The sequence below is a fragment of the Tatumella sp. JGM91 genome (assembly GCF_018257575.1).
Classification (GTDB): Bacteria; Pseudomonadota; Gammaproteobacteria; order Enterobacterales; family Enterobacteriaceae; genus Tatumella; species Tatumella punctata.
The window spans coordinates 57,672-115,342 of sequence record NZ_JAERJP010000002.1 but is presented as its reverse complement, the minus strand read 5'-3'; the positions used below and the strand labels follow the sequence as shown (position 1 = coordinate 115,342).

Genomic DNA, 57,671 nt, shown 5'->3' with positions numbered 1-57,671 from the left:
CTGCTGAACAGACTACCCAGGATACGCTCGTGCAGATCAATCACTTCGTCAGTCAGGGTGGCCCTGGCCTCTGTTATTATACAAACCAGCGTAGCGTAACGTCTGACATCGGTGAATTTTGCCAGGTCCCTGCTGCTCATTTTCCGGCCCTCACGCGCCAGTTTAAGCAACCTGTTCTGGTGAACGGAAAGTGCAATACCATCAGGCAACCCCAGCGCAGCGATGGAATTAAGCCGGTCGATATGTTGCAGCACATTTTTACCGTTTATTTTACCCGGAGGCTGTAGCAGCCATGCCAGACGGGAAGGTTGTTCACCCTCTGATATGAGCAGGCTGTCGAGTGCTGATTTATGCTGCTTTTCCAGTTGCGCGGTAAGTGTCGAAAATACCGATCTGTTAGCGAGCGTGACGACTTCGGCAAGCGTCCGTTCGATCACTTCAACAGAAGGGAAAATAACATTATTGTTATGTAGCCAGCTGAGCATTTCTTCCGCCAGCATAAATCCTTTGTCAGTTCGCATGGCATAGGGGTGCAGATGACGGATACAGTCTTTTTGCATTGACCGGCTGAACGGGGATAGTTCCAGGTAGCGATAAAGTTCGGTCAGATGTTCCCAGCGGGTTTGCTCTCTGGATGCATATTCCGGCCATAAATCAGGCTGAAGTTTCAGTCGGGAAGCAACCCTGGATACAACGCCATTGTGAGGAGCACTGCTTTTGTCCGGAATAAATCCAGGTCCACGCAGATAACAGAGTAATACAGCAAAGCCCAGGCGATTCGCTGGCCTTCGGTGCTTATTAATGAGCGCAATATCCGGTTCGTTCAGAAAACACATTCGGGTCAGAATAATTTCATCATCTGGTATAACCAGTAAGCGTTCCTGCTCTTCGCTGCTCAGTATCTGTCGCCGTGGCATAAATGCCTCCCTCGCGTATAGTTTTCATCTGTTATTTGTTCGCTGTGACCGAAACCGGTCGGTTTCGTACACCACTTACAGCACATGTCCGAAACTTAGTGAAATTAATTTCGGACACACGTTATAATTCGGACATCCATTTCGTACGGAAAGTTTCCCATGTCACGTGTTTTTGCCTACTGCAGGGTCTCAACTCTGGAACAGACCACAGAAAACCAGCGTCGTGAAATTGAAGCGGCGGGTTTTGCCATCAGATCCCAACGACTTATTGAGGAGCATATCAGTGGCTCGGTTGCTGCCAGCGAACGCCCCGGATTTATCCGGTTGCTAGATCGCATGGAAAATGGGGATGTACTGATTGTCACCAAACTTGACCGTCTGGGTCGTAATGCGATGGATATCCGAAAAACAGTAGAGCAACTGGCGGCTTTAGATATTCGCGTTCATTGTCTCGCACTCGGAGGCGTTGACTTGACCAGTCCGGCCGGAAAAATGACTATGCAGGTAATTTCTGCTGTAGCGGAGTTTGAGCGGGATTTGCTGCTTGAGCGAACGTATTCAGGTATTGCGAGGGCAAAAGCGGCTGGAAAACGCTTCGGTCGCCCCCCCATCCTGAGCGAGGAACAAAAGCAAACAGTGACAGAGCGCCTAAATGCTGGCATCAGTATCAGTGCTATTGCCCGGGAATTTAATACCACCCGCCAGACTATCCTTCGGGTAAAGGCTGGATTGCTGCAAGAGTGAGCGGCTGGGAAGATTATAAAAAAAATCAAATGGTTATTATGAAATAAAACAGCCTGCTGGGTTCTTTTCCCCCTATCTTTTATAAAAGAGTAGACAAAAGAGGTTCGCGATATTAATCTACCAACTAGATGGTTGGTACTGATTACACCAGCTATACCTTTTATCAAGAAATTACAGGAGCCATTATGTCTACTACCGTTAAACCTTCTGCAGACGCAGCTGCGATCCACAATACCCGTGAAGCAGTTCGCAGCCAGCCTGGCCTGGGTAACCTGACTTTCCAGATGAAAGCCCGTTCCAGCGGCGGATTAACCGTTCGCACAGAGACCGGCGCCACAATCCAGAACGGCGTTATCGATACCAGCCGTGTGGGGAAATTTTCTAATATCGGTGATGAACCCGCAGGTTTACTCGGCACCGATACCGGCATGAGCCCGACTGAATACATCATGCAGGCGCTGGCTGGCTGTTATACCGCCACCCTTACCATGATGGCTGCTGAAAAAGGGATCGACCTGGACGGTATCGAGCTGGATCTTAATTTCGATATCAACCTCAACGGCTTCCTTGGGCTGGACAGCAACGTGCGTAAAGGTGCGAAATCTATTCGCGTCGATGTTCACCTTACGAGCAAGACCGCCAGTCGCGAGGAGTTAGAAGCGCTGGTCAGCGAAATGCAAAAGAATTCGCCAATCCACGATACTCTGGCTAATCCGGTTGAAATGATTACACGCCTGGCGTGATGTCAGAGATGTAATGCTGCCATTCAGAATGCAGGATGGCAGTGACGTTCAGCTCTGCACGATACTGAGTCAGTGATACAACTTGCTACGGAAAAATAGCAACAATATAATCTATCAACTAGTAGATTATATGGAGTAATTATGACAACCATGACACGGGAACGGCTGCTCAGCGAAGCAGAACACCTGATGCGCGAAAAAGGGTATTCAGCATTCAGCTATGCTGATTTATCAAAAATAGTGGGTATCACCAAGGCCAGTATTCATCACCATTTCCCGACCAAAGATATTCTGGGTGAGCAGGTGGTAATACAGGCGTTCTCTGATACACAACGCGTATTTGAGCAGATAGAGGCGACTGAGAAAAGCGCGGAGAGAAGAATTGCGGCTTACATCGATATCTTCGCGCAAAGCCATAAAGCTTCGCTACTGCCACTGTGTTGTGCGTTGTCAGCAGAGACCGCCAATCTGCCTCAGGCAATTACTGTACAGACATCACTTTATTTCGATATGCAAATCGAGTGGCTCACAAAAGTCGTCAGGGCGGGCATGGAGTCAGGTGAGTTTTCATCCCATGCCGAACCATCAGATATTGCTTTGATGATCATTAATGTCTGTGAAGGCTCAAGCGTAGTGGCGCATGCAACGGCCAGACCCGAAGTCTTCGCCAACAGCCTTAAGTATATAAAACTGCTTCTTAATACCCCTCATTCAGGAGAATGACACTATGCTGGACTGGAACAACTATCGCTCAGAGTTAATGCAACGTTTAGGCGAGTTGGGCAAACTGACCCCCGAGACCATGAAAGGCGTGGTTGCCCTGGGCAACGCAGGTAACAAAACTGACCTTTTGGGCGCAAAAGTGCGTGAACTCATTGCCCTGGCGTGCGCAGTCACAACCCGCTGCGACGGCTGTATTGCTTTTCACGCCGACGCCGCTGTGAAAGCCGGTGCAACCGACGCTGAAATTGCTGAAGCGCTGGGCGTGGCGATTAACCTCAACGCTGGCGCGGCGGTCATTTATTCAGCCCGCACTCTGGATGCCGTCGGTCAGGCACGCGGTTAAGCATTAATAAATTCCACGTTAAAAGGGCATTACTGCCCTTTTTTTATGTCCGCAATAGCCTGAGCATATACCGATGCAGGTTTCACACCCGGTATGCGTTTAACTAATTGCCCTTCATGAAATATCAGCACAGACGGCAGCCCCCAGATCTCGTATTTGGTTGTCAGCACCGGCGCCTGATCTACATTGACTTTCCCCACCTGAATATCTCTATCGAGCCGGTCTGCAAACTGACTGAACATTTCTTCGCTGGCCTGACAGGGCGGACACCAGGGTGCAGAGAAACGTACCACCGATATTCCTTTGTACTGCTCTATCTGGCGGAAATTATCTTCGTTATAAGCTGTTAATGTACGCATGGTGATGACCTCGCAAAATGAGTGACAATTCAGAAATGGCTGCGTTATGACAAAAAAATACGACACACCCATTGACCTACCTACTAGATGGTTGATATATTGCCACCCATCAGATGTTTATGCAACTTCAGTGCGCGACGTCCAGTCGATGATACTGCCGGGCTGTGCAAATCCCTGCCGGGATACTCCTTTTTGTTTTTTGTGAGGTATACGATGAGTAAGCTTTTCACCCCCTACAATCTGTCTGGCCTGGCGTTAAAAAACCGTGTAGTCATGGCACCGATGACCCGCACCCGCACCATGAATGACGTGCCGGATGAGGTCGTGGCTTTGTACTATGCACAGCGTGCTTCTGCTGGCCTGCTCATCACCGAAGGGATGCCGGTTTCAGAAGAAGGCCGGGGTTACCTTTATACCCCTGGTATCTACAACGACGAACACGTCCAGGGCTGGCGTAAGGTGACACAAGCGGTTCACGCCAAAGGTGGCCGTATTTTCGCGCAGCTCTGGCACGTCGGCCGTATGTCTCACGTCTCTCTTCAGCCAGGCCACATAGCGCCGGTTTCAGCGGGCACCGTTCAGGCGGTCAATACCACCGTTTTTGCGCTGACCGAATCCGGAGAACCGGGCCCGGTTGTACCAAGCCAGCCACGCGCGCTGGAAACGCATGAAGTTAAACGCATCACTGCAGACTTCGTGCACTCCGCACGCCTGGCGATGGAAGCCGGCTTTGACGGCGTGGAAATCATGGCGGCAAACGGATTCATCTTTGACCAGTTCCTCAGTAGCGAACTGAACACCCGCACCGACGAATACGGCGGCTCGGTGGAAAATCGTCAGCGTTTCCTGCTGGAGACCATTGACGCCGTGGCGGAAGCCGTGGGTAACAGCCACGTTGCCGTGCGCCTGTCACCGTTCGGCCGCATTTATGACCTCGCGCCGTATGAAGGTGAAGAGCAAACCTGGTCAGCCATCACCGACGCGCTCGGTCAGCGGGAACTGGCCTACGTACACCTTTACTATCAGCCGGTGTACACCAAAGCGCCACTTCCGGAAGGCTTCCGCCGCCGTTTTCGCAACACGTTTAAAGGCACCATCATCGCTGCCGGCGGTTTTACCCGTGATATCGCAGAGCAGGCTCTGGAAGATGATGAGCTGGATCTGGTGGCATTTGGTGTGCCCTACATCGCTAACCCGGATCTGGTTGAAAGAATGCAAAACGGCTGGCCACTGGCAGAAAGTGACCGCGCCACCTACTACGGCGTCAGTGGTTCCCCGGAAAAAGGCTATACCGATTACCCGGTCTGGCAGGCGCAATAAATCCCATACGGTCGCGGTTCTCTGATAAGTGAGATCCGACCGCCCAACGTCTTTGAGGAATCATTATGCAAACGCTGAAACCCACCCTTACCATCGATATCTGGTCAGATTTGGTCTGCCCGTGGTGCTGGATTGCTAAAAAAAGATTTGAACAGGGTCTGAATCGCTTTGAATTTCGCGACCAGGTGGTGATCCGCCATCACAGCTACCGTCTGGCCGGTGGTACTCCCGCGATGCCTTTTAAGGATGCCATCGTTAAAAAGCTGGGCAGTCAGCATTCAGCGGAGCTGATGATGAATCAGGTGGGCACCGCCGGTAAATCTGAAGGTCTGATCTACAACTTCGACGGCATGATGTTTGGTGATACAGAAGATGCACACACCCTGCTGGTTGCCGCGCGTAAGGCCGGAATTGCGGACGCGGTGGAAGAACGTTTTTATCATGGCAGTATCACCGAAGGTCGCTCTCTCTTTGACCGTCAGCAGCTCGTTGCCATGGCCGTAGAAGCCGGTATGCCGAAAGCTGACGCTGAAGCCGCCCTGGAAAATGACGATTTTCGCGCCACCGTTTCCGACGATGAAGCCCACGCACAGTCTATTGGCCTCAGCGGCGTTCCGGTTTTTGTGATGAACGAAAAATATGCCATCAGCGGGGCTCAGGCAGCAGATAACTTTTTGAATGCCCTGCGTCAGGTCTGGGATGAACAGCAAACCGAATTTTCAGCCACTGCGGGTCAGACCTGCGGAACGGATGGCTGCAGTATTTAATCCGTCAACCGCCGGCAGTTTCACGCTGCCGGCAACGTCTTACCCACCAGTAATGGAGTCAGAAAATGAACACTTTTTTCAAAGGTAAAAAACTGCTCGTCGTCGGCGGTACCAGCGGCATGGGCCTGGCCGTGGCACGCATGGTACTGGAAGCGGGCGGCAGTGTCGTGCTGACCGGGAATAAAAAAGACAAAGCCGAAGCGGTGCAAAAAGAACTGAGCCCTCTGGGACCGGTTGCGGTCATCGCGGCGAACCTGATGACCGAAGAAGGTATGGAAACTATCCGTCAGGAAATTAATGCTCACCATCGCGATATCAGCCTGATGGTGAATGCCGCCGGTATCTTCATGCCCAAAGGATTTACCGAGCACAGCTTTGCCGATTATGACATGTATCTTTCGCTGAACCGAGCCACGTTCTTTATTACACAGGATGTCGTGAAGAACATGCTCGCCGCGAAGCTCGAAGGGTCTATCGTCAACGTCGGTTCGATTGGTGCTCAGGCTGCACTGGGTGACTCGCCGGCCTCGGCCTATTCAATGGCAAAAGCGGGTCTGCATGCCCTGACGCGTAATCTGGCGATTGAGCTGGCCAGCGCGGGTATTCGTGTCAACGCGGTGTCTCCCGGGATTGTTCATACGCCGATATACGAAGGCTTCATGGACAAAGCGGATATCGCAGATGCTATGAAGTCGCTGAACGATTTCCACCCGCTGGGACGCGTCGGAACTGCCGAAGATGTGGCAAACACTATTCTCTTCCTGTTGTCTGACAAAACCTCATGGGTGACGGGCGCTATCTGGGATGTCGATGCGGGCATCATGGCGGTCAGACGATAACCCCGTGACGCTGGCATAAGCCGCCCCTTAAGGGCGGCATTTTTTTGTCGCCAGACATGTCATCAGCAGGCTTCACTAAGAATATTCACGACCTGTTCATCCGTGCCTTTTGTGTTCCCGGCACAGGGTGTTATGCCGGGTTCTGACGACATCCTGACAGGACAAAACGGCCAGAGAGAAAGGGGTTATACACGATGAGGATCCGGTATCCGCAGTACCTGTGAAATTCTTTTCATCCCTGCTGTCAGCATACTCCGTGGGCAGGCCAGATTTAACCGGATATATCCGTCCCCATTGTCGACAAACAGCAAGCCCCCTTCAAGAAGGACCCCTGACTCCCGGGCAAAATACAGCGATAAATCCTCACCTGCGGTGTCGGGCAGGTAGCGGCTAATATCTATCCAGGCCAGATATGTCCCTTCGGGGATCGAGAACCTGGTTTCGGGTAAATAGTTTTTGAGATAGTCGTGCAGGTACTGGAAATTGCCGTCAATATATTCCCTCAGATGGACAAGCCAGTCATCACATTCACTCCACGCCGCTTTGTTTGCTGCCAGGCTCAGTGGAGAGATGAACTCGTCGTGTCTGAGACGCCACTCGCTTCTGACACCGGGATCCGGAATAATAATATTTGCCAACAAATTCCCGGCCAGATTGAATGTTTTACTCGAGGACATGCAGGTAATAATGCGTGTAGAATCAGGGAAAAGAGAGGCGGCCGGTGTATGACCGATACCGCTTCGGGACAGGTCGCAGTGAATTTCGTCAGATATCACCCAGATGTCATTGGCCAGGCAAATTTCAATAATCCGCTTAAGTTCATCAGGCCGCCAGACTCGTCCGGTCGGGTTATGCGGATTACACAGGAAAAGAATTTTCACACGTAAATCGGCCTGACTGGCTTTGCGTGCAAAGTCTTCCCAGTCAGGTTCCCAGCCGCCTGCTGATTTTTTTAACGCCGAGTACACCACGCGACGCTGACTGTATTCACCCGCCTTTTTAAACGGGCCATATGAAGGCGTCATAATAAGAATACTGTCATCCATGTCGGTCAGAAGCGGGACGAGACGGTTCAGCGCGGGAATAATGCCCGGAGACAGCACAATGTCTTCCGTTTTGAAACGGTGACCATATTGTCGCTCACACCAGCTGCCAAAGATCTCATAGTATTCTTCGTCGTAGATTTTAGTGTAGCCGAGTATTTTTCTATCCAGACGGTCTCTGATGGCCTGAAGAATCGGCTCTGGTGTGGCAAAAGCCATGTCAGCAACCCAGAGGTTGATTAGCCCTTCTGCCGGATACCGCATTGCAAATTCGGACTGTCCCGAAAACAGGTATTCCCGCCAGCCGTCCACGGTGAGACTGTCTGTTTTCTCTCTGCTTACGTACTCATCAAAATCATATTTCATTTCATAAACCTGCCTTAGGTGTAGTCAGAAACGTCGACCTCAGTATTACTGTCAGTCTGATGCCGGAGCGGGAAAACTGGCTCGTGTGATTAACATAAGAGAATCATCACAACTGCATGAATTAATTGCGTTATTAAGGTTCTCTCGCCTTTGTCATCGACTGACGGGGGGATTTCTCGCGTGTCACCATCACAATGCCAGTCAGCACCGCCAGGGCAGAAAATATCGTTCTGACCGTCAGTGATTCATCCAGGAATACCACACCCCCTAGCATTGCCAGACAGGGAACGCTGAGCTGAAGGGTACTGGCGGTGATAGAGCCGAGAGAGGGTAAAAGGGTATACCACAATACATATGCACCGGCTGAGGCGGCGGCACCGGACAGCAATGACAAAGCAATGCCCGCAGCATCATAGTGACCCTGCTTCATAAACAGCAACGAAAGAGCGAGAGCCATCGGCGTGGCGAGTACAAAATTTGCCGCCGTTGAAGCCCCGGCCGCCTGGCCCGCCCTCCCCCTGACGGAATAGGCGGCCCAGGCTAATCCGGCAACGATCATCATAAGTGCACTGTAAAGCGGCGGTGCCTTCGCCCCGGGTAACAGCAGGGCAGCAATTCCTGCCAGAGCAATAACTAAACCGCAAGCCCGCATAACGGAGAGTGATTCCCCTTTAAATAATCCGTGGATCACCATCGCAAACTGTACGGCACCAAAAAGTAACAGCGCACCTGCCCCGGTATCGAGATGGATATAGGCGACAGAGAAGAGCACTGCGTACACCATGAGGTAAAATCCGCTCAGCGGACGCCACAGCGATAATGTAGTTTTTGCGTGATAAAACAAGAAAGGTGACAGGACGAGTGCACCACTGGCCAGCCTGAGGCTGCTGAATGAAAGGGGATCAATGTGGCCTCCCTGCAGGGCCAGACGGCACAGAATAGAGTTTGCAGCAAATGCCAGCATTGCCAGGGATATTTTAAGAATGAGCGCGCAATTGGCCATTCAGTGAGACCTCATAAAATTCTTGTAAACTACCATCTAGTTGGTAGCATAGCGTAAGTGATCACCGAACAGGAAGCAATAATCAGCTTTCAAACTGGAAGGTGAGGACAGGCATTCGGAATGAATTCTGTTTCACATCCCCAGTAGAGGAAGGAAAACGCGTAATGCCAGATGCAGAGCAGAAGATTATTTTTCCCTGCGATCAAACATATGAAATCAGTTTAAGACCTGGAATATCCTATGAAAAAACTAAAATTTACGTTCAAAAATGCGGCTGGTGAAGAACTGGCCGGATTGCTTGAACTTCCTGAAAATCCTAAAGCGTTTGCGCTGTTAGCTCATTGTTTTACGTGTGGCAAAGACCTCAAAGGCGCGGCGCGTATTGCGCGGAAACTGACAGAGAATGCTATCGCCGTTCTCCGGTTTGATTTTACTGGTCTGGGAAACAGCGAAGGGGATTTTTCCAACACCAACTTCTCATCCAATATTTCGGACCTGCTTTGCGCGGTAGATTATCTCCGCCGACAGTACGAAGCGCCTTCTTTGCTCATCGGCCATAGCCTGGGGGGATCGGCCATTCTGTCTATTGCCGGCGAAGTTCCTGAGGCAAAGGCCGTTGTCACCATAGGATCACCCGGAGAACTGACACACGTAAAACGTCTTTTTAAGGATGATGTTGAAAACATTAACCAGCATGGAGCCTATCCCGTTGAGCTGGCCGGGCGGGTATTTACCTTAAAGAAACAGATGCTGGACAATATTCAGGAACACAAAATCGCTCATAAGGTGTTCGCCATGAACAAGCCTCTGCTTATTTTTCATGCGACTGAAGATGATACTGTGTTAATTGAGCAGGCCGAAAAAATATTCAAAGCAGCAAAGCATCCCAAGAGTTTCATTTCGTTGGGTAAGGCGGATCACCTTCTGACTCATACTCAGGATGCTGAATACGTTGCCGATATCATTATATCGTGGAGCGAATGTTACCTATAAACAGAGTAAATGCGTTCAAACTCGTAGCGCAGAGGGCGATTTTCTGCAGAGATCGGACGCTGTTTATGCTGGACTGATTTTGCGATAAAGGCTTAGGCCGATGCATACAGGTGGGGCTGAATAAGGGTGAGGCCCTTGGGCGAGCATCCTTCATGCACCGGCTGAATGAAATCAGGGATCTGGGGGTGAGAGGATCAGCGTTACCACGCCACCGGCGCTGACACTACATACGGCGGCGATAACACTCTGGAATACGGTTTATATAGAAAGAACCATTGAGCCGCTTAAGCAAAAAGGAGTCCCTGTTAATGAACTGCTGGTCTCTCATCCTTCTCCACTGCTGTACAAAATATAGTCTTAGCGTGGGATGATTTCCGTTTTCCAAGCGGACCCCTATTACCAAGAGCAACGTTCCGAGAAGCTCGTTTTAGCTGAAGCACTATCTGAGCTGCACAATTCCGGAGATATTGATTTCGTCAAAATAGTGAAAGAAATTGATAAAAGCTCCTGCAAAAATTTTTTTACGATTCTGCACATATTTGAAATCACATTACCTTTACTTAAGTCAAAAGTTGAAGATGTCATAAGTTGTTTGGTTCACCTGACACAAAAGAATTTTGCTGGCAGATTGTATGGGGCCTTTCAGCATTTCTGTCAGGTGGATGCTTGATCTTACCCACGTAATGTGGACACCGTCCTAAGTGAGGTTCTGGTTTTCAAACTGTTCCGGGCTGAGACCGCCACAGGCACTGTGACGGCGCCACCGATTGTAATCACTCTCGATATAATTAAACACCGTCGTTCGCATTATTTCCCGGCTGATAAAGCGTTCACCGTGGATACATTCGACTTTCAGTGAGTGGAAGAAGCTTTCCGCACACGCATTGTCGTAGCAGCAACCCTTTGCACTCATGCTGCCGTGCAGGTTATGCCGCTTCAGGAGCGCCTGATAATCCGCTGAGCAGTACTGCCCGCCACGATCTGTGTGGACGATGACATTTTCCGGGCGTTTACGCCGCCACAATGCCATCTGTAGCGCATCGCAGGCCAGCTGTGCCGTCATCCGTGATGACATTGACCAGCCGATAACGGCACGCGACCACAGGTCGATGACGACTGCCAGATACAGCCATCCTTCATCCGTGCGTAAGTACGTAATGTCGCCGGACCACTTCTGGTTCGGGCCACTGGCGTAAAAATCCTGCTTCAGCAGGTTCTCCGACACCGGCAGGCCATGTTCGCGGTAACTGACCGGGCTGAACTTCCGTGAAGCTTTCGCTCGTAGTCCCTGACGACGCAGGCTGGCAGCCACAGTTTTTACGTTGAACCGGTAACCCTGAGCATGCAGTTCATCAGTCAGGCGCGGTGCCCCGTAGCGCTGTTTTGCCCGGTGAAAAGCCTCGTGTACAGCGCAGTCGCAATTCAGACGGAACTGCTGGCGTGAGTTTAACCCCACTCGCCGCTGATTCCAGACATACCAGCCGCTGCGGGCCACCCGGAGGACGCGACACATGGCTTTGATACTGAACTCAGCCTGATGTTTTTCGATAAAGACATACTTCATTTCAGGCGCTTCGCGAAGTATGTCGCGGCCTTTTGGAGAATGGCCAGCTCCTCTGCCTGCTCAGCCAGCTGCCGTTTGAGGCGGGCATTTTCAGCAGCCAGTTCGTTCTCCCGTTCTGAGGATATCATTTGCTGCTGTTGTTTACTGCGCCAGTTGTAGAGCTGCGATTCATACAGCCTGAGCTCGCGGGCGGCTGCGGCCACACCGATACGCTCAGCGAGTTTAAGGGCTTCATTGCGGAATTCAGGCGTGTGCTGCTTACGCGTCTTCTTTATGGTTGATGCTGGCTTTGTCATGTGAGTCACCTCTTACTTGAGAGTTTACTCACTTAGTCGCGTGTCCACTATTGCTGGGTAAGATCAGTCTAGGTTACGTACAAACAGGCGACAAGTAGAAATGCCAATAGGTAGGAAAATCAATGTAAATCCTTAGTTGAGGTTGAACAACAATGCAACATGCATCGAATATCGTTACTTTGCGATACGTATGACATCATTGAACTTTTATGAAAATTTCAGAAAACCATGAAATTCAGTTTTTTCCTTAAAAATCATAGTAATAAATATTTTCACAAAAAAAGCTTGTAACAGTAATCGGGAAGGACAACTGCTGGTTGATGAAGTGCTCGATTATCTTAACCTCAGTAGCGAAAAAAAGAATGCAGTACAACGCTGCCTGATCAATGACCTCAATCCGCAGGCGGTTGAGCGTGCCATTGAGACATTACGCGACAACCGCGATTTTGTGCCGTTGTGTATCTCGGCGCTGGCCAGAGCCAGGGCTGACTGGCTGTACGGGATCAATATGACCCGTGCTTACACGCTATTTGGCAGGAACGCAGGCTATAATGGCGTATTGTCGGTCGGGCGGGTACAGACCCCGGTACTCGGGCTGGTCGTGCGTCGCGACGAAGAAATCGCTGACTTTGTGGCCAGAGATTTCTTCGAAGTCAGAGCCCATATTCTGGCCGAAAATGACCAGCGTTTTACCGCGTTATGGCAACCGAGTGACGCATGTGAATCCTGGCAGGATGAAGAAGGAAGGCTGCTGAACCGGTCACTGGCCGACCATGTCTGTAAACGTATTGCCGGTCAGCCGGCGAAGGTTACCGGTTATCAGGATAAACGCGAAACTGATATTGCACCGTTACCTTTTTCACTCTCCAGCCTGCAGATTGAAGCCGCAAAGCGCTTCGGGCTAAGTGCCCAGAGTGTACTGGACATATGCCAGCGTTTATACGAAACCCATAAACTGATTACTTATCCGCGCTCAGATTGCCGTTATCTGCCGGAGGAACATTTTGCCGGCAGACATGCGGTACTGGATGCAATTAACAGTCACTTACCACAGCAAGCCTTTCCCGAAGAACTGAATACGGACCTGCGTAACCGTTGCTGGGATAATAAAAAAGTGGATGCGCACCATGCCATTATTCCAACCGCCCGGCGTAGTCAAACCCGGTTAACTGATAATGAACTGAATATCTACGGACTGATTGCCCGCCAGTACCTGATGCAGTTCTGCCCGGAAGCTATTTATCGTAAATGTGTTATCGATCTGGAAATTGCCGGCGGTAAGTTTATCGCGAAAGCCCGCTTTCTGGCGGTTGCTGGCTGGCGTGTGTTGCTGGGGGCGAAAGAGCGTGATGAAGAAAATGACGGCACGCCGTTACCGGAAGTAAAAAAAGGGCAGCAATTGCTGTGTGAACAGGGGGAGGTGCTGGAGAAGAAAACCCAGCCTCCGCGCCATTTCACGGATGCCACCCTGTTATCAGCAATGACCGGTATCGCACGATTTGTCCAGGATAAAGCCCTAAAGAAAGTGCTCAGAGAGACCGATGGTTTAGGGACCGAAGCGACACGTGCGGGAATTATCGAATTGTTGTTTAAACGCGGTTTTCTGGAGAAAAAAGGACGTTATATCCATTCAACGGTAGTGGGGAAAGCATTGATCCATGCGTTACCACAGCCAGCGGCCAGCCCGGATATGACCGCCCAGTGGGAGTCGATGCTGACCCGTATCAGTGAAAAAAACTTCCGTTATCAGGATTTTATGCAACCGCTGGTCGGCACTCTGCAGACCCTGATTGGTGAAGCACGCCGTTCACCGCCGGTACAGGTATTAGGTCAATTGCCGGCAGTGCCGCGGAAAGCAACGCAGAAAAGGAAAAAGAAAACAGCCACGGAGAAGTAATGATGCGCAGGTTACTGTTGGTATTGTGCAGTATATTAAGTTTTCCGGTATTCAGTAGTCTGCATACCGGAGCCGGTGTCTCGGCCAGGGTCATGATTGATTCTGATAATTTACTGACCGGCAGGCCAGCCGATACTCTGAACCTGCAGGGAACTGATAACGTCTGTATATATAACAGCCAGCGTTATTCTGAAGGGGCGATACTGAAAAGCGGCACGCTGTTATTAACCTGCGTGCGCGACAAAAATATTATCGGTACGGCGCCACTGGTCTGGCAGCCGCTAAAGACATCGTCGTCTGCGGCTGCCCCGTGACAATCAGAGTTTAAATTCTGCCCAGACCGGGGCATGGTCTGATGGTTTTTCCATACTGCGGATATCGTAATCTATGCCGGTGGCAATACATTTTTCTGCCAGTGGCTGGCTGGCCAGTAACAGGTCAATACGCAGTCCGCGGTTGTCGTTAAAGCCTTTCGAACGGTAGTCGAACCAGGAAAAGCGATCGTCAACCTCCGGATTGGCTGCCCGCCAGGTATCAGTCAGTCCCCAGGACAGCAGTTTATCCATCCATTCACGCTCTTCCGGCAGGAAAGAGCATTTACCGGTTCGTAGCCAGCGTTTACGGTTATCTTCGCCAATGCCGATATCACGGTCGGTACAGCTGATATTCATATCACCCATAATCAATACCGGCTGTCCGGCAGTCAGTTGAGTTTCAAGATGCTGTTGCAGATCTTTGTAGAATTTATCTTTAGCCGGAAATTTCTGCGGATGCTCACGACTTTCCCCCTGCGGGAAGTAGCCGTTAATTACCGTAATGGTACCCATCGGGCTGGGGATCCCTGCCATGATAATACGCCGCTGAGCATCTTCATCATCCGTAAGAAAACCACGCTGCACGCTGACCGGCTCTGCTTTTGTCATCAGCGCTACGCCGTAATGGCCTTTCTGACCATGGAAGAAAACGTGATATCCCAGTTTTTGTACTTCTTCTAAAGGGAACATATCATCGTGAACTTTGGTCTCCTGTAATCCGATGACATCCGGCTGGAGTTTTTCGACCAGTGCGGCCAGCTGGTGAGGACGGGCCCGCAGACCGTTAATATTAAAAGAGACAAATTTCATGTTTTTACCACAGTCATAGAATTTAACCGCGATGGTAGCGATTTTTTTTCCCGATGTCACCGTAAGCGGATAAGGGAAGTCTCCGGCTCGAACCTTGTCGAAGGTTCTCGTCCTTCTCCGTGGAGAATATATCAGTATTATTGGAATATCTGGCTGAATCGCCATATAAGAATGGTGGTGGGAGAAGGATGATTCGCCGTACCGGCTCACCCTGCGGGCCGTGCTGCGCACGTTACCTCACGCTGTTCGGTTCGAACCTTGTCGAAGGTTCTCGTCCTTCTCCGTGGAGAATATATCAGTATTATTGGAATGTCTGGCTGAGTCGCCATATAAAAATGGTGGTGGGAGAAGGATTCGAACCTTCGAAGTCTGTGACGGCAGATTTACAGTCTGCTCCCTTTGGCCGCTCGGGAATCCCACCTGATTGTGATGCTTCGTAACCTGCGGAAGCGGGATGCATATTAACAGAACTTTGCTTTCTGTAAACAGGCAAAAGCAATATTTCTCATTGTTTGCCTGTTTTTTGCACGGAAAATGAATGACATGCGTATTTTGCAGTCAGTCTTTAAAGGATAATCGTCCGGTTTCCGTAAACAAAGACCCGCTGGGCCAGTACTTTGTCTAAAGCACGACTCAGTGCATTTTTTTCAACATCCCGGCCGGCAAGCATCATATCGTCAGCAGTGAAGGTATGATCCACATGGATCACGTCCTGCATAATGATTGGACCTTCATCGAGATTGTCATTTACGTAATGCGCAGTCGCACCAATAATCTTCACACCGCGTTCGTAAGCCTGATGGTAAGGGCGGGCACCGATAAAGGCCGGCAGGAACGAGTGATGTATGTTAATAATCTGGTTAGGGAAGCGCTTGACAAACTCAGGGGTCAGAACCCGCATATATTTTGCTAACACTACGTAGTCAGGCTGATAACGTTCAATCTCGTCAGCCATTTTCATATCGTGTTCTTCACGGGTCAGGCCTTCATGACTCAGCAATACGAAGGGGATATCAAACCGCTCTGTCAGTGACCGCAGTGTTTCATGGTTACCAATAACGGCTGCAATTTCCATATCCAGACCACCAAACGCACTTTTCATCAGCAAATCACCCAGACAGTGTGCTTCTTTAGTCACCATAATGACTACACGACGCCGTCCGGCAGATTGCAGTTCACGAACCGATCCTGATGGCAATGCACTGTCTAAATCAGCCAGTAAAGTGGTATCGTTGAAAATACCCTCCAGTTCGGTGCGCATAAAAAAACGCCCGGTGCGGTGATCAACAAATTCATTATTCTGGACAATATTCAGTTCATGCTTGTAGCAGATATTGGTGATTTTGGCGATAAGTCCTTTAGCATCAGGACAGATAGTTCTCAGTACTTTTCTTTGTAACGTCTGGGCTTGCATTATGTGCATTATCCTGTTGAATCTGATTTCAGTCATGCGATGTTGTCAGGTCGTTATTAACCACAACATTTTTTATATTTTCTGCCGGAACCGCAAGGGCAGGTGTCGTTTCTGCCCGCCTGCAGATGAACGCCGTCGACATAATACCAGCGTTGTTCTTCTCTTATAAAGCGGGAGCGTTCGTAAATAGCCGAAGTGTGTTGTTTTTCAGCATAACGGGCAAAAAAAGTCACAAATGCCTGGTTATTATCATTATCATAGGTGTGTGAGATAACATTTAGTCCCAGCCAGCGGGTATCGGCAAGACCTGCGGAAAGCTGTGCTGCCAGCTGTTGATGGCGCTGAGAAGCGTGCCAGCTGGCCAGCAGCCAGTGAATCTCACCACGCTGATAAGCGGTGTATCGCGAGCGCATCAGAGCGACAGGATCAGGTGCTATCTGTTCTTCGCTGATATATCGGCCACAACAGGCGCTATAAGTGGTCTGGCTTCCGCAAGGGCAGGGGTCGGTTAACACATTATCTCCGTTATTTGCCCGCGAGCTTAACGACTCAGAGTGCCGCGACGGGCCTGAGCAGGCTGAAAGTTGAAAGGCTGAGGATGAACTATACTACACAACAGCGGCAGATTCTCTCTCCCGCAACGGCGAATTCTGGTAAGGGTCACGGCTTCAGGCTGTAGTGCACTGATTCCTGCAGAGAGGAACATAACAGCCCTGAGGTTAATAACAGGTATTTTTAATGAGTAACCCATTGTCAGGTAAGAATATTTTAGTTGCAGAAGATGAGGCGGTGTTCTCTGCTGTGATTTGTGGCTTTATTGAAACACTGGGGGCCAACACACTGACGGCTTCTGACGGTAAGACTGCACTGGATATTATCGATCATTATCCGGTTGATCTGATCATCTGTGACCTTGAAATGCCGATTATGCGTGGTGATACTTTCGTTGAACAGCTGCGTGCCCGGGGAAACGCCTTACCGGTAGTGATTGTGACCGCCAGCGAAGATGTGTCTGAAATTGCCAGGATGTTACGACTGGGTGTGCAGGATGTGATCCTCAAACCTGTTGATGATCTGACCCGGGTACGTGATGTTATTATGGAATGCCTTTACCCTTCGATGTTTGTTTCAAAAATCGAAGAGGATGAACAGTTATTTGATAACTGGGATGTTTTGATTCAGCAGCCTGAACAGGCGATAAGACTGATTAAACAGTTACAACCGCCTATTCGACAGTTACTGGCTAATACCCGCATAACCTATCGCCAGCTGACCTACACAGATCAGCCGGGGCTGGTATTTGATATTGCAGCTTTATCTGATCATCAGCTCGGTTTTTATATCATGGATGTTACCCGGGCCGGCAATAATGGCATTATGGCGGCCTTATTATTGCGGGTAATGTTTAATCAGCTATTGCAGGAAAAAATCGCCGGCCAGCAGCAGAAACTGCCACAAATCGCGACCATACTTAATGATATTAACCGGTTATTGCAGGATGCCGGAATGTCCGGACAATTTCCCTTGCTGGTGGGGTACTATCACCAGCCGACCCGCCAGTTACTGCTGGTCCCGGCCGGGCTGGATTGCGATATTTTATTTGACGGAGTGCATCAGACACTGGGCAGTGGAATTCCTGCTGGCACTTTTGAACATATCCATGGAACACAGCACTGTTTTTATCTGCGTGCCTGTGAATGCAATATACGTGGCAGTGGCGGAAAACTAACACTGATGCTGCGTGCTAATGAATAGTTATTACCACAGAGTGCCCGGAAAAGTATTAATTTGTTATTTTTATACTTATTTTCCGATAAGTATAAATCCTAATTTCGGTGCTTTTTCGCTATCAGATGAAACTCGTCGCCGATGAACTGATATACTGCCGCCGTTCAAAAACAGAAATTTCCATGGGTGTTCCTAACCCTCCAGTGAGGTAATTTGATGTCTGCTTATAAATCTAAAGTAAAAAAAGCGGTAATTCCGGTTGCGGGATTGGGAACCCGTATGTTGCCGGCAACCAAGGCTATTCCTAAAGAGATGCTGCCGCTGGTTGATAAACCCTTAATCCAGTATGTCGTTAATGAATGTATTGCTGCCGGTATTAATGAGATTATTCTGGTCACTCATTCATCAAAAAACTCTATCGAAAACCATTTCGATACCAGCTTCGAATTAGAAGCCATGCTGGAAAAGCGTGTTAAACGTCAGTTACTGGACGAAATTCAGAGTATTTGCCCGCCACATGTGACCATTATGCAGGTACGTCAGGGTGTCGCCAAAGGATTAGGCCATGCTGTTATGTGCGCCCATCCGTTGGTTGGTGATGAGCCGTTTGCGGTGATTCTGCCCGATGTCATTATTGATGAATACGAATCAGACCTTGGGAAAGAAAACCTTGCTGATATGCTGCGCCGTTTTGATGAGACCGGCCGTAGTCAGATTATGGTTGAACCTGTTGCAGACGTTACTGCTTATGGGGTGGTTGATTGTCAGGGCGCAGATTTACAGCCAGGTCACAGTGCGCCTATGGTGGGTGTGGTCGAGAAGCCTAAAGCGTCAGAGGCACCTTCTAACCTGGCAGTGGTCGGACGCTATGTGCTGTCTGCTGATATCTGGCCTCTGCTGGCCAAAACACCTCCGGGTGCCGGTGGAGAAGTGCAGTTAACTGACTCAATTGCAATGCTGATGGATCAGGAAACGGTTGAAGCTTATCACCTGAAAGGTCTGAGCCACGACTGTGGTAACAAACTGGGTTATATGCAGGCATTCGTTGAGTATGGTGTTCGTCACCCGGTTCTGGGTGAAGACTTCAGCAAATGGCTGAATAAAACCGTAAACTGACAGTAAACATATTTATCCGGGATTATCCGGTAAATATGTGCGGCCGGATTGAACCTGGCCGCTGTTATTAAGGTCATACACTGGTGTATGGCCTTTTTTTATACAGTCACACCGGTATTAACAGGCATAAATGGCGGAACGCTAAAACAATCCGTGATTTTTGCTACCGGAACCTTGTATCATTCTGCCTGTACAATGGCACACTGAAATACAGCAGCCATTTATTTTAGTTGCAAAGATGAGGGTAATATGAACTATTTGGTAACCGGCGCTGCAGGGTTTATTGGTTTTCATGTGTGTCAGCGTCTGCTTAAGGCGGGTTACCGGGTGGTTGGTATCGATAATCTTAATGATTATTACGATGTAAAGCTCAAGAAAGATCGTGTGGCATTACTCAGCGCTTATCCGGGTTTCACATTCCAGTGTATTGATATCGCCGACAGACATGGTGTAGCCACCCTGTTCAGTACTGGAAACATTCAGCGGGTGATCCATCTGGCTGCGCAGGCGGGGGTACGTTATTCAATAGAAAACCCCTACGCTTATGCCGATGCAAATCTGATCGGCCACCTGAATATACTGGAAGGTTGTCGTCAGAATAATATACAGCATCTGGTCTACGCCAGCTCCAGCTCAGTGTATGGCCTGAACCGTAAGCTGCCGTTTGCTACCGAAGACAGCGTCGATCATCCGGTATCTCTGTATGCGGCGACGAAAAAAGCCAATGAACTGATGTGCCACAGTTATTCGCATCTCTATGGCCTGCCAACCACCGGACTGCGTTTTTTTACTGTCTACGGTCCGTGGGGGCGTCCGGATATGGCCTTGTTTAAGTTTACCCGCGCGATGCTGGCCGGTGAAGCCATTGATGTTTATAACTATGGGCAAATGCAGCGGGATTTCACCTACATTGATGATATTGTTGAAGCCATTTTCCTGGTGCAGGATAAAATACCGCAGCCTGATCCTCAGTGGACCGTCGAAACCGGTTCTGCTGCAAAAAGTTCTGCACCTTACTGTATTTATAATATTGGTAACAGCCAGCCGGTCCCGTTAATGGATTATATTCATGCATTAGAAAATGCCCTTGGGATTACGGCAGAAAAAAATATGTTACCGTTACAGGCAGGGGATGTGCTGGATACCAGTGCCGATACCTCTGAATTATATAGCCTGATAAATTTTAAACCTGACACCAGCGTACCGGAAGGCGTCAGAAAATTTGTGGAATGGTACCGCGAATATTACAAAGTCTGAAAATAAACGGGAGGGGTTAACCCTCCCGTAAAATAACCGGATAATGAAAACAGCCAGTAAAATTACAGAGCAAAGTCTTCCAGAGTTTTGCCTTCTGTTTCAATAGCATTTCTGATCACCGCCGGAGTACGTCCCTGGCCGGTCCATGTACGGTTTTCACCTTTTTCATCGGTATACTGATATTTAGCCGGACGTGCCGCACGCCGTGCTTTCACTACCGGTTTATCTGTTACGGCGGATTGCAGTAATTCATTAGGGTCAATACCATCAGCGATTAACATTTCACGGTATTGTTCCAGTCTGAGCAGACGTTCTGAATTCTGAGCGATAGCCAGTGATTCGTCTTCACGACGCTCGTTAACAATAACTTCAAATTTCTCAAGTATATCTTCTAAAGTTTCAAGGCTATATTCTCTGGCCTGTGCACGCAGTGTGCGAATGTTATTCAACGATTTAATCACATCGCTCATTGTCCGGGTCTCACAATTAAGTAGTTATTATGCAGAAGATGATAATCATAGTCTCAGGTAAAATTTACTGCAACAGATAACTATGGCATGATCGGTAAATGAATATCCTTATAACTTTAAATGAAAATCAGGAATCACTGTAAAAATAAGAATGTACGGCTAAATAGTTACAAACAAATAGCGGATAAATGACCAACCTATCGGTGAATGAACGTTTTTTGTTCGCCGGATGTGTTGTAATAAGCCGGAAATAATTAATCTCCTATAGAGAACCGGACCCATGGCTCAACTTTACTTCTATTATTCTGCGATGAATGCCGGGAAATCGACATCATTATTACAGTCATCTTATAACTATCATGAACGGGGGATGAAAACAGTCATCTATACTGCTGAAATTGATAACCGGTTCGGTAAAGGAAAAGTCAGTTCGCGGATTGGACTCTCTTCTGAAGCACGGTTATATAATCAGCACACAGATATAGGTGAAGAAATTCGGTTACTGCACGCAGAAAATCAGCTGCATTGTGTATTAGTCGATGAAAGTCAGTTCCTGACCCGCCAGCAGGTGAAGTCGTTAACTGAAGTTGCTGACTTTTCAGATATTCCTGTACTGTGCTACGGACTGAGGACGGATTTTCGCGGAGAGCTGTTTGAAGGAAGCCAGTATCTTCTGGCCTGGGCTGATAAACTGGTTGAACTAAAAACAATCTGTCATTGCGGCAGAAAAGCCAGCATGGTATTGCGTCTTGATGGCAAAGGACGACCGTTTAAAGAAGGGGAGCAGGTGGTTATCGGTGGAAATGAACGTTATATTTCGGTCTGCAGAAAACACTACTGGCAGGCGCTTGAATCAGATGATCCTGCCGCTATCTATGGTGAAAGGTACATCCCTGAGTGATGATGATATCCTTCATTTAATAAACGCCGCTGTGGTGCGGCGTTTACCTGAGCAATGCCCCTGATCACAGGGGCGGTGGTTGTTATCTCAGCCTGCTTTCTTTTTACCCTTTGCCGCCGGTGCCGCAGCTGCGGGTTTTTCCGGAGTATGCAGTGAATGCTCTGTAAATTCGCGACCGTAGTAACTGTCCAGCATCAACTGTTTCAATTCAGCAATCAGCGGGTAGCGTGGGTTTGCGCCGGTACATTGATCATCAAATGCATCTTCGGCAAGTTTATCGATTTTTGCCAGGAAGTCAGCTTCCTGTACCCCGGCTTCACGGATAGATTTCGGGATCCCGAGATCAGTTTTAATCTCATCCAGCCAGTGAAGTAACGCACTGATTTTCGCTGCGGTACGGTCGCCGGGTTTACCAAGCCCCAAATGATCGGCGATTTCTGCATAGCGACGACGGGCCTGTGGCCGGTCGTACTGACTAAAGGCGGTCTGTTTGGTCGGATTATCGTTAGCATTGTAGCGGATCACGTTGGCTATCAGCAGTGCATTTGCCAGCCCGTGCGGGATATGAAACTCAGAACCCAGTTTATGGGCCATTGAGTGACAGACGCCGAGGAACGCGTTAGCAAACGCAATACCTGCGATAGTTGCCGCATTATGTACCCGCTCGCGGGCAATCGGATTTTTAGCCCCTTCATGGTAGCTTGCCGGTAAATTCTCTTTCAGCAATTTCAGCGCCTGCAGAGCCTGACCGTCAGAGTACTCATTGGCCAGTACTGAAACATAGGCTTCAAGGGCGTGAGTGACTGCATCCAGTCCGCCAAAAGCACACAGAGATTTTGGCATATCCATCACCAGATTTGCATCGACAATCGCCATATCCGGTGTCAGTGCATAATCGGCCAGCGGGTATTTCAGTCCGGTGGCATCATCAGTAACTACCGCAAACGGGGTAACTTCAGAGCCGGTACCAGAAGTGGTGGTAATAGCGACCATACTGGCTTTTACACCCATTTTCGGGAACTTATGAATACGTTTACGGATATCCATAAAACGTAATGCCAGTTCTTCGAAGTGGGTTTCGGGATGCTCGTACATCACCCACATAATTTTGGCCGCATCCATCGGGGAACCACCCCCCAGAGCAATAATCACATCAGGTTTGAAGCTGTGCATTTGTGCGGCCCCTTTGCGCACGATGCTCAGGGTAGGGTCAGCTTCCACTTCGAAGAAAACTTCCGTTTCCACACCACGGGATTTTAATACCCGCGTCACCTGATCAGCATAACCGTTATTGAATAAGAACCGGTCTGTAACAATAAAGGCCCGTTTTGCACCGTCACTGGCGATTTCTTCCAGAGCCACCGGCAATGAACCACGACGAAAATAGATGGATTTAGGGAGTTTATGCCACAACATATTTTCAGCCCGTTTAGCGACGGTTTTCTTGTTAATAAGGTGCTTAGGACCGACGTTTTCAGAGATAGAGTTCCCGCCCCATGAGCCGCAACCCAGCGTCAGTGACGGTGCCAGTTTAAAGTTATATAAATCGCCAATCCCCCCCTGAGAAGCCGGGGTATTAATCAGGATCCTCGCGGTTTTCATTTTTTCGCCAAACAGTCTGACCCGCTCAGGCTGATTGTCCTGGTCGGTATACAGGCAAGAGGTATGGCCGATACCGCCCATTTCTACCAGTTTTTCCGCTTTTTGCAGTGCATCGTTAAAACCGGTGGCACGGTACATTGCCAGGGTCGGCGACAGTTTTTCATGGGCAAAAGGTTCAGATTCATCAATATCACTGACCTCACCAATCAGAATTTTAGTATCCGGAGGCACACTGATCCCTGCCATCTCAGCAATTTTTGTCGCCGGCTGGCCGACAATCCCTGCGTTCAGGCCCCCGTTTTTCAGAATGATATCCTGCACAGCTTTTAATTCACTTCCCTGCAGCAGATAACCGCCGTGGGTCGAAAACCGTTCACGTACTGCGTCATACACAGAGCTGTCAACAATCACTGATTGCTCAGAGGCGCAGATAACACCATTGTCGAAGGTTTTTGACATCAGAATAGAAGCGACCGCTCGTTTTATATCAGCAGTATCATCGATAACGACCGGTGTATTACCGGCACCGACACCAATAGCAGGTTTACCGGAACTGTAGGCTGCTTTAACCATACCCGGTCCACCGGTGGCGAGGATCAGGTTAATGTCGGGGTGGTGCATTAACTGGTTAGATAATTCAACGGATGGCTCATCAATCCAGCCAATAATATCGGGCGGAGCACCGGCCGCAATGGCAGCCTGTAACACGATATCTGCTGCTTTGTTGGTGGCGTTTTTTGCCCGCGGATGCGGGGAGAAAATGATTCCGTTACGGGTTTTCAGACTGATTAAGGCTTTAAAAATGGCCGTCGACGTCGGGTTGGTGGTCGGGACAATCCCGCAGATAATTCCGATAGGTTCGGCAATAGTCATAGTGCCGAAAGTATCATCAGTGTCGAGGATACCGCAGGTTTTTTCGTCCTTGTAAGCGTTGTAAATATATTCCGAAGCGAAATGGTTTTTGATGACTTTGTCTTCGACGATCCCCATTCCTGACTCAGCGACCGCCATTTTCGCCAGCGGTATCCGGGCATCTGCGGCAGCTAATGCTGCGGCCCTGAAGATCTTATCAACCTGCTCCTGACTAAAGCCTGCATACTGCTGTTGTGCTTGCCTGACTCTTTCTACCAGCCCATTCAATTCAGCAACGTTTGTTACAGTCATGCTTATCTCCTGAAGGAAAATTAAACTTTTTTAGTAAACATACGTGTCAGATCGCTACCACTGTCCGCTTTTATACGGTGCTTACTAAAAGAATCTCATATCAGCATGAATTAATGAAGTCCGGTTACGTTCAGATTATGGATATGTTGCAATACAGGCACTGATGCAGATCAATTTATATGCAAGCTGATACCATTCAGCTTTATCAGTTATCCGCTTATGTAGCAAGTTTGTTTTTTAAATGTTTGTATTTGTTGATTTTGTGTGTGAGGCAGATCAGGAGGTGGGGAGTATTTATTAAGTTTTGTTAATAATTATTTATCTGCCGGTTTACGGCCCGATAAGCCGGCTTAACCAGATAACCGGTAATTTGGCGGTTATCTGCCAGAACAGCGAGCCGGATGAAGGACTCTGGTATGCTTTGTGAACCCTAGCCCGGACAAAGATATCCGTTTCCTCCGCAGGGTATGGAAACGGATAAATGCGGGCATCAGACAGGCTGATTATTCACGCCACAGGATATGGCACAGTTTATGATCTTTTTCACGACATAACAGGACTCTGGCAAACACATCGGTAACAGGCTCCCCGTCGGCATCGCCTAATCCGATAATGACCTCGGCAAAAAAGTCCGGATTAAGATCAAAATCGACATGTTCGTTCCAGTCTTCTGAAGGGTCTGAAAGCTCGGCACCGCCACGCTCTTCGAACTGTAAGTTAAACAGGATAATGTCTGCAGGATCCAGATTATCCCCTGCCAGTTCCAGAAAAATATCGTATGCCTGTTCCAGCGTTTCATCTTCTGTAAGACGATTATTAAGATCCATGATCAGCCCGTATTTATTGATAGAAATATGCGGCCTTTTTTACAGTAAAGGGCTAAAGAAGTAAAACAGTCGTTCGATTATCCTGCGCCAGTAGGGCCGTTTTGCCCACTCACGGCCATCCAGTAACTGTGAGCGCAGAATATAATCCTGCTGTACACAGCTAAGATCATCACCGAAACCGGCATCATCAATCACCAGAGTCACCTCAAAATTGAGCCACAGACTGCGCATATCAAGATTGACGGTACCCACCAGGCAAAGTTCCCCGTCAACCAGCACGCTTTTGGTATGTAACAGGCCGTCGCTGAACTGATAAATTTTAACCCCTGCTGCCAGTAGTTCGGTAAAGAACGCACGACTGGCCCAGCCGACCAGCAATGAGTCGTTTTTTTGTGGCACGATCAGGCTGACATCAACACCACGTAATGCGGCGGTACAGATAGCGTGCAGCAGATCATCACTGGGTACAAAATAAGGTGTTGTCATGATCAACTGTTCACGTGCTGAATAGACGGCAGTCAGCAGTGCCTGATGGATCACATCTTCGGGAAAACCGGGACCTGAGGCTATTACCTGAATAATATGTCCACTGGCTTCTTCAAAGGGCATAATAGTTTCATCGGGCCGGGGCGGAAGAATGCGTTTACCGGTTTCAATTTCCCAGTCACAGGAAAACACAATCCCCAGTGTGATAGCCACAGGACCTTCCATTCTGGCCATTAAATCAACCCATTGTCCGACACCGGCATCCTGTTTAAAAAACCGCGGGTCAACCAGGTTCATACTGCCGGTATAGGCAATATAGTTATCAATCAGCACTATTTTACGGTGCTGGCGCAGGTCCATGCGACGAAAAAATACCCTCAGCAGGTTTACCTGCAAAGATTCGACAACGTCGATACCGGCCTCGCGGAATTTTTTCGGCCACGGACTGCGGAAAAAACTGCGGCTTCCGGCTGAGTCGAGCATCAGCCGACAGAAAACCCCTCTGCGGGCGGCAGTAATTAATGCCGCTGCCACGTCATCAGCCTGGCCTCCGGGTTGCCAGATATAAAACACCATCTCAATATTGTGTTCTGCCAGGTCAATATCCCGGATAAGCGAACGCATTACGTCATTTGAGCTGGTCAGTAATTCCAGTTGGTTACCTTTGACTCCGGCGATCCCGTGGCGATGCTCACATAGCTTAAATAAAGCACTGGCAACACTGCTGGTACTGGTTGCAAAAATATGAGATGACTTTTTTAAGTCCGCCAGCCACCGGGAAGTGGCAGGCCACATCGTTCTGGCACGCTCCGCCCGGCGTTTACCGAGATATAATTCACCGAAACTCAGATAAGCAATTATTCCCACCAGTGGCAGAATATAAATAATAAGCAACCAGACCATCGAGGAAGAGGCGGTCCTGCGCTTCATTAAAATTCTCAGGGTAACGGCAGCGATCAGCAGCCAGTAGCCAAACAATATAAACCCGTTAACGAAGGAATAGAATGTCGTCATTAAATGGAATTCCGGTTTATGCTTTATCTATTGAGTGTACGTGTACTCAGCATATTGTGAAACCTTTTCTGAAAGCAGCGTTGGATCCGGGGAATAACGGCGTATACTGGCCGAAATGATACTCACGGGAGGTAATCATGAAAAGAAGCAGAAACGAAGTCGGGCGCTGGCGGATGGCGCGGCAAAGTAATCGCCGTAAAGTACGCTGGCTGGAGGCCCAGTCACGGCGTTATACACATATCCGGTTAATCAGACATCAGCTTGCGAAACAACAAAGGCGATCACTGCTGTTTATACTTCCGGAACTGGGGCCGTCGGTTACCCATTATTTCTGAAAATTATCTGGCGGAGATGCAGTGTAATACTGGCGGTGAGGAATAACAGAATATCATGTCGCCCGCTGTGTTATGTTATCCGCCGGTTACCCTGTCTGCCGGTATACACATATTCTAAAAAGGATAGCCGGAAACCGCCCCGCAGAGCGGCGATACGGGTGTAATCTATCCGGGAATTGAAGGCAGCCTGGCATGAATAATCGCTTTCTCAGCCTCTTCCAGATTGATAAACCCCTGCTTTAGCATGGCGAACAAATATCTTTTACCTGCAATATGACGTGTCATCCGGACATCGACTTCCTGAGGTACATTTTCCGGGGGGGATTCTGTAGTAGTTTGTTGCGGGGGACGTTCGATGGTGATAGTTATGGTTTTCGGTATATTGTCTGCTTCTGTTTGCCTGGTTTCGGTTGTTCCGTCTTTATGAAAAACTAATACGTGATATTTCATATAAACCTCCTGCCATATCGAATGAATAATCCTGTGCCGCTCATCGGAGTTCGCCGGCAACAAACTTCAGCCCGTGTGGCGGCAGAATACTCCTATCAGTATAGCAGGCTGTCACAGGGCAAAGGGGGATACTGTACTGTGGAGCGAACTGAATCTGTCTGTCATCTCTGAGCAGTGCACATTGTATATAAGCCGCGACTGACAATATCCGTTTGCGGGCAAAAAGCGCAGTACAGTGTATTGCATTTTTTGCCCGGCGCTTATCAGTCACAATATGTGCTGGATCAGCATTTCATCAGCTCAGAAGACCTTTTTAAATGGCCTGACCGTCACTTTCTGGTAAACACCGGCTGCTACGTAGGGGTCATCGTTAGCCCAGGATTGAGCATCTTCGAGGGATGGAAATTCAGCGATCACGGTAGAACCGGTGAATCCCGCGACTCCGGGTTCGTTACTGTCGACGGCTGGCATTGGACCGGCAACAATTAATTTTCCTTCATCCTGCAATAATTGCAGACGAGCCAGGTGGGCAGGGCGCACAGACTGCCTTTTTTCCAGTGAGTCAGGGAAGTCTTCAGCGTAAATGACGTATAACACGATGATTATCTCTTACGGCAAAAAATTGAGAACCCAACGTTAAGCTAACCGCGCCATCAGTGCAAATAAAATGGCACATATCCGTCAGCGATACGTATTGAAACTGATTGCTATTTGCATTTAAAATGATTCATCACTGAACTGACCAGATAGCTATGAGCACTCTTACAGAACAATTTCCAAAACGTTTTTCATTATCCATGGTGGTATCAGTCGCTCTTCATGGTGCGGTGGTTGCCGGGTTGCTGTTTGCCTCATTCAACCAGGTCCTGAACGTGCCCACACCCCAGTCTGCTATCAGCGTGTCGATGGTTGCTCCGGAGGTTCAGCCTGAGGCGGCGAAAAGCCAGCCGGAGCCGGTACAGCCTGTGACCCCTCCGACACCTCAGCCAGTGCAGCCACAACCTGAACCACAGCCGGCCCCGGCTCCCGAACCCCCTCTGGATAAACCGGTACCGATTGCCAAACCGGAGCCGAAACCGAAGCCGAAACCTGAGGTAAAAAAACGCCATGAGGTGAAGAAAAAAGCAGTCAAACCTAAGCCTGTAATAAAACCGGTCGAAAAGCCTGTGACTGAAAATAAACCGACACTGACAGCACAACAAAAAAATAATCCGGCAGATCAGACCAAAGCACAAACCGCGCCGCAAACGTCGCGTAATGATCAGCAAAGTATTTCTCAGGGTAAACCACAGGCGGTCAGTATTACCAGCCCGGCCTACCCGGCCAGAGCTCTGGCTTTTCACCTTGAAGGACGGGTGAAAGTACAGTTCGATGTGGACAGTGATGGCAGGGTCGTGAATGAGCGTATTATTGAGGCGCAGCCGAAGAATATGTTTGATCGCGAAGTTAAACAGGCGATGCGGCGCTGGCGTTACCAGAGTGGCAAGCCAGGCACCGGACTGACGATGACTATATTGTTTAAAATTGATGGCAGTTCATCAGTGCAATAATAGCTGTTGCTGAGAGGTAAAGCGCAGTTATGCGCTTTACCTCTCACGGCAGGGTGTTACGGGTAGCTTTTATTGGCTATCAGCTCACTGAGTTTCCTTGGTTTTCCTTTATCATCCACCGCAACGTAAATAAATACGGCTTCTGTGGTGCAGTAAGTCTGACCAATCGGCTCGGAAGAAACTTTTTTAATCCATACCTCAACATTAATAGTAATTGAACTGTTTCCGGTACGTATACAGCGGGCATGACAAGTGACAACGTCACCGATAGCGGCGGGTTTAAGAAATGTCATACCGTCGACACGCACAGTAACAACACGGCCATTGGCGATTTCTTTTGCCAGAATCGCTCCCCCCATATCCATCTGGGACATTAACCAGCCACCAAATATATCACCATTTGCATTGGTATCTGCCGGCATTGCCAGTGTACGCAGCACCATCTCACCTTGCGGCTGTCTCAGACTGTCGGTCATTTATTATTCTCTTTATTTAAAAAGTGGCCTGCAGGAAGGCCACCCGGGTATTACTTTTCTTCGCGTGGCAGATGCCGCCATATATAAAGACCACAGGCAGCAGTAAATAGCAGAGTTAATGCGGTCAGGCCGAAGACCTTAAAGTTAACCCAGAAAGATTCAGGCAACCAGAATGCGACATAAATATTGACCAGCCCGCAAACGAAGAAAAATATTGCCCAGGCAATATTCAAACGTCGCCAGACTGCGGAAGGTAATACCAGCTCTTTACCCAGCATTGACTGAATTAATGGTTGTTCCATCCACCACTGACTGAATAACAATGCGGCAGCAAATAATGTATAAATAACCGTCACTTTCCATTTTATAAATTCATCATTATGGAAAATCAGTGTCAAAGAACCAAATACAGTCACCAGAATAAACGTAATGATAGTCATTTTTTCCAGTTTTTTGTACAGCACCCAGCTGATAACCAGTGCAATCGCGGTTGCGGCAATCAGTGCGCCTGAGGCAACGAAAATATCGTATAGCTTATAAAAAATGAAAAAGACGACAAGAGGCAAAAAGTCCAGTAATTGTTTCATAGCAGGTCCGGATAATGCGGCTCACCGGCAGGCGAGCCGAAAAAGTAAAACAGACGGTTAGCGTATCAGCATATACACACGGAACAGATAGATTACCAGCATTGCTGACAGAAAATTACCCAGAGTGGTGGCGATAATAGCCGCTGTTGTTGCAGGAAGTGCGGTGAGCGAAGCGAAGATAAACATCAACACAACTTTAGCCAGCAACCAGCAAATAACCGCGGGAGCCAGGGCTTTCATATTGTTCCAGGCCAGTGGCACGCTTTGTTTCATCGAGCCGAAAATACCGGCACGTTTCTGGCTCAGTAATACCGGAGACAGGGAAAACAGAACTGCCAGAAAAATCCCCGGGATGACAAAGGCCATAAAACCGAGCTGAACGATCAGTGTCACGATAAAGGTCTGAATAAGTAAAGCAGGCAGAAAACCGACAGAGGCTCCTATCGCCCCTAAGGCACTGAGCCGTTTACCGGAAGAAGCCGACGGGATCAGCACCAGCATCCCGCCCAGTAATAATGTGTTACCCAGTAAAGCAGCCAGAGTGCCGACAGCCGAGCTGTGCAGTAATATTCTTTGCTGTTCGGGTGACATATTCTGCAGCACTTCAATCAGTGAGCCTGCGTTGTCATTGCTTTGCATTAATGCAGACAGCTGTTCGGCACCCGGAGAAAAAACGGTACCCAGCAGAACGGTAACGAAAGCGCTGACCAGAGAGATCAGTGTTATCGTTTTTAGCTGGTGGCGCAAAAAATTTGCGGAATCACGGTATAACGAGCTGGCCGTGAGAGACATGTACACTCCTTTGGGAAACAAATGAATTAACCGCAAGATTGTACATGTTAACCACGCCTGCGGGCACCCTCACTTACATAACTTTCTGCTTTTATCTCCGCCCGGATGATTAATACTCATTATCGGGCTTTTTTTGAACGATTATAGCCTTAATACTCCGGATTATTAACAGAAGATCTAAGACAATTTTTTTAGTTAAAACGCGAAACTGTTAGCTGATAAAAATTGATCTGGATCAAGGCTTTGTTTTTTAACTATTTTTTCAGGCGGGAAAAACATGATTTTCTGCGTGAATCGCGATACACATAGCAACAACAAAATACAATGTAAAAATTGTTCACATTGAAAACAATAAAAGCAGACGAGTTCAGGAGAGGAGTGGCTATGAAAATCGGAAAAATTGCATTATTACTGGCAGCACTGTTACCGGCAGCAGCGTCAGCTCACCAGGCAGGTGACTTCTTTATCAGGGCTGGCAGCGCAACTGTCCGGCCGACCGGGGGTTCTGATAATGTGCTGGGCTTAGGTGAATTTAATGTCAGTAACAATACCCAGCTGGGATTGACTTTTACTTATATGGCGACGGACCATATTGGTGTTGAATTACTGGCAGCCACGCCTTTCCGCCACAAGGTCGGACTGGGGCCGACGGGCACTCTGGCCACCGTTCACCAGTTACCGCCGACACTGATGGCCCAGTATTACTTCCTGGATAATAGCTCTAAATTCCAGCCTTATGCCGGTATCGGTGTTAACTACACGACCTTCTTTAATAACAAATTCAATGACACCGGACGCGCGGCGGGTTTATCTGATCTGCATGTGAAGGACTCCTGGGGCGTGGCCGGACAACTGGGTATGGACTACCAGATTAATCAGCACTGGATGCTGAATACATCCCTGTGGTACATGGACATTAATACCAAAGTGAAATTCAAAGCCAATGGCGATCAGCAAAGCATCAAAACTAACATTAATCCGTGGGTCTTCTTCTTCGGTGTAGGTTACAGCTTCTGAGTACCTTGCCTGCGTTATTCGCAGGGACGGATATTGCTGAATAAAACATTATTTCCGATACGCCCGATACTCTGTATCGGGCGCTTTGTTTTCATCGGCGATGATATATACCGGCAGCCGAATAAAGTCAGTCAGGGTGATTTTTGCAGGGGGGATACAAAGGAACATCGGGGGCAGAATAAGGAAAAGCGCATTGCTGCGCTTTTTCTGTAATACAGTTCAGCTATTTGATCTGCATATTATCAACCACCGAGGTGACACCAGGCACTCTGCGGGCAACTTCAACTGCACGGCTTGCTGTTTGCAGGTTGGACACAAAACCACTGAGTTGCACACGTCCTTTAAATGTTTCGACTTTAATTTCGGTCGATCTGAGTTCTTTGGTACCCAGTAACTGAGCTTTGACTTTGGTGGTGATCACGGTGTCATCAATATAACCACCGGTACCTTCTTTTTTCGGGCCGGGCGCACAGGCAGTTAATGATAATGCCACCACTGATGCCAGTACTGCACTGGCTAATACCTTAATAAACTTCATTTACTGCCTCCCTGTATAATAAAGGTTATGCCGGGATTTTCCGGTACACTTATAGTGTAATCCTAAATTTTTAATCTACCAGTTTTGTTGCCAAAAAAGGCACCGCGGGGTGCCTGTCTGTCGGAGAAAAGGGCTATCAGCGGGTGGCCGCTTTTAATGAGGCAGCAAAGTCGGTCAGTTTTTTCAGCATTATGGCGGGCTGTTGCAGGTTCTGTTCGATAATTCTGACGACGGCAGAACCGGATATTGCCCCTGCAGCACCGGAAGCGATAGATTCCTTCACCTGAGAAGGTTCAGAAATACCGAAGCCCTGAATCGGGGGGGCTGCATGGTACTCATGCAGTTTGCTGATTATATGCTGCAACGGCAGGGCGGCTTTATGTTCGGTACCGGTGACACCGGCACGGGATAACAGATAAGTATATCCGCGGCCGTGAGATGCGATTTCACGTAATAAATCATCACTGGCATTCGGCGGGCAGACAAAGATTGGCGCAATATGGTGCCGCATTGCTGCCTGACGGAAGGGCTGTGACTCCTCCATGGGGACATCAGCGACCAGAACCGAATCGACACCGGCTTGCTGGCAGCGGGCATAAAACGCATCAATGCCGGGACTGAAAACCAGATTCGCGTAAATTAACAAGCCAATCGGCAGATCCGGATATTTATTACGTACCTGAGTGATAATATCGAAGCTTTTGTTGCTGTCCATCCCAGCGCTGAAAGCGCGCAGGTTGGCCGCCTGAATTGTCGGGCCGTCAGCCAGGGGATCAGAGAACGGGAAACCCAGCTCCAGGGCATCCGCCCCTCCGGCGACCAGCGCATCGATAATTTGCAGCGATAACTCAGCCCCCGGATCTCCCAGCGTGACAAATGGCACAAAAGCACCTTCTTTACGCTCAGCCAGGCGATTAAATAAAGCAGAATAACGTTCCATCAGATTTCTCCTCGCTGCTGCAGAATATCATGCACCGTAAATATGTCTTTATCACCGCGGCCTGAGAGGTTAACAACCAGTAATTGTTCTTTTTCCGGCGCCTGACGGGCCATTTTCAGCGCATGGGCCAGCGCATGGGAGGATTCCAGCGCCGGGATAATACCTTCGTGGCGTGACAGATCTTTAAATGCTTCCAGAGCTTCATCATCGGTAACTGAAACATAATCTGCGCGGCCGATACTGTTCAGCCAGGCATGTTGCGGGCCGACTGACGGGAAGTCGAGTCCGGCAGAAATGGAATAAGACTCTTCAATCTGCCCGTCTTCTGTACGCATCATGGGTGCCTTCATACCGAAATAGATACCGGTTTTACCGTGTTTTAACGGCGCACCATGTTGTCCGGATTCAATGCCGAGTCCCGCCGGTTCGACGCCAATCAGCCCGACAGAAGATTCATCAATAAAATCAGCGAACATTCCGATAGCATTGGATCCGCCACCCACGCAGGCAATCACCGCATCAGGCAGACGGCCTTCGTGTTCCATAATCTGTACGCGGGTCTCTTCGCCAATCATACGCTGAAATTCACGGACGATAGTCGGGAACGGGTGCGGGCCAGCCGCGGTACCCAGCATATAGTGTGCGGTCTCGTAACTGCCAGACCAGTCGCGCAGAGCCTCATTACAGGCATCTTTCAGGGTGGCTGAACCACTGTGTACCGGAATGACTTCTGCACCCATCAGGCGCATTCTGAATACATTCGGCGACTGACGTTCCACATCTTTGGCGCCCATATAAATCCGGCATTTCATACCCAGTAAGGCACAGGCAATGGCAGAAGCAACACCATGTTGTCCGGCCCCGGTTTCCGCGATAATCTCGTTTTTGCCCATCCGTTTCGCCAGTAATGCCTGTCCCAGCACCTGATTTGTTTTGTGAGCACCGCCGTGTAATAAATCTTCGCGTTTCAGGTAGAGGCGGGTACGGGTACCTTCGGTAATATTCCGGCACAGGGTCAGCGCAGTCGGTCGTCCGGCGTAGTCTTTTAACAGTCGCACAAACTCAGCCTGGAACTCAGGATCACGCTGGGCACTGACAAAAGCTTCTTCCAGCTGGCTGAGTGCCGGCATCAGAATTTGCGGAACATACATCCCGCCAAATTCACCAAAATAGGGGTTCAGTAAAGTCATAGCTCAATTTCCTGTATCGTCAGATGACGCATCCTGATTAGTAAGCTCGTAATTGCCGGAAAACGTCCGCCAGTTTTTTCGGATCCTTGATGCCGGGAGCAGTTTCAACACCGGAATTAAAATCCAGACCGGCACAGCCGGTCAGGGCCGCTTCTGCACAGTTTTCCGCATTCAGCCCGCCGGCCAGCATAACATTATGTAAGTCCTGTCCTTGCAGCAGTGACCAGTCAAAACGCTGACCGCTGCCGCCGTTACCGTTATCAAACAGATAACGATCCGTATCAGGCAGGTTACGCTCCGGCAGATGGTCGCTGATACTGAAAGCCTTCCAGATAGCAATCTGTGACGGTAACTGCTGACGCAGCGCAGCAATAAATTCAGCCGATTCACTGCCATGTAGCTGAACAGCACTCAACCGCAAATGGCTGGCGATACCGGCCACCTCTTCGGCCGGCTGGTCTCGGAAGACTCCGACAAACTTCAACGGAGCAGCTGCAACAATTTCCTCCGCCTGACGGAGGCTGACCTGGCGTGGTGAGCCCTGTGCAAAGATGATTCCGCCATAAACCGCACCGGCTTGCCATGCGGCTGCGGCATCTTCACTGCGGGTCAGTCCGCAGACTTTGTTATCACCGATCAATACCCGGCGAACCGCCACCGCCAGGTTGTCTTCTGACATTAATGAAGAACCTATCAGGAAGCCATTGGCATAACGGCGCAGTTCAGCAATCTGCTGGTAGTCATAAATACCGGACTCACTGATCACAATGGTGTCCTGAGGCAATTGCGGTGCCAGCTGACGGGTCTTATCTAAATCAATTGACAGGTCGCGCAGGTCACGATTATTGATTCCTGCGACCCGTGGTTTCAGCTTAAGCGCCCGATCCAGCTCCTGCTGGTTACTGATTTCGGTCAGTACCCCCATATTCAGCGAATGGGCAACATCGGCCAGAGCCTGATACTGCTGATCATCCAGTACCGACAACATCAGTAAAATGGCATCGGCCTGATAATAGCGGGCCAGATAGATTTGATAAGGGTCAATAATAAAATCTTTGCACAGGACAGGCTGAGTAATAGCGGCACTGACTTCAGGTAAAAATTCAAAATTGCCCTGAAAGTATTTCTCATCGGTCAGAACCGAAACTGCAGAAGCGTAGTCACGGTAAACGGCAGCAATCGCTGCAGGGTCGAAGTCTTCGCGAATCAGCCCCTTTGACGGTGAGGCTTTCTTACATTCCAGAATAAAGGCACTCTTATCACGCTGTAATGCCTGGTAGAAATTACGCGCCGAAGGCACCAGCGCCTGTTGAAAGTCTGAAAGGGGTTGTCGTGCTTTACGCGCTGCCAGCCAGAGAGCTTTATCTGCAACTATTTTTTCTAAAACGGTACCCTTCATGATTATCCTCTTGCTGCCAGTGCAGTGACTAACTCATACGCCCGGCCACTGCGGATCATGGCAATAGCCTGTTCAGCGTTATGGCGTAAATCTTCATTACCGAATAATTTCATCAGCATCGCGACATTAATTGCAATAGCCTGTTCGTGAGCCGTCTGACCATTACCCTGCAGTAACTGACGTAAAATATCACGATTTTCCTGAGGCGTACCGCCCGCCAGCGACTCTTTTTCATGGAATTCCAGCCCGAAGTCCGGCGGACTGATGTCATAGCGGGTGATTTCCCCGTCGCGTAATTCTGCCACCTGTGTCGGCGCATGGATCGCTATTTCGTCCATCCCGCCGCCATGTACCACGGCCGCGCGGCGATAACCCAGCACTTTCAGCGTTTCGGCCACCGGCTGAATTAACTGCGGGCTGTAAACGCCGATCAGTGCCAATGGCGGCCGGGCAGGGTTAATCAGCGGCCCGAGCACATTAAACAGTGTCCGTGTCTGTAACTGCTTGCGTACCGGCATCGCATAGCGAAAACCACTGTGGTACTGAGGGGCGAACAGAAAACAGAGGTTCTGTTGGTCCAGTGCCGCGCGGGCATTTTCCGCTGTCATATCGAGGTTAATACCAAACGCCGCCAGCAGGTCCGAAGACCCGGATTTACTGGATACGCTGCGGTTGCCATGTTTAGCGACCTTCAGACCACAGGCCGCTGCGACAAAAGCACTGGCGGTTGAAATATTGATACTGTTACTGCCGTCACCGCCGGTACCGACAATATCGGCAAACAGATAGTCAGGCCGCGGGAAAGGGCGTGCGTTATCCAGTAAGGCTGTGGCGGCTCCGGCAATTTCATCGGGAGTTTCGCCCCGCACTTTCATGGCGATCAATGCGGCACCCAGCGAGACGGGATCCATTTCACCGGTGATGATGGCAGAGAAAAGCCGCTCGCTTTGTTGCCGGTCAATATTTTTTCCCTGATAGAGTTGTTCCAGAATCTGTTGCATCGGCAAATCCTTTAGTCGCTAAGCGCCCAGCTGAGGGTCTGTTCCAGTAATGTTGCTCCCCGTGTCGTCAGAATTGACTCAGGATGGAACTGAAAACCACAGACTTTATCTTCATCATGACGGATGGCCATCACCATACCGTTAAAGGTGGCGTTTACGGTGAGATCCGGCGGAATATTGCTGCCGACCAGCGAATGGTAACGGGCGACAGGTAACGGGTCAGGTAAGCCACTGAACATTTCCTGGCCGTCATGACTGATAGCCGATGCTTTACCATGCAGTATTTCACCCGCCTGGCCGACAGTGCCGCCATAACTCTCAACAATCGCCTGGTGACCGAGGCAGATACCGATAACCGGTACTTTTCCGCGCACTGCAGCCAGTAGCGCAGGCATTGACCCCGCATCAGCAGGTGCCCCCGGCCCCGGAGAAAGCATCAGTACCGGATTTTCCATACTGCGCAGCTGTTCGAGCAGTGTTTCGACAGGCAGACTGTTACGGTACACCATCACGCGGTGACCAAAAGTACGTAACTGATCGACCAGGTTATAGGTAAATGAATCAAAGTTATCCAGCAGTAAAATATCAGCCATCAGAAAATCTCCTTACAGTGATGAGCTGTCGCAATGGCGCGTAATACTGCGCGTGCCTTATTGCGGCTTTCGTCGGCTTCCGCCTGGGGGACCGAATCCAGTACCACACCGCCGCCGGCCTGTACTGTGGCAATGCCTTCTTCGACATAGGCTGAACGAATAACAATACAGGTATCAAAGTCACCGCTGCCGGTAAAGTAGCCGACAGCGCCGCCGTATGACCCGCGGCGGGTACCTTCTGATTCGGCAATCAGCTGCATTGCCCTGACTTTAGGCGCACCACTCAGGGTCCCCATATTCATGACGGCGCGGTAAGCATGTAGCACATCGAGGTCTTCGCGCAGGGTGCCGATCACCCGGGAGACCAGGTGCATCACAAAGGTGTAGCGGTCGACTTTCGTCAGGTCAGCAACATGGCGGCTGCCGGGCACACAAATCCGTGCCAGATCATTACGGGCCAGGTCGACCAGCATCAAATGCTCCGCCAGTTCTTTCTGGTCGGTACGCATTTCCAGCTCAATCCGGCTATCCAGATCTTTATCCAGTTCCCCGGCGGCATTCCGTCCGCGGGGACGGGTACCGGCAATCGGGTAAATTTCTATCTGACGGGAGGCTGCGGAATATTTTAATGAACTTTCCGGGGAAGCACCGAACAGTGTGAAATCCCGGTCCTGCATAAAGAACATATAGGGGCTCGGATTGCTGCGTTTCAGGGTATCGTAGGCTGCCAGTGGCGACGGGCAGGGTAATGAGAAACGGCGCGACGGAACAACCTGAAAAATCTCTCCGATGCGGATGGCATGCTGAAGTTTACTGACAACATCGCAATAGACTTCGTCGCTCTGGTTACAGTTCAGTTCCATCTGCTCGACTTTTTTCGCCACCAGAGCAGCAGCAGGCTGCTGCATTTGCTGATTCAACTGGTGAATACGTTGCTGCAAACGCTGAAATTCGCTGGCGGACGGGGTAAACACGCTGGCCTGCAGCCTGGCCGTCCGCGACTGGTGGTCGATGACCAGTAACGTCTCTGCCAGATAAAAGCAATAATCGGGGCAGCGCTGGTGGTTATCGAGTTCCGGTAATGTTTCGAACCCGGCAACTAAATCATAGGCAAACAGCCCCCCCAGCATAACCGATTCACGGTGTCGGTCACTGTGTTCTACCAGTGAAGGAATTAAACGCAGAGCATCAAATACTGATACGGATTTCAGGCGTGAGTCTTCATCCTGTAACGGATCGATCGCCGGAAAAAAGAATTCGCGACCATCAGGACGTACCCGGATATCGACACTGGCGGGCAGTGCAGCATCCAGCAGGGGAAGCAGGCTGGCACCATTTTCGGAAAGCGCCTGAACCGAAACCTGTTGCCCCATAGCACTGATCCTTAAAGCGCTATCGGTAATTAACAGACTTTGCAGGTTATCTTTACTGTCCACATCGGCAGATTCCAGCAGCAGAGTGGCCGGACGGGCACCGCAAAGCTGGTTGAAAACCGCGGCCGGGTCATCCCTGTAGGGGGCATCACCGGTAATAATTTTTAATTCTGGTTTTGCTTTAGCCATGGTTATTTCTCTGAATTTTTTTCAACAAAAAGCCCGCATTCTGCGGGCCCTGAAATCTGCACTGTGGTTACACTTACGGTGCACGACAACATCGCCCGGTCAGGGGAGAGTCATGCGCCACCAGCGTGAAGAATGTAAAGTCATAACCAACATGAGAAGTATCCTTATCTGAACTTGTGTACTAGTTAACTGGTTCATGCGCGGATTGTCAATACATCTTTTCCAGTTATTGCTAAAATCCCTGTATCCGCACAAAGGATCAGTTATTGGAGTTAATTTGACAGAACCAACGGCATTTCAGCTGTATGATTTACATAGCCATACCCGGGCATCCGACGGAGTGCTCAGTGCAGAAGAGCTGGTGTTAAGGGCACATGAGCGCGGAGTCGATGTGCTGGCTATTACCGACCACGATACAACAAATGCGATTGAACCGGCCCGCCAGGCCATTGCCAGGCATCAGTTGCCATTGCAACTGATGAGTGGTGTGGAAATTTCAACACTATGGGAAAACCACGAAATCCATATTGTTGGTCTGGGGATGGACATTAATCATCCGGCTCTCTGTGCACTTCTTGATAGCCAGCATCAGAAACGCTGGCAGAGAGCTGAAGAGATCGCCCGCAGGCTTGAGCGGGCAAATATCCCCGGCGCGTTACAAGGTGCGAGTGCACTGGCGGGGGAAGGGCAGATAACCCGTGGCCATTTTGCCCGCTATCTGGTCGGGTGTGGTAAAGCCTCCACCATGGCTCAGGTCTTTAAACAGTATCTGGCGCGGGGCAAAACCGGATATGTGCCCGCCCAATGGTGTACAATAGAACAGGCAATTGATGCGATCCATCAGTCCGGAGGCAGGGCGGTGGTTGCCCACCCCGGACGCTATGATCTATCGGCAAAATGGTTAAAGCGGTTGCTGAAATTTTTTGCCGACCACGGCGGAGATGCCATGGAAGTTGCCCAGTGCCAGCAGGCACCTGATGAACGCCAGCAGTTAACCCGATATGCTCAGGATTACGGACTGGCCGCATCTCAGGGATCTGATTTTCATCAGCCTTGCGCCTGGATAGAACTGGGCCGAAAACTGTGGTTACCGGCCGGTGCTGAAGCGGTATGGCTGCGTTTTCCGGAAATTCAAAGTAGTGCACCGTTGCAAACCGGTGCAGGGAGCGAAGTATGAGTCAGTTTTTTTATATCCATCCGGAGAATCCACAACCACGTCTGATCAGTCAGGCGGTGGATTATCTGAATAAAGGCGGTGTGATTGTTTATCCGACCGATTCCGGCTATGCACTGGGATGCAAACTTGAAGATAAGTCGGCGCTGGAGAGAATTTGCCGGCTCCGTCAGCTGGATGATTCACACCATTTTACACTGATGTGTCGTGATCTTTCTGAACTGTCGACCTATGCTCAGGTAGATAACAGTGCCTTCCGCTTAATTAAAAATAATACCCCGGGGTGCTATACCTTTTTACTTAAGGCAACCAAAGAAGTGCCGCGGCGCTTGATGAATGATAAGCGCAAAACTATCGGTCTGCGCGTAACTTCCCATCCGGTAGCTCAGGCATTACTGGAAGCACTCAACGAACCGTTAATGTCCACCACACTTATGTTACCGGGGAATGATTTTGCCGAGTCAGATCCGGAAGAGATCCAGTTAAGTATCGGTAAGCAGGTCGATCTGATCCTGAATGGCGGTACTATCGGTCAGCAACCGACCACAGTGGTTGATTTAACCGGCGATGCCCCGGAAATTATGCGTGAAGGTGCCGGTGATCCTCATCCGTTCCGCTAATTTATCCATGATTCAGAGCATTGCTCTGCAACTGTCTGAATAATAAAAATCGTTACATTGTGACTGCCATCCTGTATAATGGCAGTCAGTTTTTACGTAAGTATTTGATTTTAATATTAAATATACCCTAAACCTGAGGCCTGGGAAGGCGACAGTGAGGCATGCTCCATGAGCGAAAAGTTACAAAAAGTATTAGCACGTGCCGGACATGGTTCGCGCCGTGAAATTGAAGCTATTATCTCCGCCGGTCGGGTCAGTGTTGACGGGAAAATCGCCAGCCTGGGTGATCGGGTCGAAAGCAACAATTCCCTGAAAATCCGTATTGATGGTCATCTGGTACGTGTGGCAGAAAGTGCCAGCGAAGTGTGCCGGGTGCTGGCTTACTACAAACCGGAAGGTGAGTTATGTACCCGTAACGATCCTGAAGGCCGTCCGACGGTGTTTGACCGTCTGCCTCGCCTCAACGGCGCGCGCTGGATAGCGGTAGGGCGTCTCGACGTCAATACCTGTGGCTTAATGTTATTTACCACCGATGGTGAACTGGCTAACCGCCTGATGCATCCCAGCCGTGAAGTGGAGCGTGAATACGCTGTCCGCGTTTTCGGCCAGATTGATGATGATAAAATTCGTCAGTTAAGTGTCGGTGTTCAGCTGGAAGATGGTCCTGCTGCGTTTAAAACCCTTAAGTTTGCTGGCGGAGAAGGTCTCAACCAGTGGTATAACGTAACCCTGACCGAAGGGCGTAACCGCGAAGTGCGCCGGTTATGGGAAGCCGTTGGTGTGCAGGTCAGCCGACTGATGCGCGTTCGCTATGGTGATATCGTTCTGCCCAAAGGTTTGCCGCGGGGCGGGTATATGGAAATGGATCTGACCTCAGTGAATTATCTGCGTCAGCTGGTGGAAATGCCGGAAGAAACAGAAACCAAACTTGCGGTCGAAAAAGATCGTCGTCGTACCAAAGCGAACCAGATCCGTCGTGCGGTGAAAAAGCACAGCCAGGCTGGCAGTAAAAGTACTCCCCGCCGTCCGGCTTCTGGCCGCAGTACGGCTGGCCGAGCGGCCACCGGGCGTGCGGCGACTGGCCGGCCGGTATCAAAACGCAATAACGGTAAAGGCTGACAGTTATTACCCTGCCTGAAACCCCGGTTCTCCGGGGTTTTTTTACAGGTTTATTCTGCCGGACCGGCTTTACGGCCGGGCTGTGCATCGAAACTGATCCCCGTCTGGCCTCTGCTGGCATCAGTCATCAGATACAAGTAAACAGGCATAATATCTGCCGGTGTTTTGAGCAGTGCTGCATTCTCCTCAGGGAACGCGCTGGCGCGCATTGTGGTTCGGGTACCGCCCGGATTAATGCAGTTTACCCGCAAATTACTGTGCTGATATTCGGCGGCCAGTACCTGCATCATGCCTTCGGTGGCAAACTTAGAGACTGCATAACTTCCCCAGCCCGCCCGGCCTTCGCGTCCGACACTGGAACTGGTAAAAACTAACGACGCCGCCGGGGCGTTAAGCAGCAAAGGCAGTAATGCCCTGGTCAGAAAAAAAGTCACCTCCAGATTAATTTTCATGACCTGTTGCCACTCTTGTTCCGGAATATCGGCCATTGGCTGGATCGTGCCGAGAATACCTGCATTATGCAGTACACCTTCCAGTTGCGGGGCGGTGCGGGCTATTCGGTCAGCAAATTCACGGCACTGTGCGGCGTCAGCGGTGGCGAAGTCGAGCAGAAATATTTCGGCAGGGCTCTGTCCGAAAGCCGCGATTTGCCGGCGGACATCTTCCAGTTTCTGCGGGTTTCTGCCGGTCAGCAGTACCCTGGCACCCTGGCGGGCATAGGTCAGTGCCGCTTCACGGCCAATGCCATCAGAGGCACCAGTGACCAGAATAGTGTGATTTTTCAGACTTAGGTTGTCGGACTGGTTGTTCACGGGCGGGTCCTTTGTTTTTTATATTTCATACAGTTATGTCGTAAATTATCATATGATACACTCTGAGGACAGGCTGTTAATTTCCTGTTTCGTCACCGTCTGAGACAGGCTGTATTGTGTCAGACCGGACGGAATAACATGCGTTTTAACCGATGTGACAGAGGTGGACTGAGTGAGTTTTATTGCAGAATATGGGTTATTTTTAGCAAAAATTGTCACCCTGGTCGTGGCGATTATTGCGCTGGTGGTGGTATGCGTTGGTGTTTCGTCCCGTAAAAAAACGGGGCAGGGGCAGTTACAGCTTGGTCATCCCGGTGAAGATTATCAGACGCTGAAACAAACACTGGCGGTCGCAACGCTTCCTGAGCATGAGCAGAAAAGCTGGCTGAAAGGGCAGAAAAAGCAACAGAAAGAGCAAGCCAAAGCAGAAAAAGCGGCAAGGAAGCAGGGAACCCCGCCACCGGCAAAGAAAACACTATTTGTTCTGGATTTTAAAGGCAGTATGGATGCCGGCGAAGTGGCTTCTTTACGTAAAGAAATTTCAGCTGTCCTGTCTGTGGCCACCGCCGGTGATGAAGTGTTGTTGAAACTGGAAAGCCCGGGCGGTGTGGTGCACGGCTATGGCCTGGCAGCGTCCCAGTTACAGAGGCTGCGCGATCACGGGATCCGTCTGACCGCGGTAGTCGATAAAGTGGCTGCCAGTGGCGGGTATATGATGGCTTGTGTCGCCTCACATATTGTTGCCGCGCCTTTTGCGATTATCGGCTCCATCGGGGTGGTTGCTCAGGTACCTAACTTTAATCGCCTGCTGAAACGTAATGATATTGATATTGAACTGCATACGGCCGGTCAGTATAAACGGACGCTGACGCTGCTTGGCGAAAATACGGATGAAGGCCGGGAAAAATTTCGCGAAGATCTTAATGAAACTCATCAGTTATTTAAATCATTTGTTCATCAAATGCGCCCGTCTCTGGACATTGACTCGGTGGCGACCGGCGAGCACTGGTACGGACGTCAGGCTCTGGAAAACGGGCTGATTGACGAGATTGCCACCAGTGATGAAGTAATTATCAGTAAAATGGATGAATTCAATTTATTATCCGTAAGTTACACTAAGAAAAAAAGTGTCATTGAGCGTTTTACCCAAAGTGGTGCCAGTGTTGCAGAACGCCTGCTGCTTAAATGGTGGCAAAAGGGCGAAAAGCCCTTGTTGTAAACCGCCTGTGTTATTGCGGCTACAGACAACCGAACCCCGGCAATTGCCGGGGTTACTGTTTCAGACAGTACAGAGGTGACAATTCCTGTGTCAGGGCTTTAAACACATTAAAGGCCGCGGTACTTTGTTTTGTCGGCAATCCCTGTGCGTCTGCAAACCAGGGGCCGCTAAAAATCAGTAAGTTACCTTGCTGACGTACAGCTGTAATTTCCATGGATGGCAGATAATCCGGATATCCGGTCATTTGTTCGCTGGCCAGTGCAATCAGAGTTGCAGAATCAACAGCCCGGGGTTTTCCGTTCATAGCATGCTCCTGTCGCTGATATATCATTACAAATCCGGAGGGTATTTTACGGCAAGAGTAACCACCGGGACAAAATTATTGGTGCTATTAGTGGCGATAAATACGCCAGGATGCTAATAAAGTTGCGTAACAGATTTTATCAGGTACAGTGTGGACGATTTGCGAATCAGGGAGTTCACGCCGTCAGCGGCCAGGATACCTGAGTAAAAGATTATTTTAATCATACTGTTAATATCCGGGCTATGGTTAGTTATCGATGATGTGGCGTGATTAGTGAGAGTCGGCAGCAAGCGCACTTGTTGCAAATCAGGGGAGTCATCCTCTCCCGTTCTTCAGGACGTTTTTATTAGGTAAAGTTATCTATGGGTAAAGCACTCGTTATTGTTGAGTCACCGGCAAAGGCTAAAACTATTAATAAATACCTTGGCAGTGGCTTCGTTGTTAAATCCAGTGTGGGTCATATTCGAGACCTGCCGACCAGCGGTTCGTTAGCGAAAAAAACGGCAGAAGCCGGTAAAGCTAAAACAACGAAAACCGGTAAGAAAGACGAGAAAAGTGCCCTGGTAAACCGCATGGGCGTTGATCCGTGGCATGGCTGGAAAGCCAACTATCAGATTTTACCGGGTAAAGAAAAAGTCGTTTCTGAATTACAGGCGCTGGCCGCTGATGCAGATCACATCTATCTGGCGACGGATTTGGACCGTGAGGGTGAGGCGATAGCCTGGCACTTACGGGAAGTTATTGGCGGAGATGACCAGCGTTTCAGCCGTGTGGTATTTAACGAAATTACCAAAAATGCGATACGTCAGGCATTTGAACAGCCCGGTGAGCTGAATATCGATCGTGTTAATGCTCAGCAGGCCCGGCGTTTTATGGACCGGGTCGTCGGCTATATGGTATCGCCATTATTGTGGAAAAAAGTCGCCCGCGGTTTATCTGCCGGCCGGGTACAGTCTGTGGCTGTACGACTGGTGGTTGAGCGGGAACGCGAAATCAAGGCCTTTGTTCCGGAAGAATACTGGGATATTGACGTTCGTCTGAATACCGCCGCGGGCAATGAGTTACTGATGCGGGTCACACATCAGGGTGATAAAGCTTTTCGCCCCGAAAATAAAGAAACGACTCAGGCAGCCGTTTCTTTGCTGGAAAAAGCCTCTTACCGGGTTACCGAGCGGGAAGATAAACCCACCAGCAGTAAGCCCGGCGCACCTTTTATCACTTCCACATTACAGCAGGCGGCCAGTACGCGGCTGGGCTTTGGGGTAAAAAAAACCATGATGATGGCTCAGCGTCTGTATGAAGCGGGTCATATTACCTATATGCGTACCGACTCCACGAATCTGAGTCAGGATGCCATCGAAATGGCACGTACTTATATTGATGAGAGTTTTGGTGACAAATACCTGCCCAAAACGGCGACCCTGTATGCGAACAAGGATAATTCACAGGAAGCGCACGAAGCTATTCGTCCTTCGGATGTGAATGTTGTCGCCGAACAGCTCAAAGATATGGAAGCGGATGCGCAGAAACTTTATCAGTTAATCTGGCGTCAGTTTGTTGCCTGTCAAATGGTGGCGGCGAAGTATGATTCAACCACACTGACTGTACAGGCCGGCGATTACCGTCTTAAAGCCAAAGGACGTACATTACGTTTCGATGGCTGGACAAAAGTGATGCCGGCTTTACGTAAAAATGATGATGATTTGACTCTGCCAGCCATTGAGGTGGGTGAGTCCCCGGCTTTACTTGATGTGCTTCCGGCCCGTCACTTCACCAAGCCACCGGCCCGTTTCAGCGAAGCATCGCTGGTTCGTGAACTGGAAAAACGCGGTATCGGTCGTCCGTCGACTTACGCGTCAATTATCTCAACTATCCAGGATCGCGGTTACGTCAGAACCGAAAGCCGTCGCTTTTATGCCGAGAAGATGGGCGAAATTGTGACTGACCGGCTGGAAGGTAACTTCCGCGAACTGATGAACTACGACTTCACCGCCCGGATGGAAGACAACCTTGATCAGGTGGCCAGCAATCAGGCGGATTGGCGTGCTGTACTGGATCATTTCTTCGCTGATTTCAGTCAGCAACTGGAACAGGCGGATAAAGACCCTGAAGAAGGGGGAATGCAGCCTAACCAGATGGTCATCACCTCAATTGAATGTCCGGCCTGCCAGCGACATATGGGAATACGCACCGCGACAACCGGTGTATTTCTCGGGTGTTCCGGCTATGCATTACCCCCAAAAGAGCGGTGTAAACAGACCATCAATCTGATTCCGGAAAATGAAGTATTAAATATTCTGGAAGGCGATGATGCGGAAACCAACGCATTACGCGCACGACCACGTTGTCAGAAATGCGGCACTGCAATGGACAGCTACCTGATCGATGAAAAACGCAAACTCCATGTCTGTGGTAACAACCCATCCTGTGATGGCTATCAGATTGAAGAGGGTGAGTTCCGCATCAAAGGCTATGATGGTCCGGTGGTGGAGTGTGAGAAATGCGGAAATGAAATGCATCTGAAAATGGGGCGTTTCGGTAAGTATATGGCCTGTACTAATGACGCCTGTAAAAATACCCGTAAAATCCTGCGTAACGGTGATGTTGCACCGCCAAAAGAAGATCCGGTACCGTTACCTGAATTAGCCTGTGAAAAGTCAGATGCTTATTTTGTGTTACGTGATGGTGCTGCAGGTATTTTCCTGGCAGCGAATACATTCCCTAAATCACGTGAAACCCGGGCACCGCTGGTGGAAGAATTACAGCGTTTCAGTGACCGTCTGCCGGAGAAGTTCGCTTATCTGACCCGGGCACCTGCCGCTGATCCTCAGGGAAATAAAACCCTGGTACGTTTTAGCCGCAAAACTAAGCAGCAGTATATTTCTTCTGAAAAGGAAGGCAAGGCAACCGGCTGGTCAATGTTTTATATTGACGGTAAATGGCAGGAAGCTAAAAAATAAAGCGTGCAGTACATCAGGGCCAGCGTTTGCTGGCCCTTTTATTTTTAACTGATATAGCTATTTGTTCTGTTGATAATTGTTTAATGCTATAGTAGTTATAGAAAAAATGCGTGTGTAGTCTGTTAATAATCAAAGAGATTATTAACAGATAATTATTTTGCAGGGACGCAGGCACTGACTGTCTTTTGTCCCGGAATGGTGGGCTATGAAATTACAGCAATTACGCTATATCGTCGAAGTCGTAAACCACAACCTTAATGTTTCTTCAACTGCAGAAGGGTTATATACCTCTCAGCCGGGTATCAGTAAGCAGGTACGTATGCTGGAGGATGAATTAGGTGTTCAAATCTTTTCACGGAGTGGTAAACACCTGACTCAAATAACCCCGGCCGGGGATGAGATTATCCGAATTGCCCGTGAAGTGTTGTCGAAAGTGGATGCGATTAAATCTGTGGCCGGAGAACATACCTGGCCTGATCAAGGGTCGTTATACGTTGCCACCACGCATACGCAGGCCAGATATGCTCTTCCGCCAGTGATCAAAGGCTTTATTCAGCGTTATCCGCGGGTGTCTCTGCATATGCACCAGGGCTCTCCGACGCAGATCGCGGAAGCCGTATCAAAAGGTAACGCTGACTTCGCTATCGCGACCGAAGCATTACACTTATACGATGACCTGGTGATGCTGCCTTGCTATCACTGGAATCGTTCAATAGTGGTTCCGCCGGACCATCCTCTGGCCGAAAAATCACATGTGACTATCCATGATTTGGCTGAATATCCGCTGGTGACCTATACCTTTGGTTTTACCGGCCGTTCCGCGTTGGACTCAGCATTTAATCAGGCCGGACTGACACCGCAAATTGTGTTTACTGCCACGGATGCTGACGTGATCAAAACCTATGTACGTCTGGGACTGGGTATTGGTGTTATCGCCAGTATGGCGGTTGATCCGGTTTCTGATCCTGACCTGGTGAAAATAGATGTATCAGATATTTTCAGCTACAGCACCACCAAGATAGGCTTCCGCAGCAGCAGTTTCCTCCGTACTTATATGTATGATTTCATTCAGCGTTTTGCACCTCATCTGACGCGTGATGTGGTTGATACGGCCATTGCTTTGCGCTCAAACGAAGATATTGAAGCCATGTTTAAAGATATTCGTTTGCCGGTGAAGTGAGAACCGAAGGACAGGAAAGTATTTCTGTGTTTTCTTAACCAATAGAAATATCAGTGTGTGCTATAAATTGCCGGTTATGGATGACCAGCAATTGACTCAGCTGTTGGCCGGTCATCATTCGGTCAGGGGTATTCTGGTCATTTACAGGGAGGGCTGTATGTCACTTACTTCATTATTTCATTCATTGTGCCGTTGTTATATACAGTCACTGGAAGCGCTGCCCGCGTCGCGTTTTCGTCGCCGGGTATGGCTGACGGTACTTGCTGGCTGTAGTCTATTCTGGCTAATTAGCGGCCTGTTAATTTTCCGGCTATTTTGCAGATAATGTCGGCGCGATAAAATAGCAGAGTCGTCCTGAGTATGTTTAGGCGCGGGGGAAATTAACTCCGGATGATGAGTAATAAAGGGGTATTGCGGTCATGTTGCGATATAAAATCATCCGGACCCCATAAAAACAGGCGAACAAATATTATTTCAGTAAAGTATTCCCTGTGACGGAAAAATAAAAGCCGGAATATCCGGCTTTCTGACTGACAATATTGCAGAATCAGTCGTCATTATGCTGCAGTAAATGTCCCATCTTAAGGGCTTTGGTATCCAGATAGCCGGTATTTTTCGGGTTCCTGCCGACTTCGAGGGGCACTCGTTCGCTAATATTAATTCCTGCTTCCGTCAGTACCCGGACCTTCGCCGGGTTATTGGTCAGCAGACGCACGGCATCTACCTCGAGTAATTTAAACATATCGGCACACAGGGTAAAATCACGTTCATCGGCAGCAAAACCTAATTTGAGGTTAGCTTCTACGGTATCGTAACCTTTATCCTGCAAGGAATAAGCACGGATTTTGTTCAGTAACCCGATATTACGGCCTTCCTGACGATGATACAGCAGGACGCCGCGTCCTTCGGTTGCAATGGCGTTTAATGCCGACTCCAGCTGGAATCCGCAATCACAGCGTAAACTAAACAAAGCGTCACCGGTCAGACACTCTGAGTGTACCCGCGCCAGGACAGGTGCCGGGCCGGAAATATCGCCAAAAACCAGGGCTGCGTGGTCTTTTCCGGTGCTAATTTCTTCAAAACCCACCATCAGGAAATCGCCCCATGGTGTGGGCAGTGTGGCTTGTGCCACCCGCTTAAGTTGCATGAAATACTCCGCTGTTGAAACCTGTTATTTTCAGTATTCTGAACCTGAGAGTTGAATATGTTATTGTGCCATAATCATTATCCCTGTGTGCAATACTCTGCTGCTCAGGATGAAATAAAGCACAATCAGAGCAATAACGAAGGTTAACTTATTTCGTCAGGCACAGAAAATAATAATTATCGATTTAGCCGCGGAGAAAACATATATACGATGTTAAAACTGCTGAAACTGACAGCCAGCGGCATGCTGATTTTACTGGTACTGCCATCGGCATTATGGGTTTCTGGCTGGCACTGGCAACCCGGGGCAGGCCGCGGCCTGCTGGCCGTATTGTTTGCAGCAACCGAAACCGTGACCCGTCCGTGGGGAATACTGACCACACTGATACTGGCCGCTGTGTTACTCTGGCAGCTGCGGCCTTATCAGTCAGGGGTAAAATCCCCGTTGCTGACGATGCTATGGGTGGTGGCGGTAGTCTGGGGCGGGCAGGGCATCAATGCGCTGATAAAAAACCAGGTCAGAGAAGCCCGGCCTTATGTTGCATGGCTGTACCCTTCGTCACCGTCAGAGATTGCCGGTTTTTACCGGTTATCGCCTGAGCAACGCAGCAGGCAGGTATACAGCGCAACCGCAGGCGATGCACTGCTGCCTGGCTGGCTTAAACAGCACTGGGCATTTGAAACAGGCTATTCTTTTCCTTCAGGCCACAGCATGTTTGCCGCCTGCTGGGCGTTACTGAACCTGGTTCTGTTATGGCCCCGTCGCTACTATAAAACGGTTATTGCCACCTTTATATGGGCACTTCTGGTAATCTGGAGTCGTATGGCTCTCGGAATGCACTGGCCATGGGATGTTATCATGTCAGTGGTGAATGCCGGGGGCATAGTTATTCTGGTGTCTGTGCCCGCGTATCTGCTGCTTTCCGCCAGTGGCCGTGATATGGAATAATGTGCTGAAGCAAAAAGCCATATTGTAAATATATTCTGCATCCCCATAATATAATGATGCAGGTGTACCGGAATGTCAGCCGTCCGCGGCCGGAGTCAGCGGATAGTACGGCTTACGGAAACAACGATAACAGGATACATTGTGAAATATTTAGTGATTTTTTTAGTCGTGCTGGTCATTTTTATTATCTCGATTACGCTGGGTGCCAAAAATGATCAGATCGTGACCTTTAATTACCTACTGGCCCGCGGCGATTTCCGAGTATCTTCCTTACTGGCCACCCTGTTTGGTGCCGGCTTTATCCTTGGCTGGGTTATCTGCGGGCTCTTCTGGCTGCGGGGCCGGTTGTCCCTGTCCCGTGCTCAGCGCAAGATCAAACGTCTTGAAGCGCAATATGTCACACCCTCGTCTGCGGTAACGACAGCGAACGGTAAAGCTGTGGTGAAGGAATAATTCGTCATGCTTGAACTGCTGTTTCTGTTATTGCCTGTTGCGGCGGCATATGGCTGGTATATGGGCCGCCGCAGTGCGCAACAAGACAAAAAACAGGAAGCGAACCGTCTGTCGCGGGACTACGTTGCCGGGGTTAACTTTTTACTGTCTAACCAGCAGGATAAAGCTGTTGACCTGTTCCTTGATATGCTTAAAGAAGACAGCGGGACTATTGAAGCGCATCTGACCCTCGGGAATTTATTCCGCTCACGGGGCGAGGTAGACCGCGCTATTCGTATTCACCAGTCGCTGATGGAAAGTACGTCCCTCGACTATGATCAGCGTTTGCTGGCCATTCAGCAACTGGGGCGGGATTATCTGGCTGCCGGTTTGTATGACCGGGCAGAAGATATGTTTAGCCAGCTCACTGATGAAACAGATTTTCGCGAAGGGGCGTTACAGCAATTATTACTGATCTATCAGCAGACCAGCGACTGGACACAGGCTATCGAGACGGCCGAACGTCTGGTGAAACTGGGTAAAACTAAACATAAAATGGAAATCGCCCATTTCTACTGTGAGCTGGCGTTACAGGCCATGAGCAGCGATGATCTTGATAAAGCGATGGGACTACTGCGTAAAGGTGAATCGGCTGATAAAAACTGTGCCCGGGTATCCATTATGCAGGGCCGTATTTTTATCGAACAGGGTGAGGAACAGAAAGCGGTACAGTCACTGCAGCGGGTGCTGCAACAGGACTCCGAATTTGTCAGCGAAATACTGGTATTGCTGGAAGGCTGTTATCAGCGGCTTGAGGCCCCCCGGTTATGGGTTGAGTTTCTGCAGCAATGTGTTGCCGCAGAAACCGGGAATGCAGCCGAATTATATCTGGCAGATATTATTGATAACGATGAAGGATCCGCTGCTGCCCAGTTATTTCTGATGAAGCAACTGGAGCATCATCCGACCACCCGTGGCTTCCACCGGCTGATTAATTATTATCTGCAGGATGCGGAAGATGGCAGAGCCAAACAGAGCCTGGTGATACTGAGGGACATGGTGGGTGAGCAAATCCGTATTAAGCCGCGCTATCGCTGCCAGAAATGCGGCTTTACCGCCCATGCTATCTACTGGCACTGCCCGTCCTGCAGAAGCTGGGCTTCAGTAAAACCAATCCGCGGCCTCGACGGTCAGTAAAAGTACGGGGCCGCGGGCCCTGTATTTTTAAGCCCCGCTTTAGTTACAACATACTATATAAAAGCGACTCATCGTGGGCCTGCCAGCGTGCAAAACAGGTGACATCGCAGGTCAGGCAGGTAGAATAAGCGCCGTTTGTCCGTATAGCTCGCAAGCCAGATTTTAAAGGAACCCTGCAATGACTGAATCATCGCCATCTTCTGTTACTTCACCGGTACTGGTCGCCCTTGATTTTGACGATACCCGTCGCGCGCTGTCGTTGGTTGACCTTATTGACCCGAAAAGCTGCCGGCTGAAAGTAGGGAAAGAGATGTTTACCCGGTTCGGCCCTGAATGGGTGAAAACATTACAGTCTCGTGGTTTTGACGTATTTCTGGACCTCAAATTCCATGATATTCCGAATACCGTCGCCCATGCGGTTGCCGCTGCTGCTGATCTTGGTGTCTGGATGGTGAACGTCCATGCCAGTGGCGGGGTACGGATGATGAATGCTGCCCGCGAAGCACTGGAGCCGATGGGGAAAGATGCGCCGTTACTGATAGCTGTTACCGTACTGACCAGCATGGAGGCCAGTGACTTAGCCGATATCGGTATTCAGCGTACTCCGGCGGAACACGCATTACATCTGGCTGCTCTGACCAGGGATTGCGGACTGGACGGCGTCGTTTGTTCAGCCCATGAAGCGGTAACTTTTAAGCAGCAACTGGGAAATGATTTTTTACTGGTAACCCCGGGCATACGGCCTGCCGGTAGTGCAGCACAGGATCAGCGCCGGATCATGACTCCGCCGCAGGCACGTCTGGCAGGTGTTGATTATATGGTGATCGGTCGCCCGGTCACTCAGGCTGCCGACCCGGCTGCGGCACTCTCCGCTATCCTCAATTCATTACAGGTATCCTGATGACTAAAGACACGCTGGTATACTCGACCGAAACCGGAAGAATAACGCCTGAACCTCAGCAAGTCGTCAGGCCAAAGGGCGATGGTACGGTGCGGATTATGCGTCAGACCAGTGGCCGTAAAGGTAAAGGGGTCTGCATTATTAGCGGACTGGATCTGGCTGATCAGCAACTGTCAGTGCTGGCGGCAGAACTGAAAAAAAAGTGTGGCTGCGGCGGTGCAGTGAAAGAGGGTGAAATAGAAATTCAGGGTGATAAACGTGATCTGCTCAAATCCCTGCTGGAAGCGAAAGGCTATAAAGTGAAACTGGCGGGCGGCTGAGACACATTACGGTAAGAAAAGGGCCATTCAGGCCCTTTTCTCTGTAACAGAACTAATGTACCTGACGCCCGATCACACCGCCGACGGCGGCACCACCTAGGGTACCCAGCGTACTCCCTCCGGTCAGAATATTGGCACCAATAGCGCCGACACCGGCACCCAGTGCGGTATTCCTGTCGCGTTTTGACCAGCCAGAGCAGCCAGCCAGGCTGCACAGTACCAGTGTCGCTATCAGGGCAGAGGTAATGCTTTTTTTTGTGATTATCACAGTCAACTCCTGTATTAATCCCCGCAGAACGGCAGATAAGACGACTGAAATTTATGAGTATTCACCTGTCTCCGGGTGACATATAGATAACGCCGGTTATGTCGCAGTTGTCAGCTGCATTTATAACGGATGCTATTTTATGCTTAACAGGCATCCGCGGAAGGGTGAATATTCCGAATCAGCATTCGTATTTTTCTTAATTCAGCGGCGCAGCGGACGGCAGGATCAACGGCAAGCAAGAGGCGGGGGAAGAGCAGTGCGTACCGGGTGATCCGGTACGCACCAGACATCAGACTGCCGGACGGGCAACGACGTTACGATTTTCCATGCGAACTTCGGCAATGGTTACGTCGATAAGGTCGGTTACACGATAACGGACTTCGCCTTTAATCTGAGCGGTCCCGTTTTCCTGACTGCAGACTAATTCATCACGCACACTATGAATGAACGGGGCAGGGATAAAGGCAACCGCACCAATATCTGTCAGCCGGACACGCATACCGCCGCGGGAGATATCAATAATCTCTGCAGCAAATTTCTGCTCAGTCCCTGCATAAGGTGCCAGATAACGGGCATACAGCCAGTCACCGACATCACGCTCAGCCATACGGTTAAGGCGGCGACGCTCACCCATAATGGTGGTTAACTCTGCAGCAGGTGGTTTTACCTGTTGCTGTTCGCCAAGGATAATGGCTTTCAGCAGACGGTGGTTGACCATATCACCATATTTACGGATCGGTGAAGTCCAGGTAGCATAAGACTCCAGTCCTAATCCGAAATGTGGTGCGGGCTGGGTACTGATTTCTGCAAAAGACTGGAAGCGACGAATACGGGTATCCAGATATTGCGTTGGCTGGTTATCCAGCTCGCGGCGCATCTTTTTAAACCCTTCCAGCGTCGCGATCTCTTTAGGGTCTGCGCTAATACCATGACCCGCCAGCACACCGGCAACCTGCTCAGCATTGGCCTCATCCAAACCGGCATGGACGTTGTAGATACCGTAGCCCAGTGAATCAGCCAGAACTTTCGCCGCACAGATGTTGGCGGTAATCATTGCTTCTTCGATCATCCGGTTAGCTATCCGGCGTGGTTCGGCAATAATATCCAGTACTTCGCCTTTTTCACCCAGCATAAAACGATAATCAGGACGGTCTTTAAACACCAGCGCATGGGTTTTACGCCATTCAATGCGGGCCAGACAGAAACGATGCAATAGCGTAATCTGCTGTGCCACCGCTTCACTGGCAGGCTGCCATTCACCGGTATTTTCCAGCCAGTCGGAAACATTGTCATAAGCCAGTTTAGCTTTGGACTCAATCCATGCCGCGAAGAAGTGAATATTGTCGTCCGGCGTACCCTCTGCATCAATGGTGATATGACAGGCAAGTACTGGCCGGCGGGCTCCCGGACGCAGAGAGCAGACATCGTCTGATAACTGGCGGGGCAGCATCGGAATATTGAAACCGGGCAAATAATTGGTGAAGGCCCGCAGAGACGCCAGTTTATCCAGTTCACTGCCTTCCGGCACGTAAGCGGTAGGATCTGCAATCGCGACGGTAAGGCGCAGCCGTCCGTCGGCCAGCTGTTCGCAGAACAGTGCATCATCCATATCTTCGGTACTGGCACTGTCAATGGTGATAAATTCGAGCGCAGTCAGATCTTCACGCACTAATTTTTCATCCAGCATCTCACCAAAAGCAGTTTCCGGGGCAGACCGCTCGAGGTTGTGACGTGACAGTGTCACCCACCACGGTGCCAGGTGGTCATCACCAAAGGTAATAAATTCGGTCAGTTCCGCATAGAAACTGCGGTCACCTTTCAGCGGGTGCCGGCGCATTTCGGCGACAGCCCAGTCACCGGCCTGAAAATTGTGTTCCAGGTTACGGGCCGGACGGCACTGGATCGCATCTTTCAGTAACGGATGGTCCGGGATAATTGACAGCCGGTCATCTTTTTTCTGAATACGACCGACAAATCGTGACAGGAAGGGCTCAACCAGCGTTTCAGGTTCAGCACTCTCTTTACCATTACTGGTATGGATCACCGCAACCACACGGTCACCGTGCATGACTTTCTTCATCTGCGGTGGCGGAATAAAGTAGCTCTTCTGGGCATCGACTTCCAGAAAGCCAAAACCTTTATCGGTACCTTTTACCACCCCTTCAGCCCGGGGGGTCTGGGCATGAAGTGTTTCTTTGAGCTGCGACAGCAGCGGATTATCCTGGAACATAGTTTTTTAGTTTCGTGGCCTAACAGCGGCTGACAGTTTTACGCGAATCATGCCACCCGGGCAAGAGCCAAACGGTGAAAGATAAAAAAAGCCGGAGATGTTTCCGGCTTTTTACACAAAATGGCTCAGGCAATTCTCAGTGACGGTGGTTCTGTGGTCAGTGAAATTTTTACCGGTACTGACTTAGAGGTGGGAGTTCCGCTGTCATCACCAAAACTTGATAAGGGCACCAGCGGGTTAGTTTCCGGATAATAAGCCGCCAGATTGCCGCGGGGGATATTATAAGGAACCAGCACAAACCCTTGTACCTGACGGGTGATACCATCATTCCACAGGGTTTCAATATCGACTTGCTGACCTTCGGCCAGACCCTGTTCATCCATATCCTGCGGGTTGATAAAGACAACTTTCCGCTGACCATACACACCGCGGTAACGGTCATCCAGACCATAGATAGTAGTATTGTACTGGTCATGGGAACGCAGAGTCTGTAAGACAAACGGGGCTTCTCCCATCGATAATTGCGGAAATAATCCGTCAGGCAGACGTGAGGCATTGAACTCAGCTTTACCCGACGGAGTGGCAAATTCAAGGCGTGCCGCAGCATTCCCCAGATAGAATCCGCCGGGCGTATCACATTTTCGGTTAAAATCACCGAATCCGGGGATGGTCGCCGCAATATGCTCACGGATCTGGCGGTAATCATCCGCCATCGCCAGCCAGTTGACACTATCACTGCCCAGTACAGCATCGGCGATACCTGCCACAATCGCGGTTTCAGAACGCTGGGTATCCGCCAGCGGAATACCGACACCTTCTGATGCATGTACCATACTGAAAGAGTCTTCGACGGTAATAAATTGCGGACCACTGCCGCGGATATCCCTTTCGGTACGTCCAAGGGTGGGTAATATCAGGCTGTTCCGGAAACCGGGAACCAGATGTGTCCGGTTCAGTTTAGTACTGATATGTACCGTCAGACCACAACGCTGAATAGCTTCTTCAGTACGTGGCGAATCCGGAGCGGCGGCGGCAAGGTTACCGCCCAGGGTCACCAGCACCCGCACTTCGTCACGCAACATAGCTTCTATGGCTTCTACCGTATTATGTCCGGCCTGCCGTGGTGGCTCGAATTTAAAATGGCTGCCTAATGCATCCAGAAAAGCACGGCCAGGTTTTTCATCAATCCCCATCGTCCGGTTGCCCTGTACGTTACTGTGACCACGTACAGGGCACAATCCTGCCCCTTTTTTACCTAACTGACCGAATAACAGTTGCAGGTTGACTATCTCACGGACAGTATCCACCGAGTGTTTGTGCTGCGTAATTCCCATCGCCCAGCTACAAATAACCCGTGATGAGTTTTGGTAAATAGCCGCAGCCTGACGGA

Annotated in this window: 55 protein-coding genes, 1 tRNA gene, 1 other RNA gene and 3 pseudogenes (2 of these 60 cut by a window edge); 29 read left to right on the top strand and 31 right to left on the bottom strand. The window is 49.8% G+C overall.

All coding sequences use genetic code 11. The features are described 5' to 3' along the window. A protein-coding gene (locus tag JK198_RS02085) for a Tn3 family transposase (protein ID WP_021242989.1) crosses the window boundary here: on the bottom strand, positions 1-917 show its 5' portion. It extends 2,068 nt beyond the left edge of the window; the window shows 917 of its 2,985 coding nt (coding positions 1-917); its start codon is at positions 915-917; the stop codon falls past the left edge of the window. Between the two features lie 159 nt (positions 918-1,076). Here JK198_RS02085 and JK198_RS02080 point away from each other — a divergent pair, with 159 nt between their 5' ends. The 4 genes from JK198_RS02080 to JK198_RS02065 all read left to right on the top strand — a co-directional run bounded on the left by JK198_RS02080 (position 1,077) and on the right by JK198_RS02065 (position 3,470). Then, complete coding sequence (locus JK198_RS02080; RefSeq protein ID WP_012695450.1) at positions 1,077-1,661, top strand: recombinase family protein; 585 nt, start codon at positions 1,077-1,079, stop codon at positions 1,659-1,661. Positions 1,662-1,846: 185 nt separating this feature from the next. After that, complete coding sequence (locus tag JK198_RS02075; protein WP_000108589.1) at positions 1,847-2,404, top strand: OsmC family protein; 558 nt, start codon at positions 1,847-1,849, stop codon at positions 2,402-2,404. A 141-nt stretch (positions 2,405-2,545) separates the two neighbouring features. Continuing rightward, positions 2,546-3,127 carry a TetR/AcrR family transcriptional regulator gene (locus tag JK198_RS02070; protein ID WP_000210409.1) on the top strand — a complete coding sequence of 194 codons (582 nt, stop codon included), beginning with the start codon at positions 2,546-2,548 and terminating at the stop codon, positions 3,125-3,127. A gap of 4 nt (positions 3,128-3,131) precedes the next feature. Next, the gene (locus JK198_RS02065) at positions 3,132-3,470 is read left to right on the top strand and encodes a carboxymuconolactone decarboxylase family protein (protein WP_000888080.1); all 339 of its coding nucleotides are present in this window, start codon (positions 3,132-3,134) and stop codon (positions 3,468-3,470) included. Positions 3,471-3,499: 29 nt separating this feature from the next. Here the strand turns inward: JK198_RS02065 and JK198_RS02060 are convergent, their stop codons facing one another. Further along, a complete protein-coding gene (locus JK198_RS02060) occupies positions 3,500-3,829 on the bottom strand; it encodes a thioredoxin family protein (protein ID WP_002431133.1) in 330 nt (109 codons plus the stop codon). A gap of 213 nt (positions 3,830-4,042) precedes the next feature. Here JK198_RS02060 and JK198_RS02055 point away from each other — a divergent pair, with 213 nt between their 5' ends. From JK198_RS02055 to JK198_RS02045, 3 genes are all read left to right on the top strand, one after another. Next, positions 4,043-5,149 carry an alkene reductase gene (locus JK198_RS02055; RefSeq protein ID WP_006687059.1) on the top strand — a complete coding sequence of 369 codons (1,107 nt, stop codon included), beginning with the start codon at positions 4,043-4,045 and terminating at the stop codon, positions 5,147-5,149. 65 nt (positions 5,150-5,214) lie between these two features. Next, positions 5,215-5,916, top strand: a complete 702-nt coding sequence (locus tag JK198_RS02050) for a DsbA family oxidoreductase (RefSeq protein WP_001194072.1) — start codon at positions 5,215-5,217, stop codon at positions 5,914-5,916. 65 nt (positions 5,917-5,981) lie between these two features. Further along, complete coding sequence (locus tag JK198_RS02045; protein ID WP_004729618.1) at positions 5,982-6,755, top strand: SDR family oxidoreductase; 774 nt, start codon at positions 5,982-5,984, stop codon at positions 6,753-6,755. A gap of 185 nt (positions 6,756-6,940) precedes the next feature. Here the strand turns inward: JK198_RS02045 and JK198_RS02040 are convergent, their stop codons facing one another. Continuing rightward, entirely contained in the window at positions 6,941-8,164 is a 1,224-nt protein-coding gene (locus tag JK198_RS02040) for an aminotransferase class I/II-fold pyridoxal phosphate-dependent enzyme (RefSeq protein WP_212708296.1), read from the bottom strand. A gap of 133 nt (positions 8,165-8,297) precedes the next feature. After that, positions 8,298-9,167: a DMT family transporter gene (locus tag JK198_RS02035; protein ID WP_001567390.1), complete on the bottom strand. Its 870-nt coding sequence runs from the start codon at positions 9,165-9,167 to the stop codon at positions 8,298-8,300. 240 nt (positions 9,168-9,407) lie between these two features. Here JK198_RS02035 and JK198_RS02030 point away from each other — a divergent pair, with 240 nt between their 5' ends. Both JK198_RS02030 and JK198_RS02025 read left to right on the top strand, forming a co-directional pair. Next, positions 9,408-10,160: an alpha/beta hydrolase gene (locus JK198_RS02030; protein ID WP_212710221.1), complete on the top strand. Its 753-nt coding sequence runs from the start codon at positions 9,408-9,410 to the stop codon at positions 10,158-10,160. A gap of 50 nt (positions 10,161-10,210) precedes the next feature. Further along, positions 10,211-10,500 (top strand): annotated as a pseudogene (locus JK198_RS02025) (Tn3 family transposase); the annotation flags it as partial. Positions 10,501-10,857: 357 nt separating this feature from the next. Here JK198_RS02025 and JK198_RS02020 read toward each other — a convergent pair. Beyond that, positions 10,858-12,020 (bottom strand): IS3 family transposase gene (locus JK198_RS02020; RefSeq protein ID WP_212710220.1). Its coding sequence is split into 2 segments (ribosomal slippage): positions 10,858-11,759 and positions 11,759-12,020, totalling 1,164 coding nucleotides; the frame shifts between segments, so codons are not numbered across the junction. A 283-nt stretch (positions 12,021-12,303) separates the two neighbouring features. On the opposite strand from JK198_RS02020, the pseudogene JK198_RS02015 reads away from it, so the two are divergent. Together JK198_RS02015 and JK198_RS02010 are read left to right on the top strand one after the other, a co-directional pair. Continuing rightward, positions 12,304-13,917 (top strand): annotated as a pseudogene (locus tag JK198_RS02015) (DNA topoisomerase III); the annotation flags it as partial. Beyond that, complete coding sequence (locus tag JK198_RS02010) at positions 13,917-14,231, top strand: DUF1496 domain-containing protein (RefSeq protein ID WP_212707870.1); 315 nt, start codon at positions 13,917-13,919, stop codon at positions 14,229-14,231. The pseudogene JK198_RS02015 and the gene JK198_RS02010, both read left to right, overlap by 1 nt. Before the next feature lie 3 nt (positions 14,232-14,234). On the opposite strand, the gene xthA is transcribed toward JK198_RS02010, so the two are convergent. The 5 genes from xthA to JK198_RS01985 all read right to left on the bottom strand — a co-directional run bounded on the left by xthA (position 14,235) and on the right by JK198_RS01985 (position 16,970). Further along, entirely contained in the window at positions 14,235-15,041 is an 807-nt protein-coding gene (gene xthA, locus JK198_RS02005; protein WP_212707869.1) for an exodeoxyribonuclease III, read from the bottom strand. 172 nt (positions 15,042-15,213) lie between these two features. Next, positions 15,214-15,337, bottom strand: a non-coding RNA gene (locus tag JK198_RS02000) — RtT sRNA. A gap of 40 nt (positions 15,338-15,377) precedes the next feature. Further along, positions 15,378-15,462, bottom strand: a tRNA-Tyr gene (locus JK198_RS01995). A 144-nt stretch (positions 15,463-15,606) separates the two neighbouring features. After that, entirely contained in the window at positions 15,607-16,455 is an 849-nt protein-coding gene (gene purU / locus JK198_RS01990; RefSeq protein ID WP_212707868.1) for a formyltetrahydrofolate deformylase, read from the bottom strand. 56 nt (positions 16,456-16,511) lie between these two features. Beyond that, on the bottom strand, positions 16,512-16,970 hold the full coding sequence (locus tag JK198_RS01985; protein WP_212707867.1) for a YchJ family metal-binding protein: 459 nt from the start codon (positions 16,968-16,970) through the stop codon (positions 16,512-16,514). Between the two features lie 223 nt (positions 16,971-17,193). Between JK198_RS01985 and rssB the strand changes: the two genes are divergently transcribed. From rssB to JK198_RS01970, 3 genes are all read left to right on the top strand, one after another. Beyond that, positions 17,194-18,210 (top strand): two-component system response regulator RssB, encoded by a 1,017-nt coding sequence (rssB, locus tag JK198_RS01980; protein ID WP_212707866.1) that lies wholly within the window; start codon positions 17,194-17,196, stop codon positions 18,208-18,210. 189 nt (positions 18,211-18,399) lie between these two features. After that, the gene (galU, locus tag JK198_RS01975; protein WP_212707865.1) at positions 18,400-19,299 is read left to right on the top strand and encodes a UTP--glucose-1-phosphate uridylyltransferase GalU; all 900 of its coding nucleotides are present in this window, start codon (positions 18,400-18,402) and stop codon (positions 19,297-19,299) included. Between the two features lie 249 nt (positions 19,300-19,548). Continuing rightward, a complete protein-coding gene (locus JK198_RS01970; protein ID WP_212707864.1) occupies positions 19,549-20,556 on the top strand; it encodes an NAD-dependent epimerase in 1,008 nt (335 codons plus the stop codon). Positions 20,557-20,618: 62 nt separating this feature from the next. Here the strand turns inward: JK198_RS01970 and JK198_RS01965 are convergent, their stop codons facing one another. Next, positions 20,619-21,026, bottom strand: a complete 408-nt coding sequence (locus JK198_RS01965) for an H-NS family nucleoid-associated regulatory protein (RefSeq protein ID WP_212707863.1) — start codon at positions 21,024-21,026, stop codon at positions 20,619-20,621. Between the two features lie 280 nt (positions 21,027-21,306). On the opposite strand from JK198_RS01965, the gene JK198_RS01960 reads away from it, so the two are divergent. After that, complete coding sequence (locus tag JK198_RS01960) at positions 21,307-21,927, top strand: thymidine kinase (RefSeq protein ID WP_212707862.1); 621 nt, start codon at positions 21,307-21,309, stop codon at positions 21,925-21,927. Positions 21,928-22,014: 87 nt separating this feature from the next. Here the strand turns inward: JK198_RS01960 and adhE are convergent, their stop codons facing one another. The 3 genes from adhE to cls form a co-directional block, all read right to left on the bottom strand. Further along, positions 22,015-24,693: a bifunctional acetaldehyde-CoA/alcohol dehydrogenase gene (gene adhE / locus JK198_RS01955; protein ID WP_212707861.1), complete on the bottom strand. Its 2,679-nt coding sequence runs from the start codon at positions 24,691-24,693 to the stop codon at positions 22,015-22,017. Positions 24,694-25,196: 503 nt separating this feature from the next. After that, on the bottom strand, positions 25,197-25,526 hold the full coding sequence (locus tag JK198_RS01950) for an HI1450 family dsDNA-mimic protein (protein WP_212707875.1): 330 nt from the start codon (positions 25,524-25,526) through the stop codon (positions 25,197-25,199). A gap of 33 nt (positions 25,527-25,559) precedes the next feature. Continuing rightward, the gene (gene cls, locus JK198_RS01945) at positions 25,560-27,020 is read right to left on the bottom strand and encodes a cardiolipin synthase (protein WP_212707860.1); all 1,461 of its coding nucleotides are present in this window, start codon (positions 27,018-27,020) and stop codon (positions 25,560-25,562) included. A 137-nt stretch (positions 27,021-27,157) separates the two neighbouring features. On the opposite strand from cls, the gene JK198_RS01940 reads away from it, so the two are divergent. Continuing rightward, positions 27,158-27,355, top strand: a complete 198-nt coding sequence (locus tag JK198_RS01940) for a YciY family protein (protein ID WP_212707859.1) — start codon at positions 27,158-27,160, stop codon at positions 27,353-27,355. Positions 27,356-27,520: 165 nt separating this feature from the next. On the opposite strand, the gene JK198_RS01935 is transcribed toward JK198_RS01940, so the two are convergent. Both JK198_RS01935 and JK198_RS01930 read right to left on the bottom strand, forming a co-directional pair. Then, positions 27,521-27,805 carry a hypothetical protein gene (locus JK198_RS01935; protein WP_212710599.1) on the bottom strand — a complete coding sequence of 95 codons (285 nt, stop codon included), beginning with the start codon at positions 27,803-27,805 and terminating at the stop codon, positions 27,521-27,523. A 300-nt stretch (positions 27,806-28,105) separates the two neighbouring features. Further along, complete coding sequence (locus JK198_RS01930; protein WP_212710598.1) at positions 28,106-28,402, bottom strand: YciI family protein; 297 nt, start codon at positions 28,400-28,402, stop codon at positions 28,106-28,108. A 155-nt stretch (positions 28,403-28,557) separates the two neighbouring features. Here JK198_RS01930 and JK198_RS01925 point away from each other — a divergent pair, with 155 nt between their 5' ends. After that, entirely contained in the window at positions 28,558-29,355 is a 798-nt protein-coding gene (locus tag JK198_RS01925; RefSeq protein WP_212707856.1) for an energy transducer TonB, read from the top strand. A 56-nt stretch (positions 29,356-29,411) separates the two neighbouring features. Here the strand turns inward: JK198_RS01925 and yciA are convergent, their stop codons facing one another. The 3 genes from yciA to JK198_RS01910 are packed head-to-tail and all read right to left on the bottom strand — an operon-like array spanning position 29,412 to position 31,210. Beyond that, positions 29,412-29,831 (bottom strand): acyl-CoA thioester hydrolase YciA, encoded by a 420-nt coding sequence (yciA, locus tag JK198_RS01920; RefSeq protein WP_212707855.1) that lies wholly within the window; start codon positions 29,829-29,831, stop codon positions 29,412-29,414. Positions 29,832-29,881: 50 nt separating this feature from the next. Next, positions 29,882-30,418, bottom strand: a complete 537-nt coding sequence (locus JK198_RS01915) for a septation protein A (protein WP_212707854.1) — start codon at positions 30,416-30,418, stop codon at positions 29,882-29,884. Between the two features lie 57 nt (positions 30,419-30,475). Next, positions 30,476-31,210, bottom strand: coding sequence for a YciC family protein (locus JK198_RS01910; protein WP_212710597.1), 735 nt, complete (start codon positions 31,208-31,210; stop codon positions 30,476-30,478). A gap of 384 nt (positions 31,211-31,594) precedes the next feature. Between JK198_RS01910 and ompW the strand changes: the two genes are divergently transcribed. Further along, complete coding sequence (gene ompW, locus JK198_RS01905) at positions 31,595-32,227, top strand: outer membrane protein OmpW (protein WP_212707852.1); 633 nt, start codon at positions 31,595-31,597, stop codon at positions 32,225-32,227. Positions 32,228-32,450: 223 nt separating this feature from the next. On the opposite strand, the gene JK198_RS01900 is transcribed toward ompW, so the two are convergent. From JK198_RS01900 to JK198_RS01870, 6 genes and pseudogenes are all read right to left on the bottom strand, one after another. After that, on the bottom strand, positions 32,451-32,765 hold the full coding sequence (locus JK198_RS01900; protein WP_212707851.1) for a BON domain-containing protein: 315 nt from the start codon (positions 32,763-32,765) through the stop codon (positions 32,451-32,453). A 136-nt stretch (positions 32,766-32,901) separates the two neighbouring features. Then, complete coding sequence (gene trpA, locus JK198_RS01895; protein ID WP_212707850.1) at positions 32,902-33,705, bottom strand: tryptophan synthase subunit alpha; 804 nt, start codon at positions 33,703-33,705, stop codon at positions 32,902-32,904. After that, a complete protein-coding gene (gene trpB / locus JK198_RS01890; RefSeq protein WP_212707849.1) occupies positions 33,705-34,895 on the bottom strand; it encodes a tryptophan synthase subunit beta in 1,191 nt (396 codons plus the stop codon). Before trpB ends, trpA begins: the two co-directional genes overlap by 1 nt. Positions 34,896-34,932: 37 nt before the next feature. Continuing rightward, complete coding sequence (gene trpCF, locus JK198_RS01885) at positions 34,933-36,294, bottom strand: bifunctional indole-3-glycerol-phosphate synthase TrpC/phosphoribosylanthranilate isomerase TrpF (RefSeq protein WP_212707848.1); 1,362 nt, start codon at positions 36,292-36,294, stop codon at positions 34,933-34,935. A gap of 2 nt (positions 36,295-36,296) precedes the next feature. Beyond that, positions 36,297-37,888: pseudogene (trpD, locus tag JK198_RS16745) on the bottom strand (bifunctional anthranilate synthase glutamate amidotransferase component TrpG/anthranilate phosphoribosyltransferase TrpD). Further along, a complete protein-coding gene (locus JK198_RS01870) occupies positions 37,888-39,450 on the bottom strand; it encodes an anthranilate synthase component 1 (protein ID WP_212707845.1) in 1,563 nt (520 codons plus the stop codon). The pseudogene trpD and the gene JK198_RS01870 overlap by 1 nt, the downstream one beginning before the upstream one ends. Before the next feature lie 265 nt (positions 39,451-39,715). On the opposite strand from JK198_RS01870, the gene JK198_RS01865 reads away from it, so the two are divergent. The 3 genes from JK198_RS01865 (at position 39,716) to rluB (ending at position 42,363) form a co-directional block, all read left to right on the top strand. Then, positions 39,716-40,627: a PHP domain-containing protein gene (locus tag JK198_RS01865; RefSeq protein ID WP_349290153.1), complete on the top strand. Its 912-nt coding sequence runs from the start codon at positions 39,716-39,718 to the stop codon at positions 40,625-40,627. Continuing rightward, entirely contained in the window at positions 40,624-41,244 is a 621-nt protein-coding gene (locus JK198_RS01860) for an L-threonylcarbamoyladenylate synthase (protein WP_212707844.1), read from the top strand. The genes JK198_RS01865 and JK198_RS01860 overlap by 4 nt, the downstream gene beginning before the upstream one ends. 168 nt (positions 41,245-41,412) lie before the next feature. After that, positions 41,413-42,363, top strand: coding sequence for a 23S rRNA pseudouridine(2605) synthase RluB (gene rluB / locus JK198_RS01855; protein WP_212710595.1), 951 nt, complete (start codon positions 41,413-41,415; stop codon positions 42,361-42,363). 50 nt (positions 42,364-42,413) lie between these two features. Here the strand turns inward: rluB and JK198_RS01850 are convergent, their stop codons facing one another. Next, the gene (locus JK198_RS01850; RefSeq protein WP_212710594.1) at positions 42,414-43,175 is read right to left on the bottom strand and encodes a YciK family oxidoreductase; all 762 of its coding nucleotides are present in this window, start codon (positions 43,173-43,175) and stop codon (positions 42,414-42,416) included. A gap of 172 nt (positions 43,176-43,347) precedes the next feature. Here JK198_RS01850 and sohB point away from each other — a divergent pair, with 172 nt between their 5' ends. Next, complete coding sequence (sohB, locus tag JK198_RS01845) at positions 43,348-44,394, top strand: protease SohB (RefSeq protein WP_212710593.1); 1,047 nt, start codon at positions 43,348-43,350, stop codon at positions 44,392-44,394. A gap of 52 nt (positions 44,395-44,446) precedes the next feature. On the opposite strand, the gene JK198_RS01840 is transcribed toward sohB, so the two are convergent. Continuing rightward, positions 44,447-44,698, bottom strand: a complete 252-nt coding sequence (locus JK198_RS01840; RefSeq protein WP_212710592.1) for a DUF2498 family protein — start codon at positions 44,696-44,698, stop codon at positions 44,447-44,449. Positions 44,699-45,060: 362 nt separating this feature from the next. Here JK198_RS01840 and topA point away from each other — a divergent pair, with 362 nt between their 5' ends. Further along, complete coding sequence (topA, locus tag JK198_RS01835) at positions 45,061-47,658, top strand: type I DNA topoisomerase (RefSeq protein ID WP_212710591.1); 2,598 nt, start codon at positions 45,061-45,063, stop codon at positions 47,656-47,658. A 205-nt stretch (positions 47,659-47,863) separates the two neighbouring features. After that, the gene (gene cysB, locus JK198_RS01830; RefSeq protein ID WP_212707838.1) at positions 47,864-48,838 is read left to right on the top strand and encodes an HTH-type transcriptional regulator CysB; all 975 of its coding nucleotides are present in this window, start codon (positions 47,864-47,866) and stop codon (positions 48,836-48,838) included. Between the two features lie 547 nt (positions 48,839-49,385). On the opposite strand, the gene ribA is transcribed toward cysB, so the two are convergent. Beyond that, on the bottom strand, positions 49,386-49,985 hold the full coding sequence (gene ribA, locus JK198_RS01820) for a GTP cyclohydrolase II (protein WP_212707836.1): 600 nt from the start codon (positions 49,983-49,985) through the stop codon (positions 49,386-49,388). A 210-nt stretch (positions 49,986-50,195) separates the two neighbouring features. Here ribA and JK198_RS01815 point away from each other — a divergent pair, with 210 nt between their 5' ends. The 5 genes from JK198_RS01815 to yciH all read left to right on the top strand — a co-directional run bounded on the left by JK198_RS01815 (position 50,196) and on the right by yciH (position 53,783). After that, positions 50,196-50,933: a phosphatase PAP2 family protein gene (locus JK198_RS01815; RefSeq protein ID WP_212710590.1), complete on the top strand. Its 738-nt coding sequence runs from the start codon at positions 50,196-50,198 to the stop codon at positions 50,931-50,933. Between the two features lie 141 nt (positions 50,934-51,074). Then, the gene (locus tag JK198_RS01810) at positions 51,075-51,386 is read left to right on the top strand and encodes a LapA family protein (RefSeq protein ID WP_212710589.1); all 312 of its coding nucleotides are present in this window, start codon (positions 51,075-51,077) and stop codon (positions 51,384-51,386) included. Between the two features lie 6 nt (positions 51,387-51,392). Next, entirely contained in the window at positions 51,393-52,562 is a 1,170-nt protein-coding gene (gene lapB / locus JK198_RS01805) for a lipopolysaccharide assembly protein LapB (protein WP_212707833.1), read from the top strand. A 178-nt stretch (positions 52,563-52,740) separates the two neighbouring features. Beyond that, the gene (pyrF, locus tag JK198_RS01800; protein ID WP_212707832.1) at positions 52,741-53,463 is read left to right on the top strand and encodes an orotidine-5'-phosphate decarboxylase; all 723 of its coding nucleotides are present in this window, start codon (positions 52,741-52,743) and stop codon (positions 53,461-53,463) included. Then, positions 53,463-53,783, top strand: a complete 321-nt coding sequence (gene yciH, locus JK198_RS01795; RefSeq protein WP_212707831.1) for a stress response translation initiation inhibitor YciH — start codon at positions 53,463-53,465, stop codon at positions 53,781-53,783. The genes pyrF and yciH overlap by 1 nt, the downstream gene beginning before the upstream one ends. A gap of 52 nt (positions 53,784-53,835) precedes the next feature. Here yciH and osmB read toward each other — a convergent pair whose 3' ends face one another. From osmB to JK198_RS01780, 3 genes are all read right to left on the bottom strand, one after another. Further along, positions 53,836-54,051: an osmotically-inducible lipoprotein OsmB gene (gene osmB / locus JK198_RS01790; RefSeq protein WP_212707830.1), complete on the bottom strand. Its 216-nt coding sequence runs from the start codon at positions 54,049-54,051 to the stop codon at positions 53,836-53,838. 289 nt (positions 54,052-54,340) lie between these two features. After that, positions 54,341-56,281, bottom strand: a complete 1,941-nt coding sequence (locus tag JK198_RS01785) for an exoribonuclease II (RefSeq protein ID WP_212707829.1) — start codon at positions 56,279-56,281, stop codon at positions 54,341-54,343. 125 nt (positions 56,282-56,406) lie between these two features. Further along, on the bottom strand, positions 56,407-57,671 hold the 3' portion of the coding sequence (locus JK198_RS01780) for an FdhF/YdeP family oxidoreductase (protein WP_212710588.1). Its footprint extends 1,045 nt past the window's final position; only the last 1,265 of its 2,310 coding nucleotides appear in the window; its start codon lies off the right edge, out of view; it ends in the stop codon at positions 56,407-56,409.

Excerpts from the sequence above, each read along its gene's own strand:
- JK198_RS02075 (WP_000108589.1), top strand. The coding sequence starts at position 1,847 with ATGTCTACTACCGTTAAACCTTCTGCAGACGCAGCTGCGATCCACAAT.
- adhE (WP_212707861.1), bottom strand. The coding sequence starts at position 24,693 with ATGACTGTAACAAACGTTGCTGAATTGAATGGGCTGGTAGAAAGAGTC.
- cls (WP_212707860.1), bottom strand. The coding sequence starts at position 27,020 with ATGACGACATTCTATTCCTTCGTTAACGGGTTTATATTGTTTGGCTAC.
- JK198_RS01915 (WP_212707854.1), bottom strand. The coding sequence starts at position 30,418 with ATGAAACAATTACTGGACTTTTTGCCTCTTGTCGTCTTTTTCATTTTT.
- JK198_RS01960 (WP_212707862.1), top strand. The coding sequence starts at position 21,307 with ATGGCTCAACTTTACTTCTATTATTCTGCGATGAATGCCGGGAAATCG.
- galU (WP_212707865.1), top strand. The coding sequence starts at position 18,400 with ATGTCTGCTTATAAATCTAAAGTAAAAAAAGCGGTAATTCCGGTTGCG.
- JK198_RS01925 (WP_212707856.1), top strand. The coding sequence starts at position 28,558 with ATGAGCACTCTTACAGAACAATTTCCAAAACGTTTTTCATTATCCATG.
- JK198_RS02060 (WP_002431133.1), bottom strand. The coding sequence starts at position 3,829 with ATGCGTACATTAACAGCTTATAACGAAGATAATTTCCGCCAGATAGAG.
- JK198_RS02050 (WP_001194072.1), top strand. The coding sequence starts at position 5,215 with ATGCAAACGCTGAAACCCACCCTTACCATCGATATCTGGTCAGATTTG.
- JK198_RS01965 (WP_212707863.1), bottom strand. The coding sequence starts at position 21,026 with ATGAGCGATGTGATTAAATCGTTGAATAACATTCGCACACTGCGTGCA.
- trpB (WP_212707849.1), bottom strand. The coding sequence starts at position 34,895 with ATGACTTTACTGAACCCCTATTTTGGTGAATTTGGCGGGATGTATGTT.
- topA (WP_212710591.1), top strand. The coding sequence starts at position 45,061 with ATGGGTAAAGCACTCGTTATTGTTGAGTCACCGGCAAAGGCTAAAACT.
- JK198_RS01860 (WP_212707844.1), top strand. The coding sequence starts at position 40,624 with ATGAGTCAGTTTTTTTATATCCATCCGGAGAATCCACAACCACGTCTG.
- JK198_RS02070 (WP_000210409.1), top strand. The coding sequence starts at position 2,546 with ATGACAACCATGACACGGGAACGGCTGCTCAGCGAAGCAGAACACCTG.
- ribA (WP_212707836.1), bottom strand. The coding sequence starts at position 49,985 with ATGCAACTTAAGCGGGTGGCACAAGCCACACTGCCCACACCATGGGGC.
- JK198_RS01935 (WP_212710599.1), bottom strand. The coding sequence starts at position 27,805 with ATGAAATATCACGTATTAGTTTTTCATAAAGACGGAACAACCGAAACC.
- JK198_RS02035 (WP_001567390.1), bottom strand. The coding sequence starts at position 9,167 with ATGGCCAATTGCGCGCTCATTCTTAAAATATCCCTGGCAATGCTGGCA.
- JK198_RS01910 (WP_212710597.1), bottom strand. The coding sequence starts at position 31,210 with ATGTCTCTCACGGCCAGCTCGTTATACCGTGATTCCGCAAATTTTTTG.
- JK198_RS02080 (WP_012695450.1), top strand. The coding sequence starts at position 1,077 with ATGTCACGTGTTTTTGCCTACTGCAGGGTCTCAACTCTGGAACAGACC.
- trpA (WP_212707850.1), bottom strand. The coding sequence starts at position 33,705 with ATGGAACGTTATTCTGCTTTATTTAATCGCCTGGCTGAGCGTAAAGAA.
- JK198_RS01840 (WP_212710592.1), bottom strand. The coding sequence starts at position 44,698 with ATGAACGGAAAACCCCGGGCTGTTGATTCTGCAACTCTGATTGCACTG.
- yciH (WP_212707831.1), top strand. The coding sequence starts at position 53,463 with ATGACTAAAGACACGCTGGTATACTCGACCGAAACCGGAAGAATAACG.
- rssB (WP_212707866.1), top strand. The coding sequence starts at position 17,194 with ATGAGTAACCCATTGTCAGGTAAGAATATTTTAGTTGCAGAAGATGAG.
- JK198_RS02010 (WP_212707870.1), top strand. The coding sequence starts at position 13,917 with ATGATGCGCAGGTTACTGTTGGTATTGTGCAGTATATTAAGTTTTCCG.
- purU (WP_212707868.1), bottom strand. The coding sequence starts at position 16,455 with ATGCAAGCCCAGACGTTACAAAGAAAAGTACTGAGAACTATCTGTCCT.
- cysB (WP_212707838.1), top strand. The coding sequence starts at position 47,864 with ATGAAATTACAGCAATTACGCTATATCGTCGAAGTCGTAAACCACAAC.
- JK198_RS01785 (WP_212707829.1), bottom strand. The coding sequence starts at position 56,281 with ATGTTCCAGGATAATCCGCTGCTGTCGCAGCTCAAAGAAACACTTCAT.
- JK198_RS02055 (WP_006687059.1), top strand. The coding sequence starts at position 4,043 with ATGAGTAAGCTTTTCACCCCCTACAATCTGTCTGGCCTGGCGTTAAAA.
- JK198_RS01970 (WP_212707864.1), top strand. The coding sequence starts at position 19,549 with ATGAACTATTTGGTAACCGGCGCTGCAGGGTTTATTGGTTTTCATGTG.
- JK198_RS01940 (WP_212707859.1), top strand. The coding sequence starts at position 27,158 with ATGAAAAGAAGCAGAAACGAAGTCGGGCGCTGGCGGATGGCGCGGCAA.
- JK198_RS02030 (WP_212710221.1), top strand. The coding sequence starts at position 9,408 with ATGAAAAAACTAAAATTTACGTTCAAAAATGCGGCTGGTGAAGAACTG.
- lapB (WP_212707833.1), top strand. The coding sequence starts at position 51,393 with ATGCTTGAACTGCTGTTTCTGTTATTGCCTGTTGCGGCGGCATATGGC.
- pyrF (WP_212707832.1), top strand. The coding sequence starts at position 52,741 with ATGACTGAATCATCGCCATCTTCTGTTACTTCACCGGTACTGGTCGCC.
- yciA (WP_212707855.1), bottom strand. The coding sequence starts at position 29,831 with ATGACCGACAGTCTGAGACAGCCGCAAGGTGAGATGGTGCTGCGTACA.
- JK198_RS02065 (WP_000888080.1), top strand. The coding sequence starts at position 3,132 with ATGCTGGACTGGAACAACTATCGCTCAGAGTTAATGCAACGTTTAGGC.
- JK198_RS02045 (WP_004729618.1), top strand. The coding sequence starts at position 5,982 with ATGAACACTTTTTTCAAAGGTAAAAAACTGCTCGTCGTCGGCGGTACC.
- JK198_RS02040 (WP_212708296.1), bottom strand. The coding sequence starts at position 8,164 with ATGAAATATGATTTTGATGAGTACGTAAGCAGAGAGAAAACAGACAGT.
- xthA (WP_212707869.1), bottom strand. The coding sequence starts at position 15,041 with ATGAAATTTGTCTCTTTTAATATTAACGGTCTGCGGGCCCGTCCTCAC.
- rluB (WP_212710595.1), top strand. The coding sequence starts at position 41,413 with ATGAGCGAAAAGTTACAAAAAGTATTAGCACGTGCCGGACATGGTTCG.
- trpCF (WP_212707848.1), bottom strand. The coding sequence starts at position 36,294 with ATGAAGGGTACCGTTTTAGAAAAAATAGTTGCAGATAAAGCTCTCTGG.
- JK198_RS01815 (WP_212710590.1), top strand. The coding sequence starts at position 50,196 with ATGTTAAAACTGCTGAAACTGACAGCCAGCGGCATGCTGATTTTACTG.
- JK198_RS01870 (WP_212707845.1), bottom strand. The coding sequence starts at position 39,450 with ATGGCTAAAGCAAAACCAGAATTAAAAATTATTACCGGTGATGCCCCC.
- ompW (WP_212707852.1), top strand. The coding sequence starts at position 31,595 with ATGAAAATCGGAAAAATTGCATTATTACTGGCAGCACTGTTACCGGCA.
- JK198_RS01900 (WP_212707851.1), bottom strand. The coding sequence starts at position 32,765 with ATGAAGTTTATTAAGGTATTAGCCAGTGCAGTACTGGCATCAGTGGTG.